Below are 57,671 nucleotides of genomic sequence, written 5' to 3'. Positions count from 1 at the left end.
AGCGGGATACCAGATCCGCGAACATCGTCACGGAAAGCTTGGAGCATTCGATGTGCTGATGCCCGTCAATGAGACCGGGAGTCAGATAGGCGCCGTCGGCATCAATAATGGTGGTGTTCGGGCCGCGCTGCGCGTCCACGTTCCCCACCGCGGCCACGCGCCCGTAAGCGATGGCGACGGAGGCGGGGTAGGTTTCCCCAGTGAGAACGTTTACCAGAATTCCGTTGTCAATAATGGTGTCGGCGTGGGCGCGCCCGTAGGCGACATCAAGAAGCTGACGATGAGGCATGAGTTTCTCCTAAAAATAATGACGTTGTTGCGGGGTGACGGTATGCGGCCTTTAGGCAGCGGTAATGAAGGCCCGGCGGGCAGCGCGTTCGCGTTCGCGCACCGGGCGCAGAGCCAGGTAGATTAGCGCGGAGGCGATCACTCCGGCGGGAATGGACAGATCCGGTGCCGCGGCGGGCACATCCACGAGGAGTCGGGTGAGCGGGCCCACCAGGTAGCCAGAGTTTGTGAAGAGCGCTGAGCAGAGCATGCCGCCCAGCAGCGCGGCCATTCCGGACCAGCGCACCCCACCGCTGCCCCAGTACGGGCCGTGGGATTCAATGGCCAGGCCGGAAAGATGGTAGGTGCCGTGCCGGGCCACCCAATCCAGCAAATATACGGTCACCCACGGCGCCAGCCAGATGCTTAGCGAGGCGGCGAAAGCATTGAGGAGGCTGTAGAACGCTTCCTGCTGGATCGCGAAAATGCAGATGGCCACGCAGATGAGGCTATCGATGCACACGATAACCATGCGCGGAACGTGGATACCGGCGGTCTGCAAATTCAGGCCGGAAGAATAGAGGTTGGTGCCGTTTTGGAGCAGCAAACCGACCATAACAAGAATGAGGAAAGGTACCGCAAACGCCGGGCTGAGGATCGCCGGGACGGCCAGCGGATTAGAAAGTTCCACCTCAGCGGGAACCGCTACAGTTGCCATCGCGGCCCCGAGGGTCTGGAGTAGCACGTAGGGAATAAACCCACCCAGCGCCGCCCAGGTTCCCACTGCGAGTGGCGAAGAATTAGCGGGTAGATAACGGGAGAAATTTGCTCCGCTTGGCGCCCAGGAAAGCCCGCCCGAAACAATAACGAGCGAGGTTGCAGAAATCATGGTGAAGAGCGAATCGGTACCCGCGGAGGCGCCCGGCGCGGCCTGCGGAATAATGAGGGCTGCTAACACAATAAAAGCCACCGTGAAAATCATGGTTGCGTATTTTTGTGCTGCCATGAGTATCCGGTGGCCAAGAAGGGGAAGAAGAAGCTGAATACCCGCAAGAAGAACGACGACGGTAATCTGCGCGCCGCCCTCCAGGGCGATACCCGCACGAGCGAGGAGTGCCTCACAGGCATAGTAAACGAGAATGAGTCCCCCGGCTTCGAAGCCGATGAGCATCAGCCAGGACAAAACTCCATTAATACGAGCTCCGCGAGTACCGAGTGATGCTCGCGAAATGGTCATCGTGGTGGTGCCGGTTAGCGGCCCTTGAATGGAGGTTAGCGCGAGAAGCGGGTATGCGATAACGTTGCCGATTACGATAACGGCGAGCGCTTGCGTGAATGAAAGTCCGTAAAGCAGCACCAGCATGGCGCCGTAGGACACGGTAAAAATATTAGTGGTTGTGCCCGCCCACAGGAAGAAAAGATCGCGGGGGCGACCGTACCTTTCGTGGGGCGATACAAGGTCGATACCTTGGGTTTCCACAGAACCTGACATTAATTGTCTCCTGCTAGTTGAGGTGCCCAGCATGACCTGGGTTCGGTTCAATCGATATGAAGTTGTACTGCCACCTTACTCCTGAGTGGGTGGTGCTGTCTGCCTGACGTGGTTCATTTTTGCGCAAAAGGCTACTTGCCGGAGCGGCGAGCTGGCCTTAGTGCATTAAGACGAGGTTGAAAACGTGCCCCGTGAGCGCGGCGGTGGAACGCACCTTAGCGCAGTTCCACTTCGACGTTTTCCGTGAGAAGAGCACCGTAAAGCCGCGCGATGGTGGTGCCGTCTTCGGCGGCCTGGTTGAGGGCGCGCTCGGAGGCAACCGGTGTTTTCTTTGCCAGCTCGGTAGCTAGCTGGGTGGTAATCATCACGGCTTGAGCGTGTGCGGAATTTTTGACGCTGCGAATCTGACGTAGATCATAACCGGCTTCCAGCAGCATCACGCAGTAACGCACAATATCCGCCGATTGGGCGGATAGGCGCCCGCGTGCGTCGGTAGCAAGGATGCCAGCGGTGACGAGCTCCTCAATGGTGCCCAGAGCCGCTCCGGTCATATCGGCCAGTTCGGCTTGAGTAATACGTTCGCCCGGTTTCGGGCGGCGCACTTCCGGTGCGGCGACGGCGCGCATTCCCCCGGGGCGTCCCGGGGCCTCAATGATGCCCTCGTCGAGCTGACGCAGCTCCTCCCGGATTTGATCGAGGGGTAGGAAACGATCACGCTGTTCCCTCAGGATGAAGCGCAAACGCTCGGTATCCGAGGTGGAAAAAAGTCGCTGATTAGTAGCGGTGCGATAAGGAGAAATAAGATTAATGGATTCGTAATGCCGGATCTTTGAAACCGAGAGCATGGGGAACTCGTCCGTGAGTGCACGGCGAACCTCCCCGATACGCAGAGTTGGTTCGTGGCTGAGGTCATGGGGCCAGGTGCTCGGGCTGCCATCCGTCCGCATGCGGCGCGGCGCGCAAGTGTGCGGGAAGGAAGAATCCGGAGTGGCCGTAGAAGCGCGAGATATCACCGGTGTATCACGCACCGGCTCGCGAAGCGTAGAAAGTTAACCGGAATTTTCCGATTTGGATCTCATCACCGGTGCGGAGTACAGCGTCATCGACTCGTTCCCGATTTACGTAAGTGCCGTTGAGAGAACCGGAATCACGCACGTGGAACGTATCGCCGCGGCGGAAGAACTGAACGTGCTTACGGGAAACAGTGACGTCGTCAAGAAAAATATCGGCACGTGGGGAACGTCCCGCATTCGTCACTTCCCCATCAAGAAGGAACCGAGCTCCGGAATTAGGACCGGAGAGCGCAATCAGGAGCGCGGAGCCGGCAGGGAGCGCATCAATAGCGGTACATTCTTGCGGACTGAGATGCCGTTCGGCCACCGGTTGATCAGGTTGCGCGCCGATAGCGGTGAAGCGAGAAGTTTCCGTAGGCGCGGGTGCGGCCGACCTCGGATCAAATTGTTCAGCCATATGACTTCTCCTTCACTGCCCTGGTGCGCTCCCCGGGCGCGTCTTTATCGGTAACAATCCTATAACGATTCGGGGTGATAACTCTAGTGAGGCTATCCGTTCCGAAAGATACGTCAGAGCCGTTGTGTCGGAGTGATGGCACCGGGCTGGGCGTATCACAGTTCCGAGGGAAGAGCGTGCTACGTCACCTTCTGAGATTTGTATTTGTCTGCGCTCATGAGGTAATCTCATGTGGTCCACGTGGCGATGACCCGGTGTTGAAATCAGGTTTTCGGAACGGGGGTAGCGCTAAGTTTTCTTATCGCTTCGGGCTATGGCGCAGTTTGGTAGCGCACTTGACTGGGGGTCAAGGGGTCGTGGGTTCAAATCCCGCTAGCCCGACGATGTGATGTCCCGCGTCATAGGTCCGCCTGTGACGCGGGATTTTTCGTGTTTTTGGGTTGGATGTCTCACGTCATATGTCCGGGTATGTTTCGCGTCATGTGTCCGTTTTTCTTCGTGTTTTTCTTTTGGTAATCCCGGGTCGGGTCGATGGTGAACTCGGCGATTATTTCCCCGCTGGCTCGGTTGATGATCAAGGCGTTGGGGCCTATAGGACACTTGGGTCTAATGACGGCGTGTCCTTGGCTTGGATCCGGCTCGGATCCGTACGAACTGGGTCCGCAAACGAAGTGCGAGGGAGAGCACCGTTTGCACCCGATTCCGTGTCTCTAACGCGTACTGTGGCGCCTGCGCGGTCCCGAATGACGCACTTTGACACTTCTGTCCACCCCGCGGCTGTCAGGAAAGCAGGCTCATTGAGGTACTCAACCTTAATAAGGTCGACTTCTCGCTGCCATAACAGGGCAAACCCGGATATAAGAGCCATCTTTGGGGATGCGGGCTGAATTCGTACCGGGTATAGGAGTCTGTCCGGGAGGTGAGACACACTGCGGCGTCGTACTCAAAACAAAACCTGCGCAAAATGGCGAGTTTTCAGCGATTTCCGTCACACGGGACTATTGTCCGGGGAAATGCTCCATGCAAGCTGATAAAACTCTGGGCAAATTAAGTTATGCTTGACACATGGAAAATCATCAAGATTTCAGTGGCATCCCCACTGACCTAGAGGAGCACAAGGTTGCCAGGTGGGCGTCGCTCCTCGCTAAAGCCACCTGGGTTGTCCTCGCGCTTGGACTCGTTATCGGGCTGGTCTTCTGGGCCACGGCAAGCGGAAGTACCGGGCAGGATCTTGGCGTCCTGAGCTGGTGCATCACTTTTGCCGCTTCCATCGCCTTGATGTCCATCCGCCAATTCCTGCTTTCGGAAAGGAGGTAACGGGCCATGCTCATGCAAGGTATTACGTATAACACCACCATGGCGCTCGTTGCCGGTGCGATTATGGTGCTCGTGGTTCTTTTCGCCCGCGTGGCTGCGAACCCGAATCACCGCACCCTGGCCGGGTGGGGCTGGACTTTCGTTGCTACCGGTGCCTTCCTGGGGATTACCGGTATTCATATGACCCTGACCTGGCCGCTGGCCCAGATCGACGGCGCTTTCTGCTGCTCCGTTGATAACATCACCTTCGGTGAGCCGGCTGCCTTCTACGGAATTTTGACCTTTATCGCCGGTATTGCGATTCTGCGCGCTGAAAAGCTTGCGGATAAGGGTGTGCGTCCCCTCGATTTGGTGGCCACGCTGCGTCCGCTTCTCTACGTGGCCGCTATTGGTGGCTTCGGGCTGGTGCTTTTCGGTATCGCGGGTATGCATTTCGGTATGTGGCGTCCCCCGGAAATCGAGCCGGTTGCGCGCCTCATGGCCGGATCGCTGATCGAGCCGCTGCTGGTCATGTTCCTGTACGTGGGCACCGGGGTTTCGGCGATCCTCTCCCCCTTCGTTCCGGATAGCAAGTGGGTGGCGCGTATTGCCGCCATCCTGACCTGGGGCGTGGGCATGCTGTGGATCTTCCTGTCCCTCACGGTGTTCTACAGCCACGTGGGCTTCTTCCCACAGCCGGACGGTTCCTATATCTAATAACAGTTCCTATATTTCACATTTCATGATGTCGCCGTAGCGGAAACGCTAGTGCACATCACACGATCCGCGGGGTTTGGCGGTGTTCCTGGTGAGCATCCCGGACCCCGCGGATTGTTATTGTTGCTTTCGGAAAAGATGGACTGCCGACAGACTGAACGTGTTCGAAAATCTGGTTCGAATAGATAAACTGCGATGTCGCGCTCGCGTGCGGGATCAAGTACTCTCCCACTTTCTGAGCCGTAGGCAACGATGGCGGTTGGCTGCTTAGTTTCACAGATGTGCCGAATTTCTTCTTTGACGATGGCGCGATTCGCGGGATTTTTCACGCAGCCATGGAGTCCGATGGCGAGCGTTGAGCCACAAGGGATTCCAGCCAATGCGTATTCGTCTGAATACGGTCCGCACATGCGCACATTCGCGATTACAGGAATACCCTCGTGTTGTGCCCAACTTCCAAGTAGCTGGTTGCGATAAACCGAATGAAGCTTCTCGGCCGCGGGCATATTCGCGTATGTCGAGAAGTCGGGAGAAATTATTCCCCCAAATTCTCTCAATCTATTGATATAACGTTCCGGGTGTTTCCAAAGTCGTTCGAACTTGTAGTCATCTTCGTAGAAATGAATCCACGTTCCGGTTTCTGCCTTGCTTCGTTTTGAGGCAGCTTCGGAGAAAGCAATGAGCTTCTTAGGGATTGCCGTGCACGGATCTATGATAGGGATTCCCCACGGCTCGGCACTATCGAGCCGTTCTAAGAGGTTCCAGTTTCGGTTATTCTTTCTTAGCTTTTTATCGCCGGAGGTGAGTGACGGCTCAGGGGAGCTTGGGGTAATGAGATTATGGCCGTACTGAGTTATATTCGTGAATCCACTCAGCGCCAATCCGGGTATTTCTTGCTTTCCAATTCCAAATAAACGTTTAGCTTCGCTAACCATGTATCCTGCCAAAATTGTTTTTACGGCCACACCATCTAGAGACATCGGGTTTCCGTAGTGGTTTTACAATCGCTTTGAAGGTGGATAGAGCACAACACCGCCTGACTTGGCTCATTTTAGTGTGATGGGATTCATATTGACGTTGTGACCTGGTGATTTATCTCGTGAGGGCGAAAAATGGACCGATCTACACAACGGGACTAAATGGAACCCAACCTACTAAACCGTAACCAACACATTTTGTCCTATAGCCCTATCACGAGGGCCGGGCGCTACCGTGATTCCCTCCAACTGGACGGCGGTGCAATGCGATGTGGGCCAGGGATCAGCTTTCCTCTACCGGGTGCGCGGATACACGATAATGATTGATGTTGGACCTCGCACTCCCGCCGCTGCTCGCTGCCTAAGCGATGCTCAGGTGAGTCATCTTGATCTCCTCATCCTCTCCCATTTTCACTCCGATCACGTGGAAGGGTTACGCGACGTTCTCAGCACCGCAACAATCAGCGCGGTATGGATATCTCCAAATTCCGCCCCGAAGCCCCAGTCCCGCACCGCACTCGACTTACTCGATTCCCATTCCATTCCGGTGAACGTGGTAGCCGCAGGAACAACCTTGCGGGTAGATGATGTTCCCATCGCCCGGATTCTTAGCCCGCATCCGGGTGCGCGTAGCATTCCCGAGGAAGCCAACGCGGATTCCCTCGTGATCCTCCTCGACGCTGATGGTGTGGACAGCCCGGGCCGGGCAGCTAACGCCGGCGCGAGCGGTGGCACTAGCCAGGCTGCTCAACGCATCGTGGTTCTCGGAGATGCGACTGCCCCGGCCCAAGAACGCCTCGTGGGGGCGGTCGGGCCGGTTGATATCGCCGTCGTCGCCCATCACGGAAGCGCGGACCAATCCGCGCGCCTCGCCCGTGAACTTGACCCCGCAATTGCCCTGATATCCGTGGGGGAGAATAGTTACGGGCATCCCTCCGCACGCGTCTATGAGCTTTATTCCGGTGCCCAGATTTATCCCACCCTCGCGTGCGGGGCAATCGCATGGGCGGAAGGGGACCTCGTTTCCGAATGCGAGGAGCCACCCACGCAGCCCACGCCACCCAAGCCACCCGCCGTGCAGCAGGTGGGTTATGACATGAGAGAATGGAGCTATGGCAGCCAAAGAACGCGCGGTCGGGTACGACGCTCTCCGCTTAGAACCGGTGATCCTCATCGTTGGCGCGGAACCGGTCCTTGCCGAGCGCGCCTGGGCCCGCCTCATCAGCCTTGCCCGCCAGGCGCACCCTGAGGTGCAGGTCGTGCGCGTGGACGCGGCAACCTATGAACGCGGGGCCCTCGCCCTGCACACCTCACCTTCACTTTTTGGTGACCATCGCATCGTCATCGTCACCGGCGCCGAACATATGAATGACGCGTTCCTCACGGAGATGCTCGCCTACCTACCGCAGCCCAATGCGGATATTCCCGTGATCATCCAGCACGGGGGAGGTACCCGCGGTAAAAAACTCCTTGACGTTATCGCGGCGGGTGGTTGGCAAGTAGCCCGGATCGAAAAAATCAAACGCGATGACGATAAGGCGCGCTTGGTGACAGCGGATGTGCGGGCCGCCGGGCGCAAAATCACGGACGGGGCGGTGCGGGCGCTCGTTGATGCACTCGGCCAGGACCTGCGCGAATTACTCAGTGCCACCTCCCAACTCCTCGCGGATGTGGAGGGGATGATCACCGAGGACCATATTCGGGATTTCTATGCCGGGCGCAATGAAGCAACACCCTTTGAGATCGCGGATGCTGCCTTGGCCGGGCGTACCGGCCAAGCTTTGGCACTGGCCCGCCACGCTTTCGCCACCCGGGTCAACCCGGTTCCCATCGTGGCGGCGCTCGCGGCGAAACTGCGCCAGCTCGCTATTGTCCAGGCGCCTGGCATCACCCAGCGAGAATTGAAAATGGCGCCCTGGCAGGCCCAACGGGCCCGCCGGGAAGCACGCGGGTGGAGCGATGCCGGACTCGGGCAAGCCATTCGAGCGGTGGCGCTCGCCGATGAACAGGTCAAGGGTGCCTCCCGCGACCCGCAGTTCGCTGTTGAACACGCGATTATCACCATCGGGCGCGCCCGGCGCACGCGGTAGCGACTAACCCGCACAGTCTCACGCTTGCCGGGGTGCTCAGGCCCCTTCGGGAAACGTGGAATAATAAGGAATGTCCCGCGGCGGCGCGACAATGGCGTATCTGGAGCGCCGCCCACGCAGACCGCAGCACGGTAGTGCTGTACTGAGGAGCACTTTATGCTTGTTGGAATACCACAAAGTACCCGCCCGGGTGACCCCCTGGTGGCGGGCACCCCCGATACCGTCGCCAAGCTCATCGCTTTGGGCTACGAGGTCGTGGTGGAAACGGGGGCGGGGGAGGCCTCGTCCTACCCCGATAGCCAATACGAAAGCGCGGGCGCACGCCTCGTTTCCGCGCAAGAAGCCTGGGCTGCGGATATTGTTTTAGCCACCGACGCCCCGGATGTGAGCTACCTTGACCGCATGAGCCGCGGCGCCACCCTCATTGCGCGTATGAACCCGGCCGGCTCGCCCGAGCTTATCGAGGAACTTTCGCGCCGTGAACTCACGGCCCTGGCGCTTGACGCAATTCCGCGTATTTCGCGCGCTCAGTCCATGGATGTACGTTCCTCGATGGCCAATATTTCCGGCTACCGTGCCGTTATCGAAGCAGCCTCCCACTTCGGGCGGCTTTTCACCGGGCAGGTTACCGCCGCCGGTAAGGTTCCCCCGGCCACCGTCTACGTTATTGGAGCGGGAGTTGCTGGGCTTGCGGCGGTTGGCACCGCCAATTCCATGGGTGCGATCGTCAAGGCAACGGACGTGCGTGCCGATGTTGCCGAACAGGTTCAGTCCATGGGTGCCGAATTCGTGGAGATCCCGGTACGCCAGGAATCCGCGGACGGTTACGCCCGTGAAATGACCGCGGATCAGGCCAACGCAGCCGGGGTGGTCTACGCCCGGGAAGCAGCCGCGGCGGATATTGTTATTACGACGGCGCTCATCCCCGGCAAGCCGGCCCCGCAACTATTGGACTCTGCGGCGGTAGCCGCCATGAAACCCGGCAGCGTCATCGTTGATTTGGCGGCGGCTAACGGCGGAAACGTGGCCGGTACTCGCCCGGGAGAAGTTGTCCACACCGAGAACGGCGTCACGATTATTGGCTACGAAGATCTTGCCCTACGCCTGCCCGGCCAAGCCTCGCAGCTTTTCGGGCAGAACCTCGTCAATTTCCTCAAACTCACCACCCCGGGTAAGGACGGCCAGCTGGTGCTGGATACCGAGGATGATATTGTGCGCGGTATTCTGGTCACCCTCGGGGGAGCGGTGGCCTGGCCGCCCCCGCCCATCAAGGTCTCGGCCGCGCCGGCTGCGCCTCCAGCGCCTCCCGCACCGCCGGCCGCCCCTGAACCGTCCCGCCCTAGCCCGTTGCGCTACCTGTGGGCCGGGCTGGCAGCGGCGGTAGCCCTGTGGATTCTCTTCACGGCCCCGCCGAGCATGACTTCGCATTTCATCGTCTTCATGCTGGCCTGCGTGGTGGGCTTCTACGTCATCACCTCGGTGACGCACGCGCTGCATACACCGCTCATGTCCGTAACGAACGCGATTTCCGGAATCATCGTGGTGGGGGCAATCCTCCAGCTCAGTTCGGGACATCTAGCCGTGACCATCCTTGCCGCTATTGCACTCACCCTCGCTTCCATCAATATTTTCGGTGGATTCTTGGTGACTGCGCGCATGCTGTCTATGTTTAAGAGGAGCTAAGCCGTGCTCACTACTATTAACGACGTCCTTGCCCTTGCCACCCCGAACTTGGGTGGTCTCAAGGTTGCTTTCAGCGTGCAAACTGTCGCCTACCTGGTGGCGGCCCTGCTCTTCATTCTCGCTCTGGCCGGGCTTTCCAAACAGGAAACCGCCGCGAAAGGTAATATTCTGGGCGCCATTGGAATGGTGTTGGCCCTGGTCGCCACCATTATCGTGGTTCTCGCTTTCCCCACGGAGGCTTCTTCCACTGTTGTTGTGCTGGTGCTCGTGCTCGCCCTCGTGGTGGGCGGCGGCATCGGGATTTGGAGGGCCCGCACCGTGGAAATGACGGGCATGCCCGAACTCATCGCTCTGCTTCATTCTTTCGTGGGCGCGGCAGCGGTGCTGGTGGGCTACAACTCTTTCCTCCAGCAACCCGGGGAAGATTTCTCCCCCACAAATGCCTTCCATATGGGCGAAGTGGGCTTGGCTGTGTTCATCGGCGCGATCACCTTCACCGGATCGGTATGCGCCTACCTGAAACTCGCGGGGAAGATTCCCGGCAAGCCGCTGGTGCTCCCGGCCCGTAATCTTCTCAATTTGCTGGCGATCCTGGCGTGCCTGGGGCTTATTATCTGGTTCGCCTGGACCCGCGGGGTAGGGGCCGGCCTCATTCCCCTCATCCTCATCACGATTATTGCGCTGCTGCTCGGGGCACATATGGTGCTCGCGATCGGCGGTGGTGATATGCCCGTCGTCGTATCAATGCTCAATTCCTACTCGGGCTGGGCGGCAGCGATGGCTGGCTTCACCCTCGGCAATGACCTCCTCATCATCACCGGAGCGCTGGTGGGGTCCTCGGGCGCGTATCTCTCCTACATCATGTGCAAGGCCATGAACCGTTCTTTCATTTCGGTGATCCTGGGCGGTTTTGGGTCCGACGGCGCAGTTACCGGAGAGGCGCGTGACTATGGCAGCCACACGGAAACCACCGCGGCGGAGGTGGCCCAAGAGCTCGCGGACGCCAGCTCGGTGATTATTGCTCCCGGTTACGGTATGGCCGTGGCCCAAGCCCAATATCCGGTGGCGGAGCTGACGAAGAAGCTGCGCGAGAACGGAACCGAGGTACGTTTCGCTATCCATCCGGTAGCAGGGCGCCTGCCCGGGCATATGAACGTGCTGCTGGCCGAAGCGAAAGTCCCCTATGACATCGTGGAGGAAATGGACGATATCAACGATTCCTTCGCGGATACCGATGTCGTGCTGGTTATCGGGGCGAATGACACGGTCAATCCTTCGGCTTCCGAGCCCGGTTCGCCTATCGCGGGTATGCCGGTGCTGCATGTCTGGGATGCCAAGAAGGTGATCGTATTCAAGCGGTCCATGGGCAATGCCGGCTATGCCGGGGTGCAAAACCCGCTGTTCTTTAATGAGAATACCGATATGCTGCTCGGCGATGCCAAGGCATCCGTGGATGCCATCAATGCGGCTTTCCCCGGTTAAGGTAGCCTCGCTCCCGCGCCCTAGCCCGGGCGTGGCCGGGGCAAGCTGAGCAACTATAACCGCTTAGGGAATCCCTCAGTTAGCGCAGGTGGCCGGAACACCTTTCAGGTTCCGGCCACCTGCGCTACGTGTATATCTAGCGACTCTTATAGATAAGTTTCTTTCAGGATTCTGACTTCAATTCGATTGTTGGATAGAAATATAACAAACCGTGATATGCGCTAAATGAAGTGTTGCAAAAGTGTAATAGGAAATTGATTTACGGTGAGTGTGACTCGTGTTACGGTGAAATCGTACCTGTAATAAGCGTCACAGGTATTCACATCTATGAAGGAATTGCTATGTCTATCAAAAGTTTCGCCGTACTTCCTGTTACTCTCGCTTTTGCCTGCGGCGGGTCTCTCCCGGCAGTTGTTGCTGGTGACGAGGTGCCGCAAGGGTCTCATGTTAATATGTCGATACCTACCAGTGAGGATGACGCTCTCGCGCAAGACTTGGCAAAGGTGCTTATTGAAGCGGAAAGCGTGCCACCAGATGGTCAGCTTCGAACAACGGGATCTTTGCGGTGGAAGGTGACGAAAGAGTCGTCGCAAGAACTCTCCCTCATGGGTAGGGAGCAGGGCTACGCTCCTCAGTTCCGAGTGACCGCAGGTTGGTATCTATACCTTTATCTCAACACGGACGAACATAAGCGGATTGGAATGGCTGTCGGTGGAGTGCTTGGAAATGCCATATGCGGTTCGTTGGGAGTTACGGGGGTTGGTGGCCTTGCCTGTGTAACCGTCTTGGCAACGTTTTCACGTTACCTTATGGAAAAAGGCGCACCTGGGCCGAATCAATGTGGAGAGCTTAGGTTGTTGTGGGGAGCGTTCACCCCGGTAGGTTATAAAATAATCAATCGTCCGTGCAATGAGATTTAAGGAGGGGGTATGCGTTCGAAGAGGTACTTCTATTTCTCGCAACTGGCACTTGGTGTCGTGTTGAGCTGCTTTGTACTGAATGTACTGAAGAGGCGTTCTTGGTATGACTACGCTCTTATCCCCGGCCTTGTCACTCTTGCGTTATTCGGCCTTGCTCTGTGGCACCGGCATCGTGAAAACGAAGTACGCGCTACACTGCGCCGTTTGGAAGCGGAACGCAAGCACGAGGAAGAAGAATGAGGGGAACTCGGGTTGCTGGGTGAGTGTCCATCTCGGTAGTTTATAAAAACATCAATCGTCCGTGCAATGAGATTTAAGGAGGAGGTATGCGCTCGAAGAGATATTTCATATGGGCAAGTTCGTGGCTCGGTGCAACGTTGGGTATCGTGATAATGGCTCTAGTGAGGGATAACCCGTGGTACGACTACGCTCTTATCCCCGGCCTTGTCACTCTTGCGTTATTCGGCCTTGCGCTGTGGCACCGGCATCGTGAAAACGAAGTACGCGCTACACTGCGCCGTTTGGAAGCGGAACGCCGCAGTTTGGAAGCGGACCGCGAGGGCGAGCACGAAGGAGAAGAATGAGAAAATTCGTGAGCGATATGAAAAGCGGCTGGAACGCCTAGGTTCCAGCCGCTTTTTCTAATTTCCTCTAAGTATCAGCGCGGTAGATATAAGAGATACAACCGCGCCGGAGGTCCGGCCTGCATGGCCGGGGCACAGCCTACTTGGCCAGTGCGTTCACGCGCTTAGCAAGCTTCGACTTGCGGTTCGCCGCTTGGTTGCGGTGAATAACACCCTTGGACACAGCCTTGTCCAGCTTGCGGGAGGCCGCGGCCAGGAGGGTTTCCGCTTCTTCGGCATTGCCGGCTTCCACGGCAAGGCGAGTCTTACGGATGTAGGTCTTCAGTTCCGACTTAACGGCCTGGTTGCGAAGGCGACGCTTCTCGTTCGTCAGAACGCGCTTCTTCTGCTGCTTGATATTAGCCAATGAAATATCTCTTTCGGTCAATCGCTAGGCGATAGATGAATATGGTCGGAGAGGGAAGCGTTCCTCGTAGGACTGCGGGCGTGGGGCACCCGTGGTTGTTACGAAAGAACAAGGACTTGCCACCCGACCGGTGAAAGTCCATCTCCAAACACTACCAGAATCAGGCGGTTTCGCGCGAGGTCCCGGTGTGAAACCCCTCTCCCGCGCGCTTGTCCAGTAGCGTGTTCAGGAACGTGGTGACAGCGGGAAGATTCGCGATGCGGCGCAGAATGACCGTGGCACCTGACGTCGTCGTCACAAGAAGGGAACCGGAGGTGCCGGTACCCGTAGGTTGCGCCTCCACCCGTGCCACCGCGGCGAGCGGAAGATCGTGCCCGAGCTTCGTGAATACCCCGCGCCGAGTGATAATCCGGCGGTTGGTAATACTCACGGTGCTCATATACCACTGCAGCCACGGCCACCCGGCTATCGCAATAAGCGTGAGAACCCCGGCCGCCACCACCAGCCACCCGGCCAGCGGCTGCCAACTACCTGGCAGCGCGACCACCCCGAGCACCGCGAGGAACACCACCGCCGCGGCACCGAGCGCCCGCGGCAACAAATGCCGGGCATCGGGGTGCATATGGACAAGGAGTTCTTCGCCGGTTCCGAGTAGTTTTTGCGACAGAGGCATACTGACCATCGTGCCACAAAGAAAACGCGGGCGTGCGAGGCGGCCGATAGCGCGTGGGGGATGCGACGCTGCGCGATACGGTACGACGCCGCGCCTAGCTGCCCGCGCCGTGCCTGCCTCAGCTATCCAAGCCGTAGCCGCGGGCGGTGAGCTCCAAGCACGCCAGTGATTCTTCATGCGAGGTGGCCTGCACCGAAATCATGAGCTCATCGGCCTGGGCATCCCGGGCGAACGTGCGCAGATACTCGCCCACCTCGGTCGCATTACCCACCGCGGTGTAGCGGAGCATATCGAGGATCTGGCGGCCCTGCGCGCTGTCCAGCACCGCAGCAAGATCCGCATCGGAAATATCGCGGCCGGGCGCCCCGCGCAACAGCATATTGCGAACCCGAGCCCGCTTGACCCGCTCAAATTCCCGCGCGGCAGCCTCCGACGTTTCCGCCGCGGTCACATTTACCGCCGCAATGACATAGGGGTGGGCAAGGGCTTCGGAGGGCTGGAAATTCTCCCGGTAGTGGGCGATAGCCTCGTGGAGCAGGCGCGGAGCGAAATGAGAAGCAAAAGAATAGGGTAGGCCCAGCTGCGCGGCCAGATCCGCCCCGAAAAGCGAAGAACCCAGAATAATGAGGGGGACGTGGGTGCCCTGGCCCGGATAGGCCGCCACGCCCGGTACCCGGGAAGTATCCCCGAGGAACCCCTGGAGTTCCATCACATCACGGGGGAAGTTCTCATAGGCGCTAGCATCGCGGCGCAGCGCGTAGAGGGTGCGGCTATCGGTGCCCGGTGCCCGCCCGAGCCCCAGATCGATACGGTTCGGGTACATCTCCGCAAGGGCCCCGAATTGTTCAGCAACGACGAGCGGAGAATGATTGGGGAGCATGACACCGCCCGCACCCAGCCGAATCCGTGCGGTGTGGGAGGCGACGTAGCCGATGATAATCGCGGGGGAGGAGGAGATCACCGTGGGCATATTGTGATGCTCGGTGTACCACACCCGGGTGTATCCCAAAGCCTCGGCGCGCTGGGCGAGGTCCACACAGCGGTGCAGGGCCGCGGCGGGGGCTTCGCCGTCGTACCGCGTAGCGAAATCTAACACTGACAAAGGAACATTCATGGCAACTCCCGTGACCGATATATCCATATCCATTATGGTCCAAGGACTATACTTGAGCAGAGTTTATTGTGAAGGAGAGACGTGCCTATTTCTTCCGCTGAGGAATCGCGCGCCATTATTCCGGGCGCCACACCGCCCGAGCGTATCCGCAACTTTTGTATCATCGCGCATATTGACCACGGAAAATCCACGCTAGCTGACCGGATGCTCCAGCTCACCGGCATCGTGGAACAGCGCGAGATGCGCGATCAGTACCTGGACCGGATGGATATTGAGCGCGAACGCGGCATCACCATCAAATCGCAGGCCGTGCGGTTGCCGTGGTCGGTGGAGGGGAAAGCTTACGCCCTCAATATGATCGATACCCCCGGCCACGTGGACTTCTCCTATGAAGTGAACCGTTCGCTGGCGGCCTGCGAAGGCGCGGTGCTGCTCGTGGATGCCACCCAGGGGATTGAGGCGCAAACTTTGGCCAATCTCTATATGGCCATGGAAAACGACCTCACGATTATTCCCGTCCTCAATAAAATTGATTTGCCTTCCGCGCAGCCGGAAAAAATCGCGGAAGAAGTGGCGTCCCTGCTCGGTGTGGAACCGGAGGAATGCCTAGCCGTTTCCGGGAAAACGGGGGCGGGCGTGCCGGAACTGCTGGACCGGATCGTCGCGGAGATTCCCGCGCCCTCCGGGCGCCCGGAGGGGCCGGCTCGCGCCATGATTTTCGATTCTGTTTACGATATTTATCGCGGGGTCGTCACCTATGTGCGTGTGGTTGATGGTGAGCTAACTACCCGCTCGAAGGTGCGGACCATGGCTACCCGCACCGAACATGAACTCCTGGAACTGGGCGTGATCTCCCCGGAACCCACCCCCACCACCGCGCTGGGTGCCGGGGAAGTGGGGTACCTCATCACCGGGGTGAAGGATGTGCGCCAAACCCGCGTGGGAGATACCGTGACCGGCGCGCGGGAGAGTGCCACCGAAGCCCTGCCCGGCTATCTCGATCCGAAACCGATGGTGTATTCCGGGATCTATCCTATGGACGGCTCTGATTTCCCGAATCTGCGCGAAGCCCTGGAAAAGCTCAAGCTCAATGATGCCTCGTTGGTGTATGAACCGGAAAGCTCAGTGGCCCTCGGTTTCGGTTTCCGCTGCGGCTTCCTGGGATTGCTCCACTTGGAGATTATCCGCGAACGCCTCGAGCGGGAATTCGACCTCGATATTATTGCCACCGCGCCCTCGGTGATCTACCGGGTCATCACAGACGCCGGTGAAGAACTCACCGTCACCAACCCCTCGGAATTCCCGGAAGGGAAAATTCGGGAGATTTACGAGCCGACCGTGCGCGCCACGATCCTGGCTCCTTCCGATTACGTAGGCTCCATTATGGAGCTGTGCCAGGAACGGCGCGGGGCGCTGCAGGGCATGGATTACCTTACGGCCGAACGGGTGGAGATCCACTACGTGCTGCCGCTAGCGGAGATCGTGACCGATTTCTTTGATCAGCTCAAGTCACGCACGAAGGGCTACGCCTCCCTCGATTACGATATTGCCGGCGAACAGCCCTCTGATCTAGTCAAGGTCGATGTGCTCCTCAACCACGAACAGGTGGATGCTTTCTCCGCTATCGTCCACAAAGACAAGGCATATTCCTACGGCAATGAGATGACGAAGAAACTCAAAACCCTCATTCCGCGCCAGCAATTCGAAATCCCGGTGCAGGCCGCGGTGGGTTCGCGCATTATCGCCCGCGAAACTATTAAGGCCCTGCGTAAGGACGTGCTGTCCAAGTGCTACGGCGGCGACGTCTCCCGTAAACGCAAGCTGTTGGAAAAGCAGAAGGAAGGCAAGAAGCGCATGAAGTCCATCGGGCGCGTGGACGTGCCCCAAGAAGCTTTCGTGGCAGCTCTCACCTCCGAAGCACCCACGGGGAAGTAAGCATGGCCGAGTCTCCCGCACCAGATCGCTCCCAATGGCGCATCCGCTCCTTCTCCCTGCGCGGTTCCCGCCTGGGTGCGCGCCACGAAGAAACGGTGGCCCGCCACCCCGAGCTTTTCGTGCCGCTGGCACCCGGCCCCCAGGCCACCACGGTTGCCCTCGATGCGCGCTGTGACCTCACGGAAGTTTTTGGCCGCGCGGCCCCGCTCGCCGTGGAAATCGGTCCGGGTTCGGGCGAACACGGGGTCTCCTTCGCGCAGCGCCACCCCGAATATAATGTGCTGCTCGTCGAAGCGTGGGCTCCCGGCGCGGCGCGCTGCGTGGCCAGTATTCTGCGTGCGGGCGTAACGAACGTGCGGGTGCTGGAGGCCGACGCCGCCCAGGCGCTCCCCGTCCTCTTTGGCCTGGAATGCGCGGGCCTGGTGCGCGGGGAGGATGTGACCACGTGCGGGCCGGAGCGCAGCGCCACCCATCCGAATGCTGCCAATCCGCGCGTCGAGCAGGTGTGGACATTCTTCCCCGATCCCTGGCGCAAAGCCCGCCACCACAAGCGCCGCCTGGTGGCCGCGCCTTTTGCCACGGTGGTGGCCGGGATGCTCCGGGAAGGAGGCGCGTGGCGGCTGGCCACGGATTGGGATAATTACGCCTGGCAGATGCGCGACGTCGTCGAAGCATCCCCGTACTTCACGAATCCGCATGCCGGTGAACGCCCGAACCCCGCGGATCCCACCCCGGAGCGCGGCGGTTTCGCACCGCGGTGGGAAGAACGGGTTTTGACTCGTTTTGAGGAACGCGGCATTGCGGCCGGGCGCACCATCCACGATATTCTCGCGGTGCGAGCCTAGTCTCCGATGGCTTCCCTTCCGCACGGTGAGCCGGCTCCGGCTTCCGGCATCCTCCCGAACCCGGATGTGAGCGCCGGTTTCTCCGCTTACGTCCACATTCCTTTCTGCACGGTGCGCTGCGGGTACTGCGATTTCAATACCTACACCAAGCCGAGCTTCGGGCCGGGGGCGGGCCGCGATGATTTCCCGGCGTCCCTCGCCCGTGAAATAGCGCTCTCGCGCGCGGTTCTCGACACCGGCACCAATCGCGCCGCGCTGCGCACCGTATTCTTCGGGGGCGGCACGCCCACCCTGTTGGACGCCCGGCAGCTCGTCTCGGTGCTCGCGGATCTCGCAAGCGCTTTCGGCCTGGCTGAGGGTGCCGAAATCACCACGGAATGCAATCCGGAATCCGTGGACCGCGCGGCCCTCGCGACCCTGCGCGCCGGCGGTTTCACCCGCATCTCTTTCGGGATGCAATCAGCCGTACCCGAGGTGCTGCGCACCCTCGACCGCCAGCACAGCCCCGGGCAGGTAGAACGCGTATGCGCGTGGGCGCGCGAGTTGGGCCTGGAGTATTCCCTCGACCTCATTTACGGTGCGCCCGGGGAAACAATGGGGCAGTGGCGCACCTCCCTGGCCGCGGCTCTTGCCCTCGAACCGGCGCATATCAGTGCCTACGGACTCATGGTGGAACCGGGAACCAAAATGGGCATGCAGGCCCGCCGCGGCCTCATTAGCCTCCCCGATCCGGATGAGCTCGCCGATAAATACGAGGTCGCGGACGATATTCTCAGCGCGGCCGGCTACCGCTGGTACGAAATTTCCAATTGGGCCCGCCCCGGTCACGAATGCCGGCACAATTGCTATTACTGGGAGAACGCGAATTGGTGGGGTTACGGCCCCGGCGCGCACTCGCATATTAACGGGGTACGGTTTTGGAACGTCAAACACCCGCGCGCGTACGCGGATCGCGTCTGGGCTCGCGGGATTGGAAACGACGACGGCGCCGCCGCGCCACGCGCGGCGGGCGAGGTAGCCATGAGCCACTCGGCGATTAGCTCGCCGGCCCTGGAGCGGGAAATTCTCAGTCCGGCTGAACAACGCGAAGAAAAAATCATGCTCGGTATTCGGATGAGCCGGGGAATTGATATTCCGCGGGGCGTGGATGCCGCGGTGGTGGCGGGTCTGGTTCGCGATGGTTTAGTAGAGGCAGAAATAGCGCGCTCCGGGCGCCTTGTTTTGACCCGGCGCGGGCGGCTCCTGGCTGATACCGTAACCCGGGCGCTCTGGTAGCGCAGTGGGTAGTTATGCGTGGCGGCGGCGAATCCGCAGCGAAGGCCGCTTGATCCCGAGCCGGTAGCGGCGCTTGGGCGCACGCCCGATGAGGAAGATCCCGAGCAGCATAATAATGGCGCCCAACCATTGCAGGGCGGAGAGCCGTTCTCCAACCAGTAGCGCGGAAAAAATAATGGCACTCAGGGGCTGAATCAAAATAAGGGTAGCGGCCACCGAGGGATTAACGAGGGGCATACTTGCCTGGCAGAACAACCATCCCAGTACCTGGCTGGAAAGCGCGATAAGAATCATCCATCCCCAGGAACTCGCTGAGAGTGCGAGGGTGAGAGGCCCGTGGGTGGCAATGAGCAGCGGGGTGGACACCACCGTGGTTACCAGGCAGACGATCGCCATGGCGGTGCCCTGATGGTGCGGAGAATTTGTGCGCCCGGTGAGGACCACGTAGACGGTATAGGTCAGGCCCGCGAGCGCGGAGAGGATAATGCCGCGTACCAGATCGGATCCGCCGGCGCCGTCGAGAATACCGGAAAGTAAGAAAATCCCGCCGAGGGAAAAAGGCGCGGCCACGAAAAACATCCACGGGACCCGGTTGCGGAAGAAAATCCAGGCGACCAACGGTACCGCGAGGGCCTGCACGTAATTGACCACCACAGCGGAAACCGAGGGGCCGGCTAGTAGTACCGACGGCGTCCACAAGGCCATATCCACCCCGAAGCACACCCCGCATACCGCGTAGAGCAGCAGGTCAGCGCGACGCATCGGCCCGTACTGGCGCCATTCATGGACCACCATGGGCAGTAGGGCAAGGAAAGCGAGACCGAAGCGGAAGAACACAATCGTGGTGGCGTTTTCTCCCGATAGCGTGATGAAGGGAGAGACAAGTCCCACGAGAACCGAAGCGACGGCGAGGGTGCCGCGCGGGGACGCAACAGCGATTTTGTCCACGACGGAGCGGCGCTGGGAGGCCACGTGATCACAACTCCTGATAGGGGTGAAGAAGAACCGAAACAACGAGGGCAGCGGCTCCGGCCGGGACCGGATAGGCGCACGCAGCAAGGATATACCCTGAGGGCCTAGGAATCGTAGCGCTACCGGGTGCGTCCTCGCGCTACCGGGTACGCCTTTCCCTACCGGGTGCCGGCAGCGGTCACGAAATCAATGAGTTCTTCCATGCGGCCCAGTAGCGCGGGCTCAATATCTTTATACGAATGCACGCAGCTAAGAATCCGGGCCCAGGCCCGGCCAATATCTTCCGCGGTTTCGTGCGGCCAGCCGAGCCGGCGCAGGGTACCCACTTTAATATCTTCCCCGCGCGGTACCTCCGGCCAGGCGCGCAAGCCCACGGCGGCAGGTTTAATCGCTTGCCACACGTCGATATAGGGATGGCCGAGCACGAGCACGCCCGGGCCGGCCACCCGCGCCGCAATCCGAGATTCTTTGGAACCGGGCACCAGGTGATCTACCAGTGCACCCAGGCGATGCTCATTATCGGGAGCAGTTTCCCGCACTACGGACTCCAGATTATCCACCCCGAGTAATTCTTCGACCACCACCCCTTCGAGAGCCAGATCTTCACCCCAGATCTTGGCCACCAGTTCGGCGTCGTGCTTGCCTTCTACCCAGATACGCGAGGCGCGTGCTACGCGCGCCCGCGCCGTGACGTGAAAAGATCCGGACGCGGTTAGGAGCCGGCCGCGCGGGGCCTCCACTTTCGGGGTGGTGATTTCTACCGGCTCACCCTCGATCCAATAACCTTTGCCCAGCGGGAAGGAACGGCGCACCCCGCCGCGGCCCTCCACTTCCATCTGCCAGCGGCCGGCTACTTTCCCTACCGAAAGCACCTCGCCCACGAAGCCGGAGGCCACATCCTCGATGAGGAGGCCGGGGGCGGCCGGAACGGGGCGGGAGGGGCGGCGGTGGTCGTGCGGGTCGCGGGCGAGGACGTCGTCGCCGTAGCGATCAGGCATTCCGGTAGCAGAGAACATCACGCTCTAAGGGTATGCGCTCCCGGGCGTCCCCGCGTAGAATTAGCACTCGAAGGTATAGAGTGCTGAGCGGGGAGGAAGAACACAGGTGGCGGCAGAAGATCGGCGCGGGCGCGTTCTTGAGGCGATTGTGCGCGATTACGTCACCACCCGCGAACCGGTGGGATCCAAAGCTCTGGTAGAACGCTACGCGCTGGGAGTGTCCCCGGCTACCGTGCGTAATGATATGGCGGTCTTGGAAGAAGCCGGGCTGCTCACCCATCCGCATACCTCGGCCGGGCGCATCCCCACCGATGCCGGCTACCGCGCGTTCGTAGATTCCCTTACTACCGTCAAGCCGCTTTCGCGAGCGGAACGGCGCGCTATCAGTCAAATCCTTGATGCCGCGGTGGATCTTGATGATGTGCTGGATCGCGCCGCGCGATTGCTTTCCCACCTCACCCAGCAAGTCGCGGTCATCCAATACCCGGCGCTGGATAAAGCAGTGTTGCGCCACCTGGAACTCATTTGGCTCGGCGCTACCCGTATTCTCCTCGTGGTCATTACCAGCGCGGGGCGGGTAGAACAGCGCGTTATCGCGGTGCCTGCGCACCTGGAAGGTCTCGATGTGGACGCGGTGAGCCGGGAGGTAACTACCCGCTGTAACGGCCAGCCGTTGACCACCGCGGTTGCGGTACTCGCAGAGATCGCCGAACGCAGCGAACCGGAGGCTGCCGCAGCTCTGCGCGATATCGCGGCGGCGCTCACCACCGCGGTGCATACCGGTGCGGAGGATCGCCTCACCATGGCCGGCACCGCCAATCTTTCGCGCCATTCGGTGGATTTCCTGCACTCGATTTCTCCGGTGCTGGATGCCTTGGAAGAACAGGTGGTGCTCTTGCGGCTCCTCGCCGCAATGGAAACTGATGTGGCGGTGTCCATCGGGGCGGAAAACGATCATGAGAATCTGAGTGAAACCTCCGTGGTTTCCTCCAGTTACGAAGTCGCCGGGCACGAAGTTGCCCGAGTGGGCGTCGTCGGCCCTACTCGAATGGACTATCCCGGGAATATCGCGGCGGTACGTGCCGTTGCCCATTACCTATCCGGTATTCTGTCCGGGCAGTCCTAAGTACGGTGATACACGGTAGGGAGCACGGCGTTTGAACGGGCACTCCTCAGCTAGATAGCGCGCCGGCGCGGTCAGGGCGCAGAAAAGAACAAAGACGGGAGAAATGTGGCTGATTTTTACGAAACCCTCGGGGTGGAACGCGATGCGAGCCAGGAGCAAATCCGCAAAGCGTACCTGCGCCTCTCGCGCAAATTACACCCGGATCACGCCGGTCCGGAAGCCGCCGAACGTTATAAAGAAGTCAACGAAGCGTATACGGTGCTCTCCAACCCGGACTCGCGCCGGCAATACGACCTCGGCGGACTCGGCGGGGGAGCCGGGGCTGGCGGTTTTGGTTTCGATATGAACGATATCTTCTCCACCTTCTTCGGGGGAGCGGGTATGCGCGCGGGCGGTCCGGCCCCGCGCGGGGAACGCGGGCGTGATGCGCTGCTCGGTTTGAGCATCGAGCTCTCCGACGTGGTCTTCGGAGCCCAGCGCCAGGTCAGTGACTCCTTCTTCAGCGTGTGCCCTACATGTGCGGGTAGCGGCTGCGCGGCCGGTTCCCAACCGGTCACGTGCGGGGCCTGCCAAGGCCAGGGCATGGTTCAGCAAGTCACAAATTCCCTCTTCGGGCAAATGGTTACCCAGGTGCCCTGCCACACCTGCGAGGGCCACGGTACCGTCATCGCGGACCCCTGCCGCCCCTGCCACGGCACCGGGCGCATCCGCCAAGAAAAAACCCTCACCGTGGACATCCCGGCCGGAATCGAGAACGGAATGCGTATCCGCCTGCGCGGCCAGGGCGATGCCGGAACCTTCGGTGCCCCGGCCGGTGATATTTTTGTGGAAATCCGGGTAGCGGAACACCCTATTTTCCAGCGGGTGGGCGAAGAACTCCTCGGTGAAGTTCAGGTGCCCATGACCTTCGCGGCCCTGGGCGGAACCGTCACCATTCCGACCCTGGACGGGGACCGCGAGCTGGAGATTCCCGCCGGGACCTCATCCGGCGTGGTCCTCACCCTCAAAGGCTTGGGGGTTGCCCGTTTGCGTGGCAAGGGCCGCGGGGATATGCGTATCACCGTTGCGGTGACAACCCCAACAGACCTCGATGAACGCCAGCGCGAGCTCCTGCGCGAACTGGCCGAGCTGCGCGGGGAAAGCGTGCAGGATGCTCAGCTATCCGAGCAGGGCAAATCCTTCTTCGATAAATTGCGCGAAAGGTTGAGTTCGCTGTGACGCTCCCGCTTTTCTTCGCTGACTTCCCCGCCACCCGGCCCGGGGGCGGAGCCGGCGCATCCCTCCGGGTAGGCCAGGAACTCAGTCTCACCGGCGAGGAAGCTCGCCACGCCAACGTCATGCGGATCCGGGTAGGGGAGGAGGTTCTGCTTTCCGATGGGGAAGGCCGCCGTGCCCGGTGCACGGTGAGCGTCGTCGCCAAAAATGAGGTGCGCGCCCGCATCGAGGCCGTGACCGCGGAGCCGAAACCGGCCGGGCCCATCACCCTGGTGCAGGCCCTTGCCAAGGGCGGCCGCGATGAACAGGCGGTGGAAACCTGCACCGAATACGGGGTGTGGGATATCGTCCCGTGGGAAGCGGCCCGTTGCGTTGCGTCGTGGAAAAACAAGGAAGAAAAAGGCCGGGCTCGCTGGCAGGCCACCGCACGCGCGGCGGCGAAACAATCGCGGCGCAGCTATATTCCGCGTATCCGTTCATTAAGTACGACGGCGCAGCTGCCCCGGGCCCTCGCCGGGAGCACCGTGTTCATCTGCCATGAGGAAGCCGAGGTTACCCTGGCAGAAGCGGTAACCCGCGGAACGGTGAGCCTCGCGCACGTGGCCGGGCCCGTGGCCGTGATTATCGGCCCGGAAGGCGGGATTGCACCGGAGGAGATGGAGGCATTGCAGGCGGCGGGCGCTATCCCGGTGCTCCTGGGGGCGCATGTGCTGCGCAGCGCCTCCGCCGGGGCCTACGCACTGGCAAGTATCGCCACCGTGCGGGCGCTGGGCGCGCTACTATAGGACGTAATGACGCATACAGAACACAGCCAGCGCACCATTGTTGTGCCGGACCGAGTTTCCATGATTCAGCTGCTCGGGCATCGTGATGACGTCCTGCGGACCTTGGAAGAACGGCTCGCCCCCACCACTATTCACGTGCTTGGCCACCGGATCACCCTGACCGGCGCGGCGGCCGAGCTTGATTTTGCCGAATCGCTCCTCGGGGAATTAATCGACGTCGTTGCCGAAGGTGAAATCCTCACCCGTGACGCAGTGGCCCGCGCCGTTGATATTGCGCGCGCCGGCGTGGCGCATCCCACCACGCTGCTGCACACCGATATTTTATCCAAGCGCGGTAAAACTATCCGCCCGAAAAGCCTGGGCCAGAAGGCGTACGTGGACGCAATCGACACCCACGATATTACTTTCGGGATCGGTCCGGCCGGCACCGGGAAAACCTATCTCGCCATGGCCAAAGCGGTGGTGGCACTCAATGACGGGCAGGTCAAACGTATTATTCTGACGCGCCCGGCGGTGGAGGCCGGGGAATCCCTGGGATTTTTGCCCGGTTCCCTCACCGATAAAATCGATCCGTATCTGCGCCCGCTATACGATGCCATGTACGACATGCTCGATGCCGATTCCATTCCGAAACTCATGGCTGCCGGCACCATTGAGGTGGCGCCGCTGGCCTATATGCGCGGACGCACCCTCAATGATGCTTTCGTGATTTTGGACGAGGCGCAGAACACCACACCCGAACAAATGAAGATGTTTCTCACCCGGCTCGGCTTCAACTCTAAAATGGTGGTGACAGGCGATATCACCCAGGTTGATCTCGGGGCGAATAAAGTTTCCGGATTGCAGGTGGTGCGTCGGATTCTGCGTGATGTTCCGGGGATTCATTTCTCGGAGCTGAGTTCGGCGGACGTGGTGCGCCACCGCTTGGTTGCCGAAATCATCGACGCCTATGCCCGCTGGGATTCCCGGCAACGTTAGCGCGGGGCGGTAGCGGTAGTGTCACGGCGTGAATGGCGGCAGAGCTGTTTCGGGGAAAGCTAGGGAACGGTTGTCAGGAAAGACCACATGATTGAAGTAAATGACGAATCGAGTTTTAGTCCGGCTGCGGATCTGGAAGAGATCTCGGAGCTGGCCACGTATGTCCTCGATAAGATGCGGGTGCATCCCATGGCGGATCTATCTATCGTGCTCCTCGACGAGGATGCCATGGCGGATCTCCACGTGACGTGGATGGATCTGGAAGGCCCCACGGATGTCATGTCCTTCCCCATGGATGAGGTGCGCCCGGCACCACCGGGTGAAGAACCGCGCCCGGGAATGCTCGGTGATATCGCTGTATGCCCGCAGGTCGCCAGCCGCCAGGCTCACGCCATGGGGCACTCCACCGCGGAGGAGATTCTCCTCCTCGTCACCCACGGGATTCTGCATCTGCTCGGCTACGATCACGCAACCCCGGAAGAAAAAGACACCATGTTTGCTTTGCAACGCCAACTCCTCCTCGTGTTCCTCTCCGAACGCGGGGGAGGCGATCCGCGCCCCACGGAGGTGTAAGAAAGGATGGATCACTTACCTGTGGCAGCGGGAACGCTGCCCTCCGCTCCGTTTTATATTGCGGCCGGCCTGTGCCTGCTGCTCTCCCTGTGGTGCACCGTGGTGGGTGCTGCCCTCGGGCGGATGACCCGCACCGAAGCCGCGGAAATGTACGCGCATAAGGAACGCGGTTCGGCACGCGTGGTGGCCATTATGGCCCGCCGCCCGGCCGCCTCTATGGGCATCGCGGTGGTGCGGGCCCTCCTCATGGCCAGCTACGGAATCTGCTTCACTTTCGCCCTGGGAACGGATGTAGCTGCCTGGTGGCAGATCTTCCCCATTTTCTTCGGCGTGACGGTGCTGGTTCTCCTCGCGTTCGCCTTCTTCAACCCCCTGAGTTTCGGGGTGGAACGCCACCAGCGAGTGCTGCGCAAAGCCACCTGGTGGCTTTCCCCGCTCACCTGGTTGCTTTCGCTACTCATCCGGGAACGCGAATTCTCACCCGAAGAAGCCGAACAACGCCAAGAAGACCAGCTCGCGGTTATGGTGGAACGGGTGGCCGAATCCGAGGCCTTGGATGATGCCGAACGCGATATCCTGCAATCACTTTTCGATATGGGGAACACCCTGGTGCGCGAAGTCATGGTCCCGCGTACCGATATGATCGCGGTGGAGGCCGATGAAACCCTTGACCGCGCCATCTCCTTGTTCACCCGCTCCGGATTCTCGCGGGTGCCCGTGTACCGCGAATCCATTGATGATGTAATCGGGGTGCTCTACCTGAAGGACGTGATCCGGCGGGTGCACCGGCGCCACCAGCACGATGAGCTACGGGTGGCCGATCTGGTGCGCGAACCTGTGTTCGTTCCGGAAACTAAAATCATTGATACGCTCATGCGGGAAATGCAGGCCGACCAGGTTCATATTGCCCTCGTCGTGGATGAATACGGCGGTATCGCCGGCCTGGTCACCATCGAGGATCTTGTGGAAGAACTCGTGGGAGAAATCTCCGATGAACACGACCGGGCCCTCCCGGCCGTGGAAGAACTCGAGGCGGGTAGTTTCCGCATCCCGGCGCGTATGCCCATCGATGATCTAGGTGACCTCTTCGGAATCGAATTGGAGGACGACGACGTTGATACCGCCGGTGGGTTTTTCGCCAAAAGCATCGGGCGGGTTCCCATCCGCGGAGCAGAAACAACGGTGGCCGGAATCCACATGGTGGCCGACCGCTTCGAAGGGCGCCGGCGCCGGTTATCGACTATTATCGTTGCGCGCGAAGAAACCGATGATGAGGGTGAGGACTAGAAGACGATGACGGTGGAAAACACGGAATTTCGGGCCGGGTTCGCCTCGGTGGTGGGCCGCCCGAATGCCGGGAAATCAACCCTCACCAATGCGATGGTGGGCAAGAAGGTCGCGATTACCAGCGCCCGCCCGGAAACCACCCGGCGTATTATTCGCGCCATTGTGACTCGGGATGCCGGTCAGGTGATCCTGGTCGATACCCCCGGGATGCACCGCCCCCGCACCCTGCTGGGTGAACGCCTGGGTGATATGGTGCGCGATTCTCTCGCCGATGTGGACACCATCGTTATGTGCCTACCCGCTAATGAAAAACTCGGGCCGGGCGATAAGTACCTCCTCGATTTGGCGGTGCGCGCGAAAGTACCCATGATCGCCGCGATTACTAAAACCGATCTGGTCAGCCGCGAAGCCCTTGCGGAGAAGATCGCGGCCGTGGCAGCTTTCCATGATTTTGTGGAGATCGTCCCGGTGAGTGCCGCCACGCTGGATCAGGTGGAAGTCCTCACCGAGCAGATTATTAAACAGCTCCCCGTTTCCCCGCCGCTATATCCGCTGGATGCGATTACCGATGAAACGGAAGAAACCCTCATCGCGGAGCTTATCCGCGAAGCGGGCCTGGAAAAAATGCGCGAGGAACTTCCGCATTCCCTCGCGGTCACCATCGACGAAATCATTGAGGACACCGCACCGAACGGTGGCCCGCTGGTGCGGGTGCATGCCTCTTTGCACGTGGAGCGCGATTCCCAAAAGGGGATTGTTATTGGGCGCGGGGGTGCGCGCCTGCGCCAGATTGGGCGCGATGCCCGCAAAGCCATTAAGGCGCTGCTCGGTACGCCGGTCTATCTTGATTTGCACGTGAAAGTTTCCAAAGACTGGCAACGTGACCCGAAAATGCTGGATCGACTCGGGTTCTGATACGTGCGTTTCACCGATCATCCCGATACCCCGCCCGCCGAGAATCCGCCGGCGGGGCGCACCCTGGTGCCAGCCAGCGGAATGGAAAGCGCCGCAGGCCCGGAACACAGCGCGCTCCGGGGCTGGCGGCGCTGGCTTCCCACCCATAAACGTTTCGTTACCTGGCTGATAGTGGTGCTCGCCGCCGGGCTGATCGGGAGTGCTTTCGGCCCGGGGTGGAATCCGCAACCCATGACCGCCGCGATCGCCCCGCAAACCGCGGATACCACAATTTCCACCGGGGTTCCCACCGCGCGGCTGGGAACGTACGAGGTGGCGAGTAGCACGGTCACCATCACCTTGCGGGATGGCACCCTCATTCCGGCTGTTGTTAAACGCCCGGTAGGCGCGGGCCCGGTGGTGCCAGGCATGCTTTTTATTCACGGTACCGGCACTTCTTCCGCGCGTGATTTCGGGCGGGAAACCGAAGCTATTGCTTCTACCGGGATTATTACGGTGGTTCCGGAAAAACGGGTAGCGAACTATACGACGACGCATCGTGACTATCTCCAGCTCGCCGCGGATTTCGAGGACGTCTACCGCGAGATGCTCTCCTGGGAGGACGTTGATGCGCGCCACTCCGGCCTGTACGCGGTATCCGAAGGCTGCTTCGTTGCGCCCATTGTGGCCACCAGCGCGCGGGCGGTGAATTACGTGGCTCTTATCAGCGCCCCGGTGCTCCCGATCCGCCAGCAGGGGGCCTACGCGGCCGACGCCTACCTGCGGGAGATTCACGCACCGGAACGCCTGCGCGCCGCCATTCCAAAACTTATCGGCCAGGATTTCGGCCCCGACACCTTCCGCTATATTGATTTTGATGCGGCGCCGTATGAGAAGCAGATGACCATGCCGGTTCTTATGCTCTACGGCACGGCAGATAATTCCATGCCGACGATCCAGGGCCCGCAGATGATGAGCAACTACCTGGAAGAGGCCGGAAACAGCGCGCTCACGGTGCGCTACTACAAAGACGCGGACCACGGCCTCCAGATCAACCGCCGGCAGCTGTCCCAGGCGGCCATGCAAGATACCGCGGATTGGGTTAACGGTTTACCCTTTACGGCGACGGCGCAGCCGCGGGTGGCCGGTGACCAACCCCGGCAGGCATTCGTCGCCCCCACCCTGACGGCCGGCGGGTGGTTCACCGCCCAAACAGCGCTCTATATCGCGCTGGGCGGGGTGGCCCTCCTCGGGCTCAGCATCGTGCTGGTGGCGGTGTGCTGGATTCCGGTGCGCGGGCATCGACTCTCGAATTTTTCCAGATCGGGCGCAGCCCTCAATCTCGCTTCGCTTTCCGTGGTGGGAGCCTGGGTGGTATTCCTCATCTACCTGGTGGCCGTTGCCCATATCGCGCTCACCTACTCACATAATCTTCTCATCGTCCAGGGCGGATTTGCCCTTGTACACCTAGCGGCTCTGGGCGCGGCGTGGATGCACGTGCGGGCCGTTTTCCGCAGCTGGAGTGCGCGGCCGAGCATGGGGCGCATCGCGCGAGTGACGACCCTCCTCACCCTCTGCGCCCAGGCGGTTCTGCTCATGAGCCTGGGATACTGGAACGCCTTTCCGGCGGTGCTCTAACCGCAGCCCTGAACTAACGCGGCCCGGCCGGGTACCACCAGCCCACCGCGCCGTCACCCTTCGTAATCGTCCATATCCCGGGCGTTATGTCTCACATCTCGGACAAGTCTGTGCATATTCAGCTAGCTGAGGGGCTAGAGTTATCCGTATGGGTTCCTCTCGCCTTCTCCTTATGAGCCGCCGCGAGCTTATTCGGCTTCTCGCGGCGGGTTAAGCTGCGCCGTCGTTCTTAAATTTGACCGCCACACAGAGAAGACAAGGTGACCACCCCATGAAAACTTCCGGATACACGCACCGTCAGCGCCCCTCGGGAATGCCGTTCTACAAGTACCGGCCCTTCCTCGACACCAATCCGATCGCGCTGCCGGATCGCACCTGGCCCAATAACCGGATCACCAAGGCGCCGCGCTGGCTCTCCACCGATCTGCGGGACGGCAACCAGGCTCTTATCGAACCCATGGATATGATCCGCAAGCGGCGGATTTTTGATCTGCTTGTCAAGATCGGCGTGAAGGAAATAGAGATTGGTTTCCCGGCTGCCTCCCAAACCGATTGGGATTTCGTGCGCTCCCTGGCGGAGGACGGCGCGGTACCCGAAGATGTGACCGTCTCGGTCCTCACCCAGTCGCGCCCCGAACTCATCCACCGCACTATCGATGCGCTGGCTGGATTCCCGCGCGCCACCGTGCATCTGTATAACGCGACCTCGCCGGTGTTCCGCGATGTGGTTTTTGGCTCCTCGAAGGAGGCTATCCGCGAACTAGCCATGGCCGGAACTCGGGAAATCGTGGCCTACGCCGAGAAAGTCTTGCCGGATGATCTCATTTTCGGCTTCGAGTACTCCCCGGAAATCTTCGTGGATACCGAAATTGATTACGCCCTCGAGGTCTGTTCCTCCGTCATGGAGGTGTGGCAACCGGATGCCGAGCGCGAAATTATTATTAACCTGCCCACCACGGTAGAACGCGCCACCCCAAACGTATACGCGGATCAAATCGAGTACTTCTCCCGCCATATCCCCAAACGTGAATACGTGGCGCTTTCCGCGCATAACCACAATGACCGTGGTACCGGGGTCGCCACCACTGAGTTGGCCATGCTCGCCGGGATCGACCGGGTAGAAGGCTGCCTTTTCGGGCAGGGGGAGCGCACCGGAAATGTTGATCTCATTACGGTTGCTATGAATCTCTATTCGCAGGGAATTGACCCGGAACTGGACCTTTCCGATATTGATGCCATCGTGGATGTGTGCGAAGAATGCACCGGGATTGAGGTGGGGCCGCGGGTGCCCTACGCTGGCTCGCTCGTCTACACGTCCTTCTCCGGCTCCCACCAGGATGCCATCAAGAAAGGCATGCAGCGCCGGGCATCCGATCTGGCCGCGGCCGGGGGAGATGAGCGGCAAGTTCCCTGGGCGCTGCCCTATCTACCCATTGACCCGAAAGATGTGGGGCGCACCTACGATGCCATCGTGCGCGTCAACTCCCAATCCGGCAAGGGCGGTGTGGCCTATCTTATGCAAACCACCCGAAACCTGGATCTGCCGCGGCGTATGCAAATCGAGCTGTCCCGCATCGTGCAGACCTGGACAGAACGCACCGGAGAAGAAGTCAGTGCGGATACCCTCTGGGATATTTTCGTGGACGAATACCTCCCGCTCTCCCAGGGCTACGGAGAGCAGGGGCCGGCGGGCGCGCACGGGGCACCGGGGAAGGCCAGCACTCCGTGGGGGCGTTACCGCTTGCGCGCGCTGGAATTCACGAACCATAGCGGCGGGGTGACCGATATTAGCGCCGTCGTTGAAACTCAGGCGGACGGTGTGCAACATAGCCTGCACGGCAGCGGCAACGGGCCCATCCACGCTTTCGTGACCGCGATGGAACAGCTGGGCGAATATATCCGGGTGCTCGACTACGCCGAACACACCCTGAGCGAAGGTACGGATGCTTCGGCTGCCGCGTATGTGGAATGCGAGATCGATGATCAGGTGCTGTGGGGCTGCGGCATTCACACCTCCACGACACGCGCCGGCCTCAAGGCGATTATCTCGGCTGTCAATCGCGCGCACCGCTAAACTGGGAGCCAGTGAAACTCTATCGGGATGAAGGAATCGTCCTGCGCACGCAGGACTTGGGGGAAGCGGATCGTATCGTCACCCTGCTGGCACGCGCGCACGGCCTGGTGCGATGCGTGGCCAAAGGGGTGCGCCGCACCCGCTCCCGATTCGGGGCGCGCCTGGAACCCTTCACCTACGTGGATGTGCAGCTCTACCGGGGGCGCAGCCTTGATGTCGTCACGGAAGTGGCAACCCTCAATCCCTTCGGGCGGGCCATCGCGCCTGATTTTGAAGCCTACGCGGCCGCGAGCACCATGGTGGAAGTAGCCGAAAAGCTCGGGGCGGAAAGGGAGCCGGACCGAGCTCACTACCGCCTCCTCCTCGGGGCACTCAATTCCCTGGCCTCCCGCCAGCACGCTCCCTACCCAATTATGGATTCTTACCTGCTGCGTGCCATGGCGGTATCCGGGTGGGGCCTGGCGGTCACTTCCTGCGCGCTCTGCGGTAGCGGGGAGGACCTCACCGCCTTCCACGTGCAAGCCGGTGGGCTGGTGTGCCGGCGGTGCGCCCCGCGCGGGGCAGCCTATCCGGGGGAAGACGCGCGGCGGCTCCTCGCCGCGCTAGCCCGCGGGGATTGGGAAATTATCGACGCGCTTGCCGGGAGCGCGGGGGAAACCGCGCACGGCTATATTTCCGCGTACGTGCAATGGTATCTGGAACGCAAGGTACGTTCCTTGCAGATCGTGAGGTCGGCATCATGACAGAAGTACACCCGAAGCTGGAGCATCCACATCTGGCCCACCTGGAGCGGCCCACCCCGGCCCATCGGCCCGGCCTCACGCCCCCGCGGTTGGGGCGGGTGCCCGAGCACGTGGCCATCGTGATGGACGGCAACGGGCGCTGGGCAAATGCCCGCGGGCTGGCGCGTACCGAAGGCCATAAAGCCGGCGAGCGTTCCCTCATGGACGTGGTGGCCGGGGCCTTGGAACTCGGAATCGCGGAGCTATCCGTCTACGCTTTTTCTACCGAAAATTGGCGGCGTTCGCCGGCCGAAGTTCGTTTCCTCATGGGGTTTTCCCGCGATATTATCCGCGCCAACCGCGATCAACTCCACGACTGGGGCGTGCGGGTGCAGTGGGTGGGGCGCGAGGGCCGGCTGTGGCGCTCGGTGCTGCGTGAGATTCACGCCGCGGAAGAACTGACCGCGGGGAATACCCGCATGGTGCTCAATCTGTGCATTAACTACGGCGGGCGCGCGGAAATTGTCGATGCGGTGCGCGCGGTGGCCGAACGGGTAGCTCGCGGGGAGCTCACGGCGGAGCGCATTAGCGAAGCCACCCTAACCGCCCAGCTCTACGCTCCGCGGATGCGCGACGTCGACCTCCTCATCCGCACCGGCGGGGAATACCGCACCTCCAATTTCCTCATGTGGGAAAGTGCCTACGCGGAACTGTATTTTTCTCCGCTGCCCTGGCCCGAATTCGAGCGGCGCGCCCTATGGGATGCCTGCGCCGCCTACGGGCAGCGCGAACGGCGGTTCGGCGGCGCCGTCGACAAGATTGCGCCTCAGGATACCGGCACCGGTGCTGCGAGCGCGCCGCGGGGCGCGGGCGCCGTCGCCAAAAACAGGCCCGAGGGCACGGGCACGGACCGCTAGACTGGAACTCAAGCACGCCCGCCGCGCGGACGCGGCGCCCCAAGCACGCATAAGGAGCGGATATGACCACCCACGATCCCTACGCCGGAGTGCCGGCCGGAAGCGTTGATCTTCACCTCACCTCCGATGATTTCGCGGAAGGCGAGGCACTGCCCGAAAGCGCCACCGGGGCGGGCAGCACCCCGGGCGGTGCGGACCGCAATCCGCAACTGGGGTGGGATGCCCCGCCGGAGGGTACGGTCAGCCTGCTCGTCTCCTGCTATGACCCGGATGCTCCCACGCCGTCCGGATACTGGCACTGGACGGTGGCGAATCTGCCCGCGGATACCAGCGAGATTGTGGCCGGTGGCTCCGGTGCGCTTGCGGCACCGGCCCTCACCTTGAAGAACGACGGCGGAACCCCGACTTTCCAGGGCGCCGCCCCGCCGGCCGGCCACGGCCCGCACCGCTATATTTTCGCGGTGCTCGCCCTCGACACCGTTCTGGATATCGATGTGGAAACCCGGCCCGCGGTGGCGTATTTCCTAGCCCGTGAACACGTGCTCGGCCGCGGCCTACTCACCGGCACCTGGGAAAACAACTAAAGTAAACGAAGCGCAAGGGGAGGATAACTCAATGACTGACGTGCGCACATACGCGGTACTCACGCCTTTTGATAGCGCGGATACCCTCGCGGCGCTCTGCGCGCTGCACGGCCTGGACGTGCAGGTGGTCGCCACGCATTCCGGAGCGCTGGTGTATCGCCAGCTGGCAACGCCCGTGTATGACGAATGGGATATCCGTAATATCACCGGCCCGGATCCTGATGAGGAACCCGCCTCCCTTTCCGATGACGCCCCGGCGGTTGCCGGCATGCTCTCCCGCCTCAGCCCCTACGGTTCCATCCTCATTGATGTGAATCTGGATAAGGAATCCACCGGTTTTGAGCCGGGCGTATCCGGGATGGTGCGCGCGCGGCGTTTCTTCGCAGGCAAAGCCGATGAGGAAATCGCTTCCGGCCTGCTGCTCAATTCTTTAGATCCCATCGTTGAGGAGCTCATGCTGGGGGAGCGCTCCATTACCGACTGTGACCCGTGGGATTCCGCGAAGCTCACCCAGCAGGATATTGAGAAAATCCTGCGCAAGGTGACCCGCGGGGAAAGCGCGGAAGGTATGCGTGGCGAGGCTGGCGAGGAAACCGCTGCGGGGGATTGCGATGAGCTGTGAGCTGCTCGTTGCGGTAGATATTCGGGCAGGGCGTTCCGCGCGGCTGGGTACCGGCCCGGAAGCGTGGAGTGACCCGGCCGCGGCTATCGCGGATTTCTGGGCGGCAGGGGCGCAGTGGATTCACCTGGTGGATCTCGATCTGGTATACGGCACCGGGGATAATTCCGCCCTGCTCGAGCGCCTTATGGAGAGCCACCCGATGCGCTGGGAGCTTTCCGGCGGCATCGACACCCCGGAGGCGCTGGAGCGCGCCCTTGCTACCCGCGCGGAGCGCATTAATCTTGCCACCACTGCCCTGCGGGATCGTGCGTGGGTAGCGCGGGTACTGGCGCAGCACGCGGATCGGGTGGCGGTTTGTCTTGATGTCGACGGCACCCGGGTGGTTGCGCGCGGTGCCGGTACTGATGTCGGAGGGTTACGGGAAGTTATAGATTTTCTCGACGACGCCGGTGCGCGCCGCTACATCGTCACGGACCGGACCCGAGACGGTGCCCTCGCCGGGGCTAACCTTGAGCTACTCGAGCGGGTCGCAGAGCTGAGCCAGGTGCATATCACTGCCTCAGGCGGGATGGCGACGCTGGCCGATTTGCGCGCCGTTCGGGAGCTGAGCGAGCGCTGCGCGAGCGCCGATAGCGATTCGCCCGGCCCCGTCGACTCGGTCATCATCGGCAAAGCTTTCTACGAGGGAAACTTCACCGTTGCCCAGGCTCTCGCGGAGCTTTCCTGAGTGGCGAGTCCTGTATCTGCGGGGTACAGATGCGCCGTCGCATGTGGGGAGAATAACCCGCGGTGTTATCTGTAGCTCATGTGTCTGTGCTACACTAATACGGTCAATCCGGCATTCTGCCGGAACGCAAGTGGAGAAATCCCACCTAGCCGCCCGCCCGGGCGCTACTTCGAAAAGGAATTTTCGGAAAAGATAAGTACCGGGTCATATCAAAGGGTAGCGGGTTCGTAACATGGCCGTTTGGCGTGCCGTGTCACCTCGGGAGTACTCCGTGCGTTGTCCACGTTGAGGAACAGAGGAACTGCAATTAACAACGAACCGCGTGTAAATGATCGCATCCACGTCCCTAAGGTGCGCCTTGTTGGCCCCAGCGGTGAACAGGTCGGTGTGGTGCGCACGGAAGATGCGCTCCGCCTGGCTGTAGAGGCGAACCTCGACCTGGTGGAAGTTGCTCCGAATTCCAATCCGCCGGTCGCGCGCCTCATGGACTACGGGAAATACAAGTACGAATCCGCCCAGAAAGCTCGGGAAGCACGTCGTAACCAGGCCAATACTCAGATCAAATCCATCCGGATTGGGCTGAAGATTGACGGTAATGACTACAACACCAAGAAGTCGCAGGCGGAACGTTTCCTGAACGCCGGGGATAAGGTCAAATTCGATCTTCGTTTCCGCGGCCGTGAACAATCCCGCCCGGAAATGGGTGTGCGCCTGCTCTCCGGCCTGGCTGAAGAGCTCGCGGAAATTTCCACTGTGGAAGCAGCACCTCGCGCTGACGGGCGCAATATGTCCATGGTCCTTGCGCCCACGCGGCGGAAGTCGGAAGCCAAGTCCGATCAGCGGCGTCGTCGTGAAGCGGAACGCGAGAACCGGCGCGCGAAAGCCGCCAAACGCGCGGCCGAACGCAACGCAAAAACCTCTGAAACGGAAAACAACGCAGCAGCAACCGAATAAGTTGACTTGTGAAAAGCGCGCCCGCGGGCGCGGAGATCTGGTAGATCAAATGTGCCCACGGGGCACGAGTGAGGATGAACAATGCCCAAGATGAAGACGCACTCCGGTGCGAAGAAGCGTTTCCGCGTGACGGGAAGCGGCAAGCTCATGCGCGAACAGCGCAATAAGCGCCACCTGCTGGAGCACAAGAGCTCCACCCGGAAGCGTCGGCTCTCGCGCGACCAGGTTGTGGACAAGTCCAACCTTCGCGAAGTTAACCGTCTGCTCGGCCGCTAGATTCGTCCGACGAAAAGTTTTGTAAAAGGAGAAAAACATGGCACGCGTCAAGCGCTCCGTCAACGCCAAGAAGAAGCGTCGCACTACCCTCGAACGGGCGTCCGGCTACCGCGGGCAGCGGTCCCGCCTCTACCGTAAGGCCAAGGAACAGGTCACCCATTCCTTCGTCTACAACTACCGCGACCGCAAGAAGCGGAAGAACGACTTCCGCAAGCTGTGGATCACCCGCATCAACGCGGCCGTGCGCGCCGAAGGCATGACCTACAACCGCTTCATCCAGGGCCTGGGCCTGGCCGGAATTGAAGTTGATCGCCGTCAGCTCGCTGAGATGGCCGTCAATGATCCCACCGGTTTCACCGCGGTGGTCAACGCCGCCAAGGCTGCGCTTCCGGAAGACGTGAACGCACCCAAGGTTGCCTAAGCTTTTTCAAGAGTGACCTATCAGCGGCCCGAGTGACGAAATCTCGTTACTCGGGCCGCTGCGTTTAGACTACAATCATGAAACTTTTCGCCCATCGGGGCCTGTGCGCCGACGCACCCGAAAACACCATGGCCGCATTTCGGGCTGCTTACCAGGCCGGATTCACCTGGATTGAAACGGATGTGGATATCACCGCAGACGGCTCTCTCCCGCTCTGCCACGATGCGACCCTCGAACGCACCACCACCGGCCACGGGCGTGTCGATGCGCTGCGTGCCGCTGACCTGGACACCCTGGACGCCGGATCTTGGTTCAGCCCGGGCTTCGTGGGGGAGAAGATTCCCACCCTCGCCCAACTCGTTGATTTTGCCCTCGAGGCCGGGATAAGCATCAATATCGAAATGAAACCCTGCGCGCAGGGTGGCCAGCAAGCCCGTGCCCTCGTGCGCGCGGTAGCGGAACAGGCCCGCAGGCTCGGCCCCGAGCGAGCCCTGGTCTCCTCTTTCTCGCACCTGCAACTGGCCGAATTCGCGCGCCACGCCCCCGAGATCCCGCGCGGCGCACTCGTTGATCGAACGAGTTTCGGGCCGGATTGGCTCACCGTCCTCGACCTCACCGATTCCCGCTATCTGCACATGAGCGACGACGCCGTGACCGCGGCCGTGGTGGCAGAGGTCCGGGCAGCGGGCCGAGACGTGCACGTCTACACAATCAACAACCCCGAACGCGCCCGGCAATTGGAACGCTGGGGCGTGGCCGGTATTTTCACCGACGGATTCGTGCGGCCCTAGCGCTACCGAAAAACTGCAAGCTATAGAAAAAGAAAAAGACCCGTGAAAAGCACACCCGCATCGCATACCCAACTCACCCGCGCAGCCCGCCTACACCGGCCCCAGCAGCGCGAACGTTTCCGGCAAACCCTGGTGGAAGGTCCCGGGGCTGTTCAGGAGCTCCTCGCGCACCGCGCGAATCTTGTTCGCGACGTCTACTATACGAAAGCCAGCCTGATCTCCAATCCGGACTTGGGCGGGCTTATTAAAGAAGCCAACGTGTACCATCACCCGCTTAATGCCGATGAGATGCAGGCGCTCTCCGAAGATGCGCGCGGTGTTGTGGCCGTTATCGACATTCCGGAAACTCCCGCGCTCACCCCGACGGTCAAGGACGCGAAGCTGGTGCTCGCCACCGCTAATATCCAGGACCCCGGGAACGTTGGTGCCATTATTCGAGCTGCTGACGTGGCCGGATGCGATGCGGTGCTCCTTGGCCGCGGTAGCGTGGAGCTGTGGTCCCCGAAGGTTATTCGATCCTCAGCCGGCTCTATTTTCCATCTGCCGGTTCTCGATTCCATTAACATCAGCAAGCTTGACGGCGTTCTGGAGCGCGCGGGCATCAGTTTCTTGGCAGCCACCGGGGAAGGGGAGTGGGATCTTGCCACCCTGGTGACGTCTGCAAATGACACCGCTTATCTTGGGCAGCCGCCCCTCGGGCCGGATCTCACCCGGCCGGTATGCTGGCTGCTGGGAAACGAAGCGCACGGCTTCGCGGATGTGGACGCCAATGTGGATGCAACGGTCGCCATTCCGATCTACGGGAAAGCCGAATCCTGCAATGTTGCTATGGCCGCCGCGATTCTTGCCAGCACGACGGCGATGATCCAGCACCGCCCCTAAATAAACGCATACCGCACCTAAAGAAAGCCCTGCGGACATAAGTAAGCGGGCGGCGAAGATTCTTCTTCGCCGCCCGCCGTGGGCTACCCTGTGGCGGGTGCACCCAGCACTACTTTGGTGGATTTACTGCTGAATGGTGGATTTACTTGTTATCGGAGAGGTTCTCTTTGACGTCCTCGAACTTTTCCTTCGCGGCATCACCGGCATCGGAGGCAGCGTCCTTCACCTTCTCGCTAGCATCCTTCGCCTTGTCACCGGCATCGGAAGCCTTCTCCGCGGCCTTATCGCCGTGGTCCTTGTCCGTTAGTTCGTCCTTGATGTCCTCGAACTTTTCCTTGGCGGCATCGCCCAGCTGACCTGCCTTATCAGCAGCCTTCTGACCGAATTCCTTAGCCCGATCAAAAGCTTCGGTTGCGCCTTCCTTAATCTTGTCCACAAATTCGTTCGCCATAGCGACTCCTTTCCGTTGATTAATGGAACAAATCGATCATAGCAAAGTGGTGGCCGTCACTTCATGTTAAGGTGGTTAATGCGCTCGGCCGTGCGCGAACGTATCGCGCACGGCCGAATCTGCAATGCCGGACAGCTCGTTGGGGCGCTGGCGGCTCGGTGTGGAGCCACGCTCCGCTTACCGAGCCGTAAGTGCCGCGGCTGAGCGGTGGCTGCCTTACTGAGCGGTGGTTCCGCTCAGCTTGGAGGTGTCCACCCGGAAAGCCCGAGCCGGAATCGTGGTGACGAGTGCTTCGGATACCTCGAGAGCCTCATCAAGCTCCAGGCGATGTTCGGCAACCATACGGGCCAGGTACACGGCGTCCATCCGGCGTGCGACGTCGTGCCGCGCGGGAATGGAAGCGAAGGCGCGGGTATCGTCAATCATCCCGGAGGTCTTGTAGAAAGTACCGTAGGGGGTGACCTGCTCGCGGTAACGCAAAATCGCATCCGGCTCATCGATGAACCACCACGGTGCGCCCACGTAGACGCTCGGGTAGTAGCCGGCCAGCGGAGCCAGTTCGCGCTGGTAGACATCTTGATCGATGGTGAAGAAAACAACCTGGAAGTTCGGATTGTCCCCGTACTCGGAAAGCATGGGACGCACGTTATTCGTGAACTCCACAGCCATGGGCACATCGCCCCCGACATCCGCGCCCAGGCGCTCAAAGGCCGCCTGGTGGTGGTTGCGGTACACGGCCGGGTGGAAGGTCATCACCAGGCCGTCCTCGCAGGCCAGGCGAGCCTGGTCGTTGAGCATATGCCGGCGCAGCGCAGCGCCGTCTTCCGGCGAAATCTTGCCGTCCAGGGCGAGCTTGTAAAGTTCGGCCGCCCGCGCCTCGGGTAGGCGTGCCGTGCCCGGATCGCGATGCGAATGATCGGAGGAGACCGCACCCATTTCCTTGAAGAAGAGGCGGCGCTTGCGCATGGCCTCCACGTAGCCCGCATAGGTGGACACATCCTGATCGGCCGCCTGACCGAGCGCCTCCACATTTGCCTTGAAGTCCGGGGTGGCCGGCTCGAGGTACTTATCGGGGCGGAAGGTGGGCGGAATATAGCCTTCCCAGGTGGGATCCTCGAGGAGCTGCTTGTGGTAGCGCAGATCGGAAACCGGATCATCGGTGGTGGCCATCATCGCCAGGTTGAAACGCTTGTACAGCGAGCGGGGGAGGAACTCCTCCGTCTTGAGCAATGCGTTGATGTGATCGTAGATCTGGTCGGCAGTTTCTTCGGAGGGGCGCACATGCACATCGAAGACATCCACAAATTCGGATTCAAACCAGCCCTGCACCGCGGTACCGCGCAAGGTCCACCAGTTCTTGCAGAACAGGCGCCAGGCCGCGCGGGACTTTTCGGGGGAAAGCGGGCTTCCTACCGGTACGCCCAGATCGGCCAGATCCACCCGGCCCACCGCGTGCAAGAGGCGGTTGGTGTAGTGATCCGGGGTCAGGAGCATGCTCGTGGGATCGGTGAAGGGGGTATTGAGAGCGAGCCATTCGGGGGGAACGTGGCCGTGCGGGGAAATGATGGGATGCTTCTTGGTGACCTCGAAAATTTCGCGCGCCAGTTTCCGCTGCGTCGGATCGGCCGGGAAAAGCCGATCCGGATTGAGAGTGAGGGGCGTCGACATTGAATCCTCCTATTTTTGAGCCGGGCGCGGGGCTTTCCCTCGCCTCGGCTTTCTTCTTTTAAGGTACTCCACCGCGCCAGGTGGCACGCGGGCACAGAGACCGGGGGCGTGACCATCGGCGACGACGCCGCGGCCCGTACCCTCACTTTACGCGAAAACATGCGGTTTTCGGGAGAGTATTTGAAAGCACGAAACGGGAATCTCTAAATGTGAAAAATATCATGGTGGGGGCGGAGGGGTGCGCGCAAGCGCCGTCGTCGTGCAAAAAACCGCGATAATCCGCGGTTTTCAGAGAATCTCCCCGGTGGCACGTCACTCGTCCACGATATGAACCGGGAGCTAGATAACTGCTGGAAAGCCTTGGAAACTTATAAGCTTTTGATGCGAAAGAGCGGTAGTGATAGCTTCGCGGCAGTGTAGCGCGGTAACAGCTCGCGCGGGCACAGAAGCCGAGCGTGAGCGCGGTAAGAGTCGATGGCGAACCACAACCGTTCCTCCTTTCACAGAAAGACAAAAGAAAATGGGAACACACAATAGCGGCGCATTAGACGCCGATAAGCGTGGTGAGCTGGAGAAACTCTCCAAGCTGCGCGTGTACACCGCCAAGCCGATCACCATTGGTCGCGGTATTTGTTTCGGGCTGGTGGACCTCATGGGTGGTGGGTGGAATACCATCATCTCCGGTCTGCTGCTCTACTTCTTCACGAACTACGGCGGGGTAACGGCTACCCAGGGTGGTCTTATCCTCGGTGTAGCTCGTATCGTTGATGCTCTTATTTCGGTATTCATCGGCCCGCTCACGGACGGTTTCTACCGCACGAAGCTGGGGCGGCGTTTCGGGCGGCGCCACTTCTTCCTCATGATCGGCGGCCCACTGCTGCTTCTCATCTTCCCGCTGCTGTGGATCCCCTTCGGCGGGTTCTGGTACTACCTCGTTATCTACCTGCTGATCGAAGTTATTATCGCGATCATCCTCATTCCGTGGGAGACGCTGCCCACCGAAATGACGCGTAAGTACGAAGAACGCACCACGCTTTCGTCCATGCGTATGTTCTGCTCGGCTACGGGTACTTTCGTGGTGTTCTTCATCCCGGCGCTGGTGCGCGGTAACGTCTCCAACCCCTGGGCCTACCTCGGAATCGGTGGCGCCTTCGCGGTGCTCTTCGCTATCGGTGTGTTCACCACTTACGCCACCACGTGGGAGCGCCCGCTCACTCCGGAATTCGTGGCCGAACTTGACGCCATGCCGAAGATGAACGGTTTCCAGATGCTCAAGCACACCGCGGTGGAATTCACCTCGGTGTTCCGCAACTCTTCCTACAACAAGCACCTGACGGTGTACCTCTTCTCCTTCACCGGCAAGGATGTGTACGCTTCGGCGCTCACCTTCTTCGCCGTCTACGCGGTGGGAATGAGCGAATCCCAGGGCTTCTGGCTGCAGGCCGTGTCCATCGTGGGTATCCCCATGACGATTTGGGCGATGTTCCTCATGCTCTCGCACGGGCCGCGTTTCCTGTGGGCCTTCTCCTTCACGCTGATCCTCGCCTCGCTGGCGGGTGTGGGTGCGATCTACCTCATCGGGCCGGAAAGCAACGCCTTCATCTACCTGCTGGCCACCGCGGTCATCTACCAGTGCGGGCGCGCGCTGCTCGAATACACCCCGTGGAATGTGTACCCCTTCATTCCGGACGTTGACTACATCATGACCCGCGAAGACCGCGCCGGTATCTACGCGGCCGTTATGACCTTCGGGCGTAAGTCCACCGGTGCGCTGGGAACCTTCCTCGTTGGCTGGTTCATGGATCTGGGCGGTTTCGTCAATCCGCTGGAAAAGGGCACGAACCTGGCGGCCTCCGGCTACACCCCGCTGCACGAAGGTGCCTGCAAGGTAGATGCCTCCGGCGTGCTGGAAAGCTCCTGCCAGGTGGCTCAGTCCACCGGCGCTTCCCATATGATCGCCTTCGTGACGGTCATTCTTCCCGCGATCCTCATCGGGGTGGCCTTGCTTGTTTCCCGCTTCGTCAAGCTGGATAAGCACACCCACGCCATCCTCATGGATGAGATCCATCGTTTGGAAGCGGGCGGGGCGAAGGAAGACGCCACTCCCGAAGCCCGCAAGGTTGCTGAAGACCTCACCGGGCATTCGTGGGACAAGCTCTGGCCTGAGGTTCCCCTGAGCCAGCGCTAAATTTAGGAACGACGCCGGCGCCGCGTACCGCGGCGCGAGCGGCCTTCCAGTTACCTCACAGCGGGGCCGAGTCCATCTCGGCCCCGCTGTTACGCACTTTCGGCGAGTTTGACTAGAATTGACATGGTTAACAACAAGAAAGGCAGCTATGTCCTCACAGCTCAGTCCCCTGGACGAAGCGGGAGTACAGGCAGCCGTAGCGCAGGCCCTCAGTGCTTTTGCCGCGGCTACCACTCTCGAGGAGTTGAAAGCCGCGCGGCTGGCGCACAGCGGTGATAACGCTCCGATCACTCACGCAAATATGCAGATCCGGAACCTCGCCAAAGAAGAAAAGCCCATTGCCGGCAAGCTTCTGGGCGCGGCCCGCAAAGACATCCAGGCGGCCCTCGCCAGCGCCACCGCCCGCATTGAGGAGGCGGAAGCGGCCGCGGCCCTCGCCACTGAAACGGTGGATGTTACCGTGCCGACCAACCGGTCCCCGCGGGGGGCGCGCCATCCGCTCACGGTTCTCAGTGAGGATATTGCCGACTTCTTCATTGCCATGGGCTGGGAGATCGCCGAAGGCCCCGAAGTGGAACACGAATGGTTTAACTTCGACTCCCTGAATTTCGGGCCCGACCACCCGGCACGCCAGATGCAAGATACCTTCTACGTATCGGGTGTCGTCGACGGTGCCGGTGCGGTAACCGAGGAACGCAACCTGGTGTTGCGCACCCACACTTCGCCCGTGCAATCCCACGCGCTACTGCGCCGCGGGGCTCCGCTCTACATCGCCTGCCCGGGCAAGGTATTCCGTACCGACGCGCTGGATGCCACCCACACCCCGGTTTTTCACCAGGTGGAGGGCTTAGCGGTCGATAAGGGCTTGACTATGGCCCACCTGAAAGGCACCCTTGATCACTTCGCCCGCCATATGTTCGGCCCCGAAGCCAAGGCGCGCCTGCGCCCCTCTTTCTTCCCCTTTACCGAACCGAGTGCCGAAATGGACCTGTGGTTCCCGCAAAAGAAGGGCGGCCCGGGGTGGATCGAATGGGGCGGCTGCGGCATGGTCAATCCGGAAGTACTGCGCAATAACGGTATCGACCCGGATATTTACACCGGATTCGCTTTCGGGATGGGCCTGGAGCGCACCCTGATGCTGCGCAATTCCATCGCTGATATGCGTGACATGGTGGAAGGTGATGTGCGCTTCTCCATGCAATTCGGAACCACCGGGAGGGGAAACTAATGCCACTTATTCCGCAGGAATGGTTAGGCTCGCACGTGGAGCTGCCCGAGGATCTTACCCCGGCGCAGCTGGCTGCCGCGCTGGTAAAAGTCGGCTTGGAAGAAGAAACAATCCATCCAGCTACTGTTACCGGCCCGCTGGTTTTCGGCCGGGTTCTCACCCGCGAACCGAAGAAACAAAGCAACGGCAAAATCATTAACTACTGCCGCGTGGACGTGGGTCAATACAATGACGAACCCGGAACCGGGCGGGAACCATCCGAACTGCCCTCGCGCGGCATTATTTGCGGTGCCCATAACTTCGAGGCGGGCGATACCGTGGTTGTCTCCCTCCCCGGCGCGGTGCTACCGGGTGGTTTTGAGATCGCGGCCCGCAAAACTTACGGCCATATTTCCGACGGCATGATGTGTTCGGAACGTGAACTGGGGCTCTCGGATGAAAGCGCAGGAATTATTGTGCTCGACGCCGCGGCCGCCAGCCGGGTGGAACTGGGAAGTGACGCCCGGCAATTCCTGGGCTTGCCCGGGGAAACCCTGGAAATTAACGTAACCCCGGATCGCGGTTACTGCTTCTCCATACGCGGAGTAGCCCGCGAATACCACCACTCCACCGGAGCATGCTTCACCGATCCGGGCCTGCCTACGCAGCCACTCCCGGAGGCGACTCCCACCGGTTTTCCGGTGCGGGTGGAAGATAATGCGCCCATTCATGGCCAGCCCGGCTGCGACCTTTTCGTGACTCGGGTGGTGCGCGGGGTGGATCCGGCTGCGCCTTCCCCGGCTTGGATGGCACGCCGTCTTCAGCAAGCGGGGCAGCGCTCCATTTCGTTGGCGGTTGATGCCACGAATTACGTGATGCTGGACCTGGGCCAACCCCTGCACGCCTACGATCTGGATAAGATTCGCGGCGGCGGGTTGGTGGTGCGGCGCGCCACCGCGGGTGAAAAACTTACCACCCTCGATGATGTGGAACGCACGCTCGATCCGGAAGATCTTCTTATTACGGACAACGATGGAGCCCGAGTTCTCGGCCTGGCCGGCGTTATGGGCGGGGCCGATACGGAGATCACCGCAGAAACTAGCAATGTGCTGGTAGAAGCCGCTCATTTTGACGCGGTATCGGTGGCGCGTAGCGCCCGGCGGCACAAGCTCCCCACCGAAGCATCCAAGCGGTTCGAACGCGGGGTCGATCCCGCGGTGGCGGCGGTGGCCGCGCAGCGCGTCGTCGACCTTTTGGTGGAATACAGCGGGGGAGAAGCAACAGATGAAGTCTTTGTGTACGGGCAGGTACACCAGTTGCCCGCGCTGTCCTTCCCGATTGCGGATGTGGAACGCCTGACCTCTTTGCAGCTGAGCGAGGATCGTATTGCGGAAATCCTCACGGATATTGGCTGCACGGTGGAACGTAGCGGCGAGGTGTGGAGCGTGCAGCCTCCCACCTGGCGCCCAGATCTGGTGGGTTCGGCTCACCTGGTGGAAGAGATCGCACGCCTGGAAGGTTACGACGCGATCCCAACCGCTGTTCCCACCGCTCCGGCGGGGCGCGGCCTGAGCCCCGCGCAGCGGCAGCGTCGCGATATTGCGCGCACCCTGGCGGAAACCGGGTGGGTGCAGGTGCTCACCTATCCCTTTATTCCGGCTGCGCGTTTCGATGAACTCGGGTACGCCGCCGATGATGAGCGGCGTACCGCTATCGCCTTGGCTAACCCGCTGCAAGACGATGCCAATCTGCTACGCACTTCCTTGCTTGATACTCTCATTCCGGTGGCCTCGCTCAATGTGAAGCGGGGTAATCCAGCCGTGGCAGTGTTCGAGATGGGCACGGTGAGCCGTCCGGCTGGCATTAGCCCGGCTCCGATTCCGGCAGCGGGCCAGCGCCCCTCGGAAGCAGAAATTGCTGCACTCCACGCGGCTATTCCTGCTCAACCCCATCACGTCGCCGGGGTCGCCTGCGGTCCGCGCACGCCCGCGCGGGCCGGTTACCCGGTAGAAACATGGGATTGGCGTGACGCGGTGGAAGCCGGGCGGCGGGCTGCCGGTATGCTTGCCGACGTTTCGGTACGCGCCGCGAGCCAGGCCCCTTGGCACCCGGGGCGCTGCGCGGCCATTCTCAGTGGCGATCAGGTAGTTGGCTATGGTGGGGAACTTGCTCCGGCCGTCTGCAAGGCCTTGGATATTCCGGCGCGCTCTATCGCCTTTGAGGTGAATACGGATGCGGCGCTTCCCGATACCGTGGAACCCGCCGCGGTGAAGCCGGTATGGACCAGCCCGGTTGCCAAGGAAGATCTCGCCTTTATTGTTGATGCCGACGTGATTGCCGGTGATGTACGGGCGACCATCGAGGCAGCCGCGGGGGAGATCCTCGAGGGCATTGAACTCTTCGATGTGTTCACGGGCGATCCCGTACCGGAAGGCAAGAAGTCACTGGCGTTCTCGCTGCGTTTCCGCACCGATCACACCCTGACCGCTGAGGAAACTGCCCAGGTACGCCACCGGGTCGCACGCCGGATGCGCAAGGACTTCGGCGCGGAGTTGAGGGCGTAATGGCGCAGCAGGAACTGGAGCGCGAAGAATCGGGCGAGGCCGCGGCGGCTAGCGTGGAGCGGGCCGGTTTAGAACCCGCCCGCCGGATTCTTATCACCGGAGCCTCCCGGGGCGTGGGCAAGGAGCTTGCTATTGGCTTAGCGGCGCCCGGGCGCACTCTCATTTTGCTGGCGACCAAGCTCTCCAATTTGGATGGTACCGCCACCGAATGTGAGATCCGGGGTGCCCAGATTATTACCCTCGGGTGTGATCTAGCCAAGGAATCCTCCATTCGAGAGATGTTGCGCATCCTCCTGGAGGAAGGCGCACCCGATATGGTGCTCAATTCTGCCGGGGTGTACGGGGAAGAGGAACTTCCCTGGGATACCAGTCTGGAAGATTTCCAGCGCACCATCGCCATTAACGTGGAGGCGCCGTTCCAGCTCGCGAAAACGTTGGTGCCCATTATGCTGGAGCGTGGCGGGGGGAGAATTCTTGATCTTTCCGCCACCGCGGCCTCGCACGATTCTGCGGATGCGGTATCGTATTACGCCTCGAAAACGGCGCTTTTGCGGCTGGCTGCTTCTTTGCATCTAGCCGGGTACCAGCGTGGCTTGCGGGTACTTTCCCTCAATCCGGGAGCGGTGAAAACCGATATGACGGCCTCCATGAAACGCTATCGCGACCGCACCGAATGGGTACCGCTCGGGGAATCGGTAGCTATTGCCCAGGCATTTGCGGCCGGCGAGCTCGACGGACTTTCCGGCACCCAGGTGCGGGCTGGAACGGACTCCCTGGAAAAGCTTCGCGAGCTCTCCGCGCGTGGGGTATCCGGGCGGGCGCGCCGCCTGCGCCTAACCGGATGGGATGCCTAAATCTCTCCGGGTCCAGCAATGAGGGCTAGGGGCAGGCAATGACTAAGGGCGGGAGTCTCCTGCAATGGAGGCTCCCGCCCTCGCTTTGTACCCAGAATAACTAGTGGTTAGTTAGCCCCGAATTTTTCCCCGCAGACCTTGGCTGCTTCGCCCATAATGGCCTGGTCTTCCTGGGAGAGCAAAAGGACCTGCGCGGCGATATTACGCTGGCCCTGCTCGGAAAGGCCGCGGTTGAGCGCTTCATCAACAGTGCACTCCACCAGCTGGGGGAGCATCGCCTTTTGGGCTTCCGGAATATCCTGCGTGTTCTTGAGTAACTCCGAAGTAGCGGCGAGCATACCGGCGCTCACCTCATCGCGGCTAGGTGCCGGACCATCCGTTGCGATAGCTGCCGGGCCCTTATCGGTGATCGGCGCGGCAGGCTCAGCGGAGCTTTCAACCGGTGCCGACGGCGCGGCCGGTGCCGACGCGGCTACCGATGTTTCCGGAGCCGGCGTAGCCGATTCCGATGTATCGCTCTTACCCGAACAAGCGGCCAGATTCACCACGAGGCATACCGCGGCAACGCCGCCCAAAAATTTACGCATCTTCACTCATTTCCACGCGGAATAAAACAAGTAGATACTATCAGCTACGCGGCATTCACCCGCGGGCTGCCCGCGTGAGGTATACCGCCTAACGCGCGGGTAGCACAAATGGGTAATAAGGCGTGGGCTTAGCCCTGGGGCTGGCCAACGAGCTTCGTCACGCAACCTTCGGTGATTTTTTGGAGAAGCTCATCGTCCTGTTTCGGAACGTCATTAAATTTATCAGCGTCACCCGTGGCAATGATCTTGAGGCCCTCCGCGGAGACGCCCTGTTCGATAGCACCATCGGCTATGCATTCAACAAAGTTAGAAAGCATGGCTTCCTGAAGGCCGGCCGGGGCCGACGTGCCCGTCTCCTTGATAGCGGAACTGAATCCTTGGTTCAGCCCGGCTACGATCTCATCACGAGAGGGCGCGGCATCCTTTCCGGAACCGTTGGAGCAGGCTGTTAGAGTGATCGCGGTGCAGAGCGCCGCCAAACCGGCAAAGATTTTACGCATGGAATTCTCCTCAGAAGCGTGGTAGTGGGTGAAAGTTTATCCAGCCCACCACCACTTTACCGGGAGAAGGTTACCAGCGCGTGAACACTAAGCGGCGACACCTATGAGCGACGCCACCCGCGTCCGCCGCGGCGTTCCCCGCGATCATGCCGGTCATGGCGCCGGTCTGAGCGCCGCTCAGCCCGGTAATCCGAACCGTACTCACCTTCGTCACCGCGGTTGAAGCTGCCGCGCCCGCGCCCGCGCCGATCCCCGCGCGCGGTGCGATCCGAACGGCCGTGGCCCCCACGGCGCGCGGTGGGAGCACCGCTGTCCTCGGAGATACGCAGGGCTCGCCCGGAAACCTGGGCTTCGGAAATGCGCCGGCGGGCTTCCGGAGAAAGCGGCACCCCGATTTCCACCAGCGAGAACGTGGGATAAATATCGATATGACCCAGGTCCGAACCGCGCAGGCCACCTTCGTGGGTGAGTGCGCCAACGATAGCTCCCGGCCGCACCCGATCCTTATGCCCGACCTCGATGCGGTAACGCTTCCCGCCCTTGAATTCACGAGCTTCGCGACGCTTCTTCTTGAAGGAATCGCGGCTATCCTCCCCGGTGAAGCTTTCCTCTTCATCCGCGGAAGGCCCGGGATCGCGCACGCCCAAGGCCAGCAGGGCAACGATAATATCCTCGAGGCTCATCGGCTCGGGAGCGTCACTCGCTGCTTCGGTAACGTCCTCATCCGTGGGGAGGGAGGCGTCACTCGCGGCTTCGGTAACGTCCTCGCCCGCGGGGAGGGGAGCGGAGGAGGCTGCGGCGTCGTCGTTCTTAAGCTGCTGCGCCTCTTGTTGCGCGGCCAAGAATTGCTCGAGTACCTCGCGGTAGACCCCCAGGCGCCCGGCATCGAAACGGGTGCGAGCCTGCTCCATGAGTTTGGCGGCGCGCAGTTTCGAAACCTCGGCCGGGGTGGGAAGATCGATTTCTTCCATCTTCGATTTGGTGGTCTTCGCGATGCGGCGCAGGCGCGGGAGTTCCTTCGGGGTCACGAACGTGAGTGAGCGACCCTCGCGGCCAGCGCGGCCGGTGCGGCCGATGCGATGCACATAGGTATCGGCTTCGCGCGGCACATCAAAATTGACAACCAGCCCGATGCGTTCCACGTCCAGGCCGCGCGCGGCCACGTCCGTGGCGATAAGAACATCCAGGGTGCCGTCGCGCAGGCGCGAGACCAAGCGTTCGCGATCCTTTTGGGCGACGTCGCCGGACAGCGCCGCGGTGGCCACCCCGCGGGTACCCAGCTCAATCGCCAAGTCCTCGGCGGTGGCGCGGGTGCGCACGAAGACGAGGGCGGCGTCGGCCTCAGAAACCGCGAGTACTCGGGCGAGGGCACCCACCTTGCGGCGGGCCGGAACCACGGCGAACTCCTGGGTAATATTCGCAACCGTCGAAGCCGGGGGAGTAACAGTAATTTCCTCCGGGTCGTGCAGATGAGAATCCGCCACGCGGCGAATCGCGGGAGGCATCGTAGCGGAGAAAAGCGCCGAGACGCGCTCCGCGGGCAGATCCGAGGCGATCTTTTCCACGTCCTCCGCGAAGCCCATGCGCAGCATTTCGTCGGCTTCGTCCAAAACGAAGTAGGAAACGTGATCGAGCACAAGCGCGCCGCGATCAATGAGATCCATAATGCGCCCGGGCGTGCCCACCACCACGTGCACGCCGTTTTCAAGGGCGCGCAGCTGCGGCGGGTAGGGCGAACCACCGTACACAGCCAGCACCTTGGTATCCGTGCCGCGGGCAAAAGATTCAATGGCGTCCGCGCCCTGGAGCGCGAGTTCGCGCGTGGGGGCGAGCACAAGTGCTTGTACGACGGCGCTGCTAGTATCCACCCGTTCCAGGAGCGGCAAACCGAACGCCGCAGTTTTCCCCGTTCCTGTTTGGGCGACGCCGATAACGTCCCGCCCGCTCAGCAGGAGCGGAATGGCCTGTTCCTGGATCGGGGAGGGGTGTTCAAAGCCGAGAGCATGAATAGCGGTGAGCGTTTCCTCGGAAAGCCCGAGGTCAGCGAAAGTCGCCGGAGTGGCGGTGGAGGAAGAATCAGACGGCGTGTGTTCACCGAGATGTTCAGACATGAATTCCTAACATAGGCACAGGGGGCGCAAACGCGCCGCTACTAGTTTACTCCGGGGCGCAAGCCCGGCGGTGGATATGCGCGGTGAGCTTGCCCTCTGTTCGGAACGGGGCGCGGGTGCGGTGTGCCGCAGCGATACCCGGGGATTAGTTCGGACCAGGGATTAGTTCCTGCCCGGCCCGGGTTCCTCGCTGAGCATATCCGATCCACTCAGCTTTTCCCCGCCCGGACCCACGCCACTCAGGCGCTGCGATTCGGCAAGATTGGCTGCGGCCTCACTTCCCGCGGGTGGCACAATGCGACTGGCCACCACGGCACCGGCAATAGTCAGCGCGATGGACACCGCGATTCCCGCCATCAGCGCAATATCCTGCGGCGGCGTAATAACGGAATAAATAATGCCAATTATTGCGGCAACGAGTGAAGTCCCCATGGAATCAGCCACCTGGAGCGCCGAGGAGGTGCGTCCTTGACCGGCTTGGGAGGTGCAGGCGAGCGCGTGCACGCTCAGCGCTGGGAAAGCAAAACCGCATCCGATACCCGCGATGGCCCAGCCAAGAATGACGAGGCTTCCTGGAAGGGCGTGGTGTGAGCCGGCTAATACCAGGGCCAACCCGATGGCGTCGGTAATCGAGCCCCATAGCGGCAGGCGCAGGCGCAACGCCGCATTGGTAATCCGCCCGGAGAAATACGATCCCACCGCCCAGGTAATTGAGCCGACCGATAAAATGAGACCGGCTTCCACCGGGCTCCACCCGTGCACATCCTGGAGCAGCAGCGGTAGAAACATCTCAATGGCCGTGAAAGTACCCAGGAGGACGCGGGTGGCGATTGTTGCGGGTAGTCCGCGCACTCCGCGGAAGGTTCCGCGCGGGAAGAGCGGGCGGGCACAGAACACCAGGGCAAAGGCACATACGCCAATAATCGCGAAGGTGCGTGCGTTATGCGACGTCGCCCCGCTCATAATTTGCAAGCACGCCACCAGAGCGCCGGTGCCGAAAGCCGGAACCACCATGGTGCGAATATTCATCGGCTTCTTCACGCGGTCGATATCGGGGATTTTATTCATTCCGATAAAGAAGAAGGGGCCGATGAGCAGGATGGTGGCGGGGACGAATCCGAAAATCCAGCGCCAGGACATTGCCTCGACGATAATTCCGGCGAGCAGGGGCCCGAAAAGCGAGGGGAGAACCCAGGCCGCGGCGAAAGCGGTGAAGAATCCGGGGCGACGGCGCGGCTGCACGCTATTGCCCACGATGGTATAGAAGGGCACAATAATGAGCCCGCCGCCCAGGCCCTGAATGGCACGCCCGGCCACGAAAACTTCCATGCTGGGGGAGATGGTACAGATTGTGAGCCCCACGGTGAGAAGCACAACGCCGGTGTAGAGGCAGGAATGCGGGCCTTTGGAATCGGACCATTCCCCGGCGAGCGCCGTCGTCATGAGCTGGGCAGCAAGTACCACGCCGAGCGCGAGGGCGTAGAGATTCTGGCCGTTGAAGGCGCGGGCAACGGTGGGCATGGCCGTGGTGACCGCCATGCTCTCAAAAGCAACGAGCGAAATAAAGCCGACGGAAAAAATGCGGAAAAGGCGTTCGCGCTCCGGAGATAGATACCTGCTCATTAGATCAATTACACCAGCGGAAGGGGGGAGAAAGAAAGAGGCGGAGCTCAAGAAAGTCGGTGGTGTGTGCCACCGTAGCACATGGGCCTAACTTTTGCCCCGAGTGCGCTGCGGGTTCTACCATGGAGCCGGTGCTTGCTCGTCTCGCAGGTGCCTCAGAACGGCCCGTCTAGCCGTTTCCCACGACAAGAAAGAGTGACAAAAGCGTGTTACGTACTCGTTATGCAGGCTCGCTGCGAGCAAGTGATATTGACAGCGGAGTGACGCTGACCGGGTGGGTGGATCGCCGCCGTGACCACGGGGGTATCGCCTTTATTGATCTGCGCGATGCTTCGGGTATCGCACAGGTGACCGTCCGCGAAGAAATTGCGCACGAGTTGCGTAACGAATTTTGCATTAAGGTGACCGGGATTGTGCGCGAACGGCCGGAGGGCAATGCGAATGCGGCCCTGGCTACCGGGGAGATCGAAGTGGAGGCCACGGACGTTGAGGTCCTCAGCCCCGCCGAAGCCCTGCCCTTCCAGGTCTCCGATCATGCCGAAGGCTCCGGCAAGGTTTCCGAAGATATTCGCCTCAAGTACCGCTACCTGGATTTGCGGCGCTCCTACGAACAGAAGGCGCTGCGCTTGCGCGCCAAGGTGAATCAGGCGGCTCGCCGGGTGCTGGACGGCCATGATTTCGTGGAGATTGAGACCCCGACCCTTACCCGTTCCACCCCGGAAGGTGCGCGTGATTTCATTGTGCCGGCGCGCCTCAATCCGGGAACCTGGTACGCCCTACCGCAGTCCCCGCAGCTCTTTAAGCAGCTGCTCATGGTGGGCGGGATGGAACGCTACTACCAGATTGCCCGCTGCTACCGCGATGAAGATTTCCGCGCGGACCGGCAGCCGGAGTTCACCCAGCTGGACGTGGAGATGAGCTTCGTTGACCAGGATGACGTTATCGCGGTGGCCGAAGAAGTGCTGCGCGAGATCTGGAAGCTCATCGGCTATGACCTGGCCACCCCGATTCCCCGGATGACCTTCAAGGACGCCATGGAAAAGTACGGTTCGGATAAGCCGGACCTGCGCTTCGGGTTGGAACTTATTGACCTGACCGAGTACTTCAAGGACACCACCTTCCGAGTTTTCCAGAACCCTTACGTGGGCGCGGTAGTTATGCCCGGCGGGGCCTCCCAGCCGCGGCGCACCTTCGATAAGTGGCAGGAATGGGCGAAGGCGCGCGGGGCGCACGGTCTGGCCTACGTCACCATCGCGGAGGATGGCACTCTGGGCGGCCCGGTGGCCAAGAATATTACCGAGGCGGAACGTGCCGGCCTGGCTGAGGTCACCGGCGCGAAGCCCGGGGATTGCATCTTCTTCGCTGCCGGTGAGCCGACTTTCTCCCGTGAACTGCTGGGCGCGGCCCGGTTGGAGATTGGCCAGCGGGTAGGCCTTATTGATGAGGATGCCTGGGCCTTTGTGTGGGTGGTGGACGCACCTATGTTCAAGCCGGCCTCCCAGGCCGCGGCGGAAGGCGATGTGGCTCTTGGGTCGCGCTGGACCGCGGTTCATCACGCTTTCACGGCGCCCAAGCCCGAACACCTGGATACCTTCGATACCGATCCGGCCGGTGCGCTCACAAATGCTTACGATATCGTCTGCAATGGCAACGAGATCGGCGGTGGTTCCATCCGTATCCACCGCCGTGATATCCAGGAGCGCGTCTTCAAGGTCATGGGTATCGATAAGGAAGCCGCCGAGGAGAAATTCGGTTTCCTCCTCGAGGCTTTCAAATTCGGTGCGCCCCCGCACGGCGGCATTGCGTTCGGCTGGGATCGTATTGTCTCCCTGCTGGTCAAAGCCCCGTCGATCCGCGATGTTATCGCTTTCCCGAAGATCGGCAACGGCTGGGATCCCCTCACGGACGCTCCCGCGGAAATCACCGCGCAGCAGCGTAAGGAAGCCGGTGTGGATGCCACCCCGAAGGCCTGCTCTGGCGCGGTGGATGCCGCGACCGGTGCCCCGATCACGGAGGAGGCCGCTGCGGCCAGCGCGAAATAACGGCTCGGCCGCCGCGTAGGCGGTGGCTGTGAAACTAGGGGATTTACCGGGAAGACGCCGGGCGTACTAGATGCGCTCGGCGTCTTTCACACCCGCGAGCAGGCGCGGATCAAGCGTATTGGCTGGCCCGGTCAGTATCGATAGCTGCCCGTTCGGCTCGAGGATGACAGCGGCGACGTCGTCCACACACGCAACCCCGCGCAAACGCAAAGCCATCATGATTTCTTCCGTGGTGGTGGAATGGCGCCGGGCGGCAGGGGTGAGCTCCCCGTGCGCCCAGATAACGACGGGCCGCGCGTGCACCCAGGCTTCTCCGCGGTGCGAGAGCGCGATAAATCGCAGCAGCGCCTGCATGAAGAACAGGGTGAGAAGGGCGACGATACCGCCGGCCAGGGTGGGGGTATGCCCGAGCGTCACGCGCCCCGCGATTGCCCCGATAACGACGACGGCCGCCATATCCGAGGTGGAGAGCCGGCTCACCACGTTTTGCCCCAGAGCCCGCAAAATCACCACGAGGAAAAGGTACATAAGGCAGGTGGCCACCGCGATAGCACCGGCCTGCAACCAGGTAATGCCCAGTAGTTCGGCCAGATTCAGGTGATTGATCTCAGACATGCCTCCATTATGGCGCGGCGTGCCTCCCGCGCGGCACCGCAGTCGCGGTGCTGGCGCTTGCCGGCGCGATATCCGCGGGGTATTTTTCCGGCGCGATGGCCGCGGCTTGGGCCGGTTCGTGGTGCTCGAGGATGCGGTGCCCGCCTTCGGACACCCCGAAACGCTGGTAAATACGCGAAAGCCAGCGCGGCGCCCACCAATTCCACTTGCCCAGTACCGTCATGGTAGCCGGAACCAGGAGGATACGGCTGAGGCTGGTATCCGCGATGACGGTGATGGCTAGCAGCACCCCAACTTCCTTGATCGCGAGCATCTGCCCGAAGCAGAAGCCCACGAAGACCGCCACGATAATCGCGGCCGCGGACGTAATAATTCGCCCCGAGCGCTGCAAGCCGAGCGAGACTGCCCGGTCATTGGATTCACCGGCATCCCAGTATTCCTTCATGCGGGCCACCAAGAACACTTCGTAATCCATGGAAAGCCCGAATCCGAATGCCAGGCCGCAAGCCACTACCACCGCGGTCAGCCCGTCGGTTTCCGGCAGACCCAGCAGGCCGTTATCGAAGAGGAAGGCGGTCAGCCCGAGCGAGGCCACCAGGGAGAGCGAATTAATAATGATGGCCTTGATTGGGATGAGCACCGAACCGGTCATGAGGAAGAGCAAAATCAGCACGGCGAGCAGCACCACGCTGAAGGCAATAGGTGCGCCCTCGCGCAGTACCTGGTTGAAATCAATCTGGATAGCCGCGCTCCCGCCTACCAGAATCTCCGTATTCGCGACGCTTTCCGCATGGGTGCGGATATCGCGAACGGTATTACTGGCCTGGGCGGAGGTAGGATCCCCACCGTTAACAAATACTCCGAGATTATGCCAGCCGTTATCCATTTTCGTGGATTCCCCGACCTTGGAAACCTCCGGCAGCCCGGCGATCCACTCTGATTGCTCGCGCAGGGCGGCATCATCACCCTTGACCAGGACGGTAATGGCCGGCTGGCTCAAATCCGGGTAATCACGTTCCAGAATCTCCTGGGTGGTGCCCGGCGAGGAGGTTACCGGAATATATTCACTGGTATCCGTGCGTAAAGTAGTGTCCTTAATGGGAATAATCATGACCACGAGGATGGCGGTCACCACAGTCATAATGACCCACGGGCGCCGCTGCACCCAGCTCGCGATACGGGAGAACACCCCGTGATCGGTATGGGTATCACCCACCGCGCGCATCAGGTGGCCCAGGCCGGGGATTTTCGCGAGCGCGGACGGCTGGGCCAACCGCGGCCCGGCAATACGCAAAAGGGCCGGCACCAAACTAACTGCGGAAATAACCGCGAGGAGCACGACGACGAAACCCCCCATGGCTATCACCCGAATAATGCGGGAATTGAAGGCCAGCAGCCCGGCAATGGCGAAAGCAATGGTGACGGCGGAGAAGATCACGGTGCGCCCGGCGGTGCGGACCGTGGTGGCTAGCGCCCCTTCCATAATGGTGGCCAGTTCCTTTTTCTCCGGTTTGGCTCCCGGCCCGTAGCGTTTTTCGATACCGCGGGTGATTTCTTCGCGGTAGCGGGAGACCACCAGCAGGCCGTAGTCAATGGAGAGCGCCAAGCCAATAATGGAAACCACGTTGAGTACGAAGGAATCCACATCGGCCACGAAGGTGAGGAGCCAGACTCCGCCCAGGGTAATAATGATGGCAACAATGGCCCCGGCCAGCGGCATAAGAGCGGTGAGGAGACCGCCAAAGACCAGCACCATGAGGATGAGGGCGACCGGGAGGCCGATAGCTTCCCCGCGCACCAGATCGTGACGGGCTACATCATTAATGGCGGTCATCGCCGCATTCGCGGAGGTGGCATCCACCTGGACAGCGTGGGTGGATGCAAAAGTATCAAGCGTTTCCTGCACCCGAGCTTCGGTAGCATCGGTATTCGCATCCGAGGTGAATGTGATGACGAGGGCGAAGCCGTCCGCGGCGCGCAAACCGGCTGTTTCCACGCGGGCCTGGGTGCGCGCGGTGGTGATGCCTTCTTCACGCGCGGAGGCAATGACCTCTTCTTCGCTGGGTTGGCCCGCCTGGGCCGCGGCGGCCGCGGCGCTCACTTCCTGGGTGGCGCGGGCCTGAGCTGCTTCGCGCGGCATTCCACCGCGCATGAGCTGCGCGGTGGCGGCCTCAATTTGGGTGGCGAGCTGCTGCTGGGCCGCGGCGGCGGCCTTCTGATATTCGGCGCGCGCCTGCTCCTCAGCCTTGGTTGCGCCTTCCGCTTCGGCTTCCCGCACGAGGGAAGGTGAACTCAGGGCGCTGGCCACCCCGGGGATTTTTGCGATCTCCTCACTGAGATCAGCGACGGCAGCGGTGAGCTCCTGCGGATTTGCGGCGCCGTGGATGGCGGCCACCATGCGGTAATCGCCCTGGGAATCGGTGAGTTCCAGGACTCGAGCGGATTCTGTGCCGGTGGTGAGGCCCTGGGTGGAGGACATGCGGGAGAATAGGCCTCCCTGGCCGAAACCTGACAGCGCGGCGAAACCGGCAGCAACGGCGCACAATATCCAGGTGATAATGACTCTCCACGGGTGGCGAATAGAGGCACGCGCTAACAA

54 protein-coding genes and 1 tRNA gene (1 of these 55 running past the window's edge) are annotated in these 57,671 nt (G+C 61.2%); 37 read left to right on the top strand and 18 right to left on the bottom strand.

Annotated features, from left to right (window positions below):
- The 4 genes from ACTFPK_RS08735 to ACTFPK_RS08720 form a co-directional block, all read right to left on the bottom strand.
- Positions 1-289, bottom strand: partial view of an adenine deaminase C-terminal domain-containing protein gene (locus ACTFPK_RS08735; RefSeq protein ID WP_016442801.1) — the start only. Its footprint begins 1,478 nt before the window's first position; 289 of the gene's 1,767 nt are visible here — the first part of the coding sequence; it begins with the start codon at positions 287-289; the stop codon falls past the left edge of the window.
- Positions 290-340: 51 nt separating this feature from the next.
- Positions 341-1,759, bottom strand: coding sequence for a purine-cytosine permease family protein (locus ACTFPK_RS08730; protein ID WP_016442800.1), 1,419 nt, complete (start codon positions 1,757-1,759; stop codon positions 341-343).
- 215 nt (positions 1,760-1,974) lie between these two features.
- Entirely contained in the window at positions 1,975-2,787 is an 813-nt protein-coding gene (gene ftsR / locus ACTFPK_RS08725; protein ID WP_231366710.1) for a transcriptional regulator FtsR, read from the bottom strand.
- On the bottom strand, positions 2,780-3,229 hold the full coding sequence (locus ACTFPK_RS08720; protein ID WP_016442798.1) for an FHA domain-containing protein: 450 nt from the start codon (positions 3,227-3,229) through the stop codon (positions 2,780-2,782). The genes ftsR and ACTFPK_RS08720 overlap by 8 nt, the downstream gene beginning before the upstream one ends.
- Before the next feature lie 307 nt (positions 3,230-3,536).
- Between ACTFPK_RS08720 and ACTFPK_RS08715 the strand changes: the two genes are divergently transcribed.
- The 3 genes from ACTFPK_RS08715 to ACTFPK_RS08705 all read left to right on the top strand — a co-directional run bounded on the left by ACTFPK_RS08715 (position 3,537) and on the right by ACTFPK_RS08705 (position 5,242).
- A tRNA-Pro gene (locus ACTFPK_RS08715) sits at positions 3,537-3,610 on the top strand.
- A gap of 684 nt (positions 3,611-4,294) precedes the next feature.
- Entirely contained in the window at positions 4,295-4,546 is a 252-nt protein-coding gene (locus tag ACTFPK_RS08710) for a hypothetical protein (protein ID WP_016442796.1), read from the top strand.
- A 6-nt stretch (positions 4,547-4,552) separates the two neighbouring features.
- Positions 4,553-5,242 (top strand): DUF981 family protein, encoded by a 690-nt coding sequence (locus tag ACTFPK_RS08705; RefSeq protein ID WP_016442795.1) that lies wholly within the window; start codon positions 4,553-4,555, stop codon positions 5,240-5,242.
- Positions 5,243-5,265: 23 nt separating this feature from the next.
- Here the strand turns inward: ACTFPK_RS08705 and ACTFPK_RS08700 are convergent, their stop codons facing one another.
- Positions 5,266-6,222 carry a DUF4417 domain-containing protein gene (locus ACTFPK_RS08700; RefSeq protein WP_016442794.1) on the bottom strand — a complete coding sequence of 319 codons (957 nt, stop codon included), beginning with the start codon at positions 6,220-6,222 and terminating at the stop codon, positions 5,266-5,268.
- A 232-nt stretch (positions 6,223-6,454) separates the two neighbouring features.
- On the opposite strand from ACTFPK_RS08700, the gene ACTFPK_RS08695 reads away from it, so the two are divergent.
- From ACTFPK_RS08695 to ACTFPK_RS08665, 7 genes are all read left to right on the top strand, one after another.
- Positions 6,455-7,468, top strand: a complete 1,014-nt coding sequence (locus ACTFPK_RS08695) for a ComEC/Rec2 family competence protein (protein WP_439911439.1) — start codon at positions 6,455-6,457, stop codon at positions 7,466-7,468.
- Entirely contained in the window at positions 7,383-8,309 is a 927-nt protein-coding gene (gene holA / locus ACTFPK_RS08690) for a DNA polymerase III subunit delta (protein ID WP_439911438.1), read from the top strand. The genes ACTFPK_RS08695 and holA overlap by 86 nt, the downstream gene beginning before the upstream one ends.
- A 156-nt stretch (positions 8,310-8,465) precedes the next feature.
- Complete coding sequence (locus ACTFPK_RS08685; protein ID WP_016442877.1) at positions 8,466-9,992, top strand: Re/Si-specific NAD(P)(+) transhydrogenase subunit alpha; 1,527 nt, start codon at positions 8,466-8,468, stop codon at positions 9,990-9,992.
- 3 nt (positions 9,993-9,995) lie between these two features.
- Positions 9,996-11,474 carry a Re/Si-specific NAD(P)(+) transhydrogenase subunit beta gene (gene pntB, locus ACTFPK_RS08680; RefSeq protein WP_375712888.1) on the top strand — a complete coding sequence of 493 codons (1,479 nt, stop codon included), beginning with the start codon at positions 9,996-9,998 and terminating at the stop codon, positions 11,472-11,474.
- 341 nt (positions 11,475-11,815) lie between these two features.
- Positions 11,816-12,394 carry a hypothetical protein gene (locus tag ACTFPK_RS08675; protein WP_274733019.1) on the top strand — a complete coding sequence of 193 codons (579 nt, stop codon included), beginning with the start codon at positions 11,816-11,818 and terminating at the stop codon, positions 12,392-12,394.
- Positions 12,395-12,403: 9 nt separating this feature from the next.
- Positions 12,404-12,634 carry a hypothetical protein gene (locus tag ACTFPK_RS08670; RefSeq protein ID WP_274733021.1) on the top strand — a complete coding sequence of 77 codons (231 nt, stop codon included), beginning with the start codon at positions 12,404-12,406 and terminating at the stop codon, positions 12,632-12,634.
- Positions 12,635-12,786: 152 nt separating this feature from the next.
- Positions 12,787-12,978: a hypothetical protein gene (locus ACTFPK_RS08665; protein WP_274733023.1), complete on the top strand. Its 192-nt coding sequence runs from the start codon at positions 12,787-12,789 to the stop codon at positions 12,976-12,978.
- 139 nt (positions 12,979-13,117) lie between these two features.
- Here the strand turns inward: ACTFPK_RS08665 and rpsT are convergent, their stop codons facing one another.
- From rpsT to ACTFPK_RS08650, 3 genes are all read right to left on the bottom strand, one after another.
- Entirely contained in the window at positions 13,118-13,384 is a 267-nt protein-coding gene (gene rpsT, locus ACTFPK_RS08660) for a 30S ribosomal protein S20 (RefSeq protein ID WP_016442875.1), read from the bottom strand.
- Between the two features lie 160 nt (positions 13,385-13,544).
- A complete protein-coding gene (locus ACTFPK_RS08655; RefSeq protein ID WP_274733025.1) occupies positions 13,545-14,057 on the bottom strand; it encodes a PH domain-containing protein in 513 nt (170 codons plus the stop codon).
- Positions 14,058-14,175: 118 nt separating this feature from the next.
- On the bottom strand, positions 14,176-15,198 hold the full coding sequence (locus ACTFPK_RS08650) for an LLM class flavin-dependent oxidoreductase (RefSeq protein WP_274736524.1): 1,023 nt from the start codon (positions 15,196-15,198) through the stop codon (positions 14,176-14,178).
- A gap of 54 nt (positions 15,199-15,252) precedes the next feature.
- Between ACTFPK_RS08650 and lepA the strand changes: the two genes are divergently transcribed.
- Genes lepA through hemW form a run of 3 tightly spaced genes read left to right on the top strand, consistent with a single transcriptional unit; the run spans position 15,253 to position 19,226 of the window.
- Positions 15,253-17,106 (top strand): translation elongation factor 4, encoded by a 1,854-nt coding sequence (lepA, locus tag ACTFPK_RS08645; protein WP_126134519.1) that lies wholly within the window; start codon positions 15,253-15,255, stop codon positions 17,104-17,106.
- A 2-nt stretch (positions 17,107-17,108) separates the two neighbouring features.
- Positions 17,109-17,951 carry a tRNA (guanine(46)-N(7))-methyltransferase TrmB gene (gene trmB, locus ACTFPK_RS08640; RefSeq protein ID WP_274733030.1) on the top strand — a complete coding sequence of 281 codons (843 nt, stop codon included), beginning with the start codon at positions 17,109-17,111 and terminating at the stop codon, positions 17,949-17,951.
- 6 nt (positions 17,952-17,957) lie between these two features.
- Positions 17,958-19,226 (top strand): radical SAM family heme chaperone HemW, encoded by a 1,269-nt coding sequence (gene hemW / locus ACTFPK_RS08635; RefSeq protein ID WP_274733032.1) that lies wholly within the window; start codon positions 17,958-17,960, stop codon positions 19,224-19,226.
- A gap of 12 nt (positions 19,227-19,238) precedes the next feature.
- Here hemW and ACTFPK_RS08630 read toward each other — a convergent pair whose 3' ends face one another.
- Both ACTFPK_RS08630 and ACTFPK_RS08625 read right to left on the bottom strand, forming a co-directional pair.
- On the bottom strand, positions 19,239-20,198 hold the full coding sequence (locus tag ACTFPK_RS08630; protein ID WP_126134516.1) for a DMT family transporter: 960 nt from the start codon (positions 20,196-20,198) through the stop codon (positions 19,239-19,241).
- A gap of 158 nt (positions 20,199-20,356) precedes the next feature.
- A complete protein-coding gene (locus ACTFPK_RS08625) occupies positions 20,357-21,214 on the bottom strand; it encodes a DUF3097 family protein (RefSeq protein WP_274733127.1) in 858 nt (285 codons plus the stop codon).
- 88 nt (positions 21,215-21,302) lie between these two features.
- On the opposite strand from ACTFPK_RS08625, the gene hrcA reads away from it, so the two are divergent.
- From hrcA to ACTFPK_RS08530, 19 genes are all read left to right on the top strand, one after another.
- Entirely contained in the window at positions 21,303-22,322 is a 1,020-nt protein-coding gene (hrcA, locus tag ACTFPK_RS08620) for a heat-inducible transcriptional repressor HrcA (RefSeq protein ID WP_126134515.1), read from the top strand.
- A 105-nt stretch (positions 22,323-22,427) separates the two neighbouring features.
- Entirely contained in the window at positions 22,428-23,540 is a 1,113-nt protein-coding gene (locus tag ACTFPK_RS08615; protein ID WP_126134514.1) for a J domain-containing protein, read from the top strand.
- Positions 23,537-24,322: a 16S rRNA (uracil(1498)-N(3))-methyltransferase gene (locus ACTFPK_RS08610; protein ID WP_274733035.1), complete on the top strand. Its 786-nt coding sequence runs from the start codon at positions 23,537-23,539 to the stop codon at positions 24,320-24,322. Before ACTFPK_RS08615 ends, ACTFPK_RS08610 begins: the two co-directional genes overlap by 4 nt.
- A gap of 6 nt (positions 24,323-24,328) precedes the next feature.
- On the top strand, positions 24,329-25,300 hold the full coding sequence (locus tag ACTFPK_RS08605; protein WP_126134512.1) for a PhoH family protein: 972 nt from the start codon (positions 24,329-24,331) through the stop codon (positions 25,298-25,300).
- 87 nt (positions 25,301-25,387) lie between these two features.
- A complete protein-coding gene (ybeY, locus tag ACTFPK_RS08600; protein ID WP_274733039.1) occupies positions 25,388-25,873 on the top strand; it encodes an rRNA maturation RNase YbeY in 486 nt (161 codons plus the stop codon).
- Between the two features lie 6 nt (positions 25,874-25,879).
- Complete coding sequence (locus tag ACTFPK_RS08595) at positions 25,880-27,160, top strand: hemolysin family protein (RefSeq protein ID WP_274733041.1); 1,281 nt, start codon at positions 25,880-25,882, stop codon at positions 27,158-27,160.
- Between the two features lie 6 nt (positions 27,161-27,166).
- Complete coding sequence (era, locus tag ACTFPK_RS08590; RefSeq protein WP_439911437.1) at positions 27,167-28,075, top strand: GTPase Era; 909 nt, start codon at positions 27,167-27,169, stop codon at positions 28,073-28,075.
- Positions 28,076-28,078: 3 nt separating this feature from the next.
- Positions 28,079-29,692: an alpha/beta hydrolase family protein gene (locus tag ACTFPK_RS08585; RefSeq protein ID WP_274733043.1), complete on the top strand. Its 1,614-nt coding sequence runs from the start codon at positions 28,079-28,081 to the stop codon at positions 29,690-29,692.
- Positions 29,693-29,963: 271 nt separating this feature from the next.
- Complete coding sequence (gene leuA, locus ACTFPK_RS08580; RefSeq protein ID WP_274733045.1) at positions 29,964-31,766, top strand: 2-isopropylmalate synthase; 1,803 nt, start codon at positions 29,964-29,966, stop codon at positions 31,764-31,766.
- Between the two features lie 11 nt (positions 31,767-31,777).
- Positions 31,778-32,509 carry a DNA repair protein RecO gene (gene recO, locus ACTFPK_RS08575; RefSeq protein ID WP_274778257.1) on the top strand — a complete coding sequence of 244 codons (732 nt, stop codon included), beginning with the start codon at positions 31,778-31,780 and terminating at the stop codon, positions 32,507-32,509.
- Entirely contained in the window at positions 32,506-33,405 is a 900-nt protein-coding gene (gene uppS, locus ACTFPK_RS08570) for a polyprenyl diphosphate synthase (protein ID WP_274755667.1), read from the top strand. Before recO ends, uppS begins: the two co-directional genes overlap by 4 nt.
- A gap of 62 nt (positions 33,406-33,467) precedes the next feature.
- On the top strand, positions 33,468-33,989 hold the full coding sequence (locus ACTFPK_RS08565) for a YbhB/YbcL family Raf kinase inhibitor-like protein (RefSeq protein ID WP_274755668.1): 522 nt from the start codon (positions 33,468-33,470) through the stop codon (positions 33,987-33,989).
- Positions 33,990-34,020: 31 nt separating this feature from the next.
- The gene (locus ACTFPK_RS08560; protein ID WP_439911436.1) at positions 34,021-34,611 is read left to right on the top strand and encodes a hypothetical protein; all 591 of its coding nucleotides are present in this window, start codon (positions 34,021-34,023) and stop codon (positions 34,609-34,611) included.
- Positions 34,601-35,338 (top strand): HisA/HisF-related TIM barrel protein, encoded by a 738-nt coding sequence (locus tag ACTFPK_RS08555; RefSeq protein ID WP_439911435.1) that lies wholly within the window; start codon positions 34,601-34,603, stop codon positions 35,336-35,338. The genes ACTFPK_RS08560 and ACTFPK_RS08555 overlap by 11 nt, the downstream gene beginning before the upstream one ends.
- Positions 35,339-35,578: 240 nt before the next feature.
- Positions 35,579-36,292 (top strand): translation initiation factor IF-3, encoded by a 714-nt coding sequence (gene infC, locus ACTFPK_RS08550; RefSeq protein ID WP_419456737.1) that lies wholly within the window; start codon positions 35,579-35,581, stop codon positions 36,290-36,292.
- Positions 36,293-36,373: 81 nt separating this feature from the next.
- Positions 36,374-36,568, top strand: a complete 195-nt coding sequence (rpmI, locus tag ACTFPK_RS08545; protein WP_016442851.1) for a 50S ribosomal protein L35 — start codon at positions 36,374-36,376, stop codon at positions 36,566-36,568.
- A 37-nt stretch (positions 36,569-36,605) separates the two neighbouring features.
- The gene (gene rplT / locus ACTFPK_RS08540; RefSeq protein ID WP_016442850.1) at positions 36,606-36,989 is read left to right on the top strand and encodes a 50S ribosomal protein L20; all 384 of its coding nucleotides are present in this window, start codon (positions 36,606-36,608) and stop codon (positions 36,987-36,989) included.
- A 77-nt stretch (positions 36,990-37,066) separates the two neighbouring features.
- Positions 37,067-37,780: a glycerophosphodiester phosphodiesterase family protein gene (locus ACTFPK_RS08535; RefSeq protein WP_439911434.1), complete on the top strand. Its 714-nt coding sequence runs from the start codon at positions 37,067-37,069 to the stop codon at positions 37,778-37,780.
- A 42-nt stretch (positions 37,781-37,822) separates the two neighbouring features.
- Entirely contained in the window at positions 37,823-38,662 is an 840-nt protein-coding gene (locus ACTFPK_RS08530; protein WP_126134499.1) for a TrmH family RNA methyltransferase, read from the top strand.
- A gap of 142 nt (positions 38,663-38,804) precedes the next feature.
- Here ACTFPK_RS08530 and ACTFPK_RS08525 read toward each other — a convergent pair whose 3' ends face one another.
- Both ACTFPK_RS08525 and uxaC read right to left on the bottom strand, forming a co-directional pair.
- On the bottom strand, positions 38,805-39,113 hold the full coding sequence (locus ACTFPK_RS08525; RefSeq protein WP_126134498.1) for a hypothetical protein: 309 nt from the start codon (positions 39,111-39,113) through the stop codon (positions 38,805-38,807).
- A gap of 216 nt (positions 39,114-39,329) precedes the next feature.
- The gene (gene uxaC, locus ACTFPK_RS08520) at positions 39,330-40,781 is read right to left on the bottom strand and encodes a glucuronate isomerase (protein ID WP_274733062.1); all 1,452 of its coding nucleotides are present in this window, start codon (positions 40,779-40,781) and stop codon (positions 39,330-39,332) included.
- A 520-nt stretch (positions 40,782-41,301) separates the two neighbouring features.
- Between uxaC and ACTFPK_RS08515 the strand changes: the two genes are divergently transcribed.
- The 4 genes from ACTFPK_RS08515 to ACTFPK_RS08500 all read left to right on the top strand — a co-directional run bounded on the left by ACTFPK_RS08515 (position 41,302) and on the right by ACTFPK_RS08500 (position 47,594).
- Positions 41,302-42,969, top strand: a complete 1,668-nt coding sequence (locus tag ACTFPK_RS08515; protein ID WP_126134496.1) for an MFS transporter — start codon at positions 41,302-41,304, stop codon at positions 42,967-42,969.
- Between the two features lie 148 nt (positions 42,970-43,117).
- Positions 43,118-44,197: a phenylalanine--tRNA ligase subunit alpha gene (gene pheS / locus ACTFPK_RS08510; RefSeq protein ID WP_126134495.1), complete on the top strand. Its 1,080-nt coding sequence runs from the start codon at positions 43,118-43,120 to the stop codon at positions 44,195-44,197.
- The gene (gene pheT / locus ACTFPK_RS08505; RefSeq protein ID WP_439911433.1) at positions 44,197-46,740 is read left to right on the top strand and encodes a phenylalanine--tRNA ligase subunit beta; all 2,544 of its coding nucleotides are present in this window, start codon (positions 44,197-44,199) and stop codon (positions 46,738-46,740) included. Before pheS ends, pheT begins: the two co-directional genes overlap by 1 nt.
- The gene (locus ACTFPK_RS08500; RefSeq protein WP_274733067.1) at positions 46,740-47,594 is read left to right on the top strand and encodes an SDR family NAD(P)-dependent oxidoreductase; all 855 of its coding nucleotides are present in this window, start codon (positions 46,740-46,742) and stop codon (positions 47,592-47,594) included. Before pheT ends, ACTFPK_RS08500 begins: the two co-directional genes overlap by 1 nt.
- A gap of 107 nt (positions 47,595-47,701) precedes the next feature.
- On the opposite strand, the gene ACTFPK_RS08495 is transcribed toward ACTFPK_RS08500, so the two are convergent.
- The 4 genes from ACTFPK_RS08495 to ACTFPK_RS08480 all read right to left on the bottom strand — a co-directional run bounded on the left by ACTFPK_RS08495 (position 47,702) and on the right by ACTFPK_RS08480 (position 52,415).
- Positions 47,702-48,181: a hypothetical protein gene (locus ACTFPK_RS08495; protein ID WP_274733069.1), complete on the bottom strand. Its 480-nt coding sequence runs from the start codon at positions 48,179-48,181 to the stop codon at positions 47,702-47,704.
- 128 nt (positions 48,182-48,309) lie between these two features.
- Positions 48,310-48,681 carry a hypothetical protein gene (locus ACTFPK_RS08490; RefSeq protein WP_274733071.1) on the bottom strand — a complete coding sequence of 124 codons (372 nt, stop codon included), beginning with the start codon at positions 48,679-48,681 and terminating at the stop codon, positions 48,310-48,312.
- Positions 48,682-48,782: 101 nt separating this feature from the next.
- The gene (locus ACTFPK_RS08485; RefSeq protein WP_274733073.1) at positions 48,783-50,792 is read right to left on the bottom strand and encodes a DEAD/DEAH box helicase; all 2,010 of its coding nucleotides are present in this window, start codon (positions 50,790-50,792) and stop codon (positions 48,783-48,785) included.
- A 162-nt stretch (positions 50,793-50,954) separates the two neighbouring features.
- Positions 50,955-52,415 carry an MFS transporter gene (locus ACTFPK_RS08480; protein WP_274733075.1) on the bottom strand — a complete coding sequence of 487 codons (1,461 nt, stop codon included), beginning with the start codon at positions 52,413-52,415 and terminating at the stop codon, positions 50,955-50,957.
- Between the two features lie 206 nt (positions 52,416-52,621).
- Here ACTFPK_RS08480 and aspS point away from each other — a divergent pair, with 206 nt between their 5' ends.
- Entirely contained in the window at positions 52,622-54,457 is a 1,836-nt protein-coding gene (aspS, locus tag ACTFPK_RS08475; RefSeq protein ID WP_274755669.1) for an aspartate--tRNA ligase, read from the top strand.
- Positions 54,458-54,523: 66 nt separating this feature from the next.
- Here the strand turns inward: aspS and ACTFPK_RS08470 are convergent, their stop codons facing one another.
- Both ACTFPK_RS08470 and ACTFPK_RS08465 read right to left on the bottom strand, forming a co-directional pair.
- Positions 54,524-55,072 carry a DUF421 domain-containing protein gene (locus tag ACTFPK_RS08470; protein WP_274755670.1) on the bottom strand — a complete coding sequence of 183 codons (549 nt, stop codon included), beginning with the start codon at positions 55,070-55,072 and terminating at the stop codon, positions 54,524-54,526.
- 7 nt (positions 55,073-55,079) lie between these two features.
- Positions 55,080-57,671: MMPL family transporter (locus tag ACTFPK_RS08465; protein ID WP_439911432.1), on the bottom strand; the 2,592-nt coding region annotated here is incomplete at its 5' end.

Source organism: Actinotignum sp. UMB0459 (assembly GCF_051905915.1).
Lineage (GTDB): Bacteria > Actinomycetota > Actinomycetes > Actinomycetales > Actinomycetaceae > Actinotignum > Actinotignum sanguinis.
This window is presented reverse-complemented; position numbering and strand designations above follow the sequence as displayed.

Coding starts and splice junctions, on each gene's coding strand:
- ACTFPK_RS08730 (WP_016442800.1), bottom strand. CDS start 1,759: ATGTCAGGTTCTGTGGAAACCCAAGGTATCGACCTTGTATCGCCCCAC.
- ACTFPK_RS08720 (WP_016442798.1), bottom strand. CDS start 3,229: ATGGCTGAACAATTTGATCCGAGGTCGGCCGCACCCGCGCCTACGGAA.
- ACTFPK_RS08710 (WP_016442796.1), top strand. CDS start 4,295: ATGGAAAATCATCAAGATTTCAGTGGCATCCCCACTGACCTAGAGGAG.
- ACTFPK_RS08705 (WP_016442795.1), top strand. CDS start 4,553: ATGCTCATGCAAGGTATTACGTATAACACCACCATGGCGCTCGTTGCC.
- ACTFPK_RS08700 (WP_016442794.1), bottom strand. CDS start 6,222: ATGTCTCTAGATGGTGTGGCCGTAAAAACAATTTTGGCAGGATACATG.
- ACTFPK_RS08685 (WP_016442877.1), top strand. CDS start 8,466: ATGCTTGTTGGAATACCACAAAGTACCCGCCCGGGTGACCCCCTGGTG.
- ACTFPK_RS08675 (WP_274733019.1), top strand. CDS start 11,816: ATGTCTATCAAAAGTTTCGCCGTACTTCCTGTTACTCTCGCTTTTGCC.
- ACTFPK_RS08670 (WP_274733021.1), top strand. CDS start 12,404: ATGCGTTCGAAGAGGTACTTCTATTTCTCGCAACTGGCACTTGGTGTC.
- ACTFPK_RS08665 (WP_274733023.1), top strand. CDS start 12,787: ATGGCTCTAGTGAGGGATAACCCGTGGTACGACTACGCTCTTATCCCC.
- ACTFPK_RS08655 (WP_274733025.1), bottom strand. CDS start 14,057: ATGCCTCTGTCGCAAAAACTACTCGGAACCGGCGAAGAACTCCTTGTC.
- ACTFPK_RS08650 (WP_274736524.1), bottom strand. CDS start 15,198: ATGGATATATCGGTCACGGGAGTTGCCATGAATGTTCCTTTGTCAGTG.
- trmB (WP_274733030.1), top strand. CDS start 17,109: ATGGCCGAGTCTCCCGCACCAGATCGCTCCCAATGGCGCATCCGCTCC.
- hemW (WP_274733032.1), top strand. CDS start 17,958: ATGGCTTCCCTTCCGCACGGTGAGCCGGCTCCGGCTTCCGGCATCCTC.
- ACTFPK_RS08625 (WP_274733127.1), bottom strand. CDS start 21,214: ATGTTCTCTGCTACCGGAATGCCTGATCGCTACGGCGACGACGTCCTC.
- ACTFPK_RS08605 (WP_126134512.1), top strand. CDS start 24,329: ATGACGCATACAGAACACAGCCAGCGCACCATTGTTGTGCCGGACCGA.
- ybeY (WP_274733039.1), top strand. CDS start 25,388: ATGATTGAAGTAAATGACGAATCGAGTTTTAGTCCGGCTGCGGATCTG.
- ACTFPK_RS08595 (WP_274733041.1), top strand. CDS start 25,880: ATGGATCACTTACCTGTGGCAGCGGGAACGCTGCCCTCCGCTCCGTTT.
- era (WP_439911437.1), top strand. CDS start 27,167: ATGACGGTGGAAAACACGGAATTTCGGGCCGGGTTCGCCTCGGTGGTG.
- leuA (WP_274733045.1), top strand. CDS start 29,964: ATGAAAACTTCCGGATACACGCACCGTCAGCGCCCCTCGGGAATGCCG.
- uppS (WP_274755667.1), top strand. CDS start 32,506: ATGACAGAAGTACACCCGAAGCTGGAGCATCCACATCTGGCCCACCTG.
- ACTFPK_RS08565 (WP_274755668.1), top strand. CDS start 33,468: ATGACCACCCACGATCCCTACGCCGGAGTGCCGGCCGGAAGCGTTGAT.
- ACTFPK_RS08560 (WP_439911436.1), top strand. CDS start 34,021: ATGACTGACGTGCGCACATACGCGGTACTCACGCCTTTTGATAGCGCG.
- ACTFPK_RS08555 (WP_439911435.1), top strand. CDS start 34,601: ATGAGCTGTGAGCTGCTCGTTGCGGTAGATATTCGGGCAGGGCGTTCC.
- rpmI (WP_016442851.1), top strand. CDS start 36,374: ATGCCCAAGATGAAGACGCACTCCGGTGCGAAGAAGCGTTTCCGCGTG.
- rplT (WP_016442850.1), top strand. CDS start 36,606: ATGGCACGCGTCAAGCGCTCCGTCAACGCCAAGAAGAAGCGTCGCACT.
- ACTFPK_RS08535 (WP_439911434.1), top strand. CDS start 37,067: ATGAAACTTTTCGCCCATCGGGGCCTGTGCGCCGACGCACCCGAAAAC.
- ACTFPK_RS08525 (WP_126134498.1), bottom strand. CDS start 39,113: ATGGCGAACGAATTTGTGGACAAGATTAAGGAAGGCGCAACCGAAGCT.
- uxaC (WP_274733062.1), bottom strand. CDS start 40,781: ATGTCGACGCCCCTCACTCTCAATCCGGATCGGCTTTTCCCGGCCGAT.
- ACTFPK_RS08515 (WP_126134496.1), top strand. CDS start 41,302: ATGGGAACACACAATAGCGGCGCATTAGACGCCGATAAGCGTGGTGAG.
- pheS (WP_126134495.1), top strand. CDS start 43,118: ATGTCCTCACAGCTCAGTCCCCTGGACGAAGCGGGAGTACAGGCAGCC.
- pheT (WP_439911433.1), top strand. CDS start 44,197: ATGCCACTTATTCCGCAGGAATGGTTAGGCTCGCACGTGGAGCTGCCC.
- ACTFPK_RS08500 (WP_274733067.1), top strand. CDS start 46,740: ATGGCGCAGCAGGAACTGGAGCGCGAAGAATCGGGCGAGGCCGCGGCG.
- ACTFPK_RS08495 (WP_274733069.1), bottom strand. CDS start 48,181: ATGCGTAAATTTTTGGGCGGCGTTGCCGCGGTATGCCTCGTGGTGAAT.
- ACTFPK_RS08490 (WP_274733071.1), bottom strand. CDS start 48,681: ATGCGTAAAATCTTTGCCGGTTTGGCGGCGCTCTGCACCGCGATCACT.
- ACTFPK_RS08485 (WP_274733073.1), bottom strand. CDS start 50,792: ATGTCTGAACATCTCGGTGAACACACGCCGTCTGATTCTTCCTCCACC.
- ACTFPK_RS08480 (WP_274733075.1), bottom strand. CDS start 52,415: ATGAGCAGGTATCTATCTCCGGAGCGCGAACGCCTTTTCCGCATTTTT.
- ACTFPK_RS08470 (WP_274755670.1), bottom strand. CDS start 55,072: ATGTCTGAGATCAATCACCTGAATCTGGCCGAACTACTGGGCATTACC.